Annotated in this window: 58 protein-coding genes (2 of these 58 only partly in view); 24 read left to right on the plus strand and 34 right to left on the minus strand. The window is 48.9% G+C overall.

Translation table 11 applies throughout. From position 1 onward, the window contains the following. From ACM5Q9_RS04655 to ACM5Q9_RS04670, 4 genes are all read right to left on the minus strand, one after another. A protein-coding gene (locus ACM5Q9_RS04655) for a DNA internalization-related competence protein ComEC/Rec2 (RefSeq protein WP_418143563.1) crosses the window boundary here: on the minus strand, nt 1–146 show its 5' portion. Its footprint begins 2,326 nt before the window's first position; the window shows 146 of its 2,472 coding nt (coding positions 1–146); the start codon lies at nt 144–146; the stop codon falls past the left edge of the window. Nucleotides 147–205: 59 nt separating this feature from the next. Continuing rightward, a complete protein-coding gene (locus tag ACM5Q9_RS04660; protein ID WP_418143564.1) occupies nt 206–1,006 on the minus strand; it encodes a TatD family hydrolase in 801 nt (266 codons plus the stop codon). 123 nt (nt 1,007–1,129) lie between these two features. Continuing rightward, nucleotides 1,130–1,834 carry a lipoprotein-releasing ABC transporter ATP-binding protein LolD gene (gene lolD, locus ACM5Q9_RS04665; protein WP_418143565.1) on the minus strand — a complete coding sequence of 235 codons (705 nt, stop codon included), beginning with the start codon at nt 1,832–1,834 and terminating at the stop codon, nt 1,130–1,132. Further along, on the minus strand, nt 1,827–3,059 hold the full coding sequence (locus ACM5Q9_RS04670) for a lipoprotein-releasing ABC transporter permease subunit (protein WP_418143639.1): 1,233 nt from the start codon (nt 3,057–3,059) through the stop codon (nt 1,827–1,829). The genes lolD and ACM5Q9_RS04670 overlap by 8 nt, the downstream gene beginning before the upstream one ends. Nucleotides 3,060–3,139: 80 nt before the next feature. Between ACM5Q9_RS04670 and ACM5Q9_RS04675 the strand changes: the two genes are divergently transcribed. The 5 genes from ACM5Q9_RS04675 to lysS all read left to right on the plus strand — a co-directional run bounded on the left by ACM5Q9_RS04675 (nt 3,140) and on the right by lysS (nt 9,512). Next, nucleotides 3,140–4,072, plus strand: coding sequence for a hypothetical protein (locus tag ACM5Q9_RS04675; protein ID WP_418143566.1), 933 nt, complete (start codon nt 3,140–3,142; stop codon nt 4,070–4,072). Further along, nucleotides 4,060–5,766: a single-stranded-DNA-specific exonuclease RecJ gene (gene recJ / locus ACM5Q9_RS04680; protein WP_418143640.1), complete on the plus strand. Its 1,707-nt coding sequence runs from the start codon at nt 4,060–4,062 to the stop codon at nt 5,764–5,766. Before ACM5Q9_RS04675 ends, recJ begins: the two co-directional genes overlap by 13 nt. A 352-nt stretch (nt 5,767–6,118) precedes the next feature. Further along, nucleotides 6,119–7,223 (plus strand): peptide chain release factor 2 gene (prfB, locus tag ACM5Q9_RS04685; protein WP_418143567.1). Its coding sequence is split into 2 segments (ribosomal slippage): nt 6,119–6,199 and nt 6,201–7,223, totalling 1,104 coding nucleotides; the frame shifts between segments, so codons are not numbered across the junction. Beyond that, nucleotides 7,224–7,979 carry an SDR family NAD(P)-dependent oxidoreductase gene (locus ACM5Q9_RS04690; protein ID WP_418143568.1) on the plus strand — a complete coding sequence of 252 codons (756 nt, stop codon included), beginning with the start codon at nt 7,224–7,226 and terminating at the stop codon, nt 7,977–7,979. A gap of 9 nt (nt 7,980–7,988) precedes the next feature. Continuing rightward, complete coding sequence (gene lysS / locus ACM5Q9_RS04695) at nt 7,989–9,512, plus strand: lysine--tRNA ligase (RefSeq protein ID WP_418143569.1); 1,524 nt, start codon at nt 7,989–7,991, stop codon at nt 9,510–9,512. A 120-nt stretch (nt 9,513–9,632) separates the two neighbouring features. Here lysS and ACM5Q9_RS04700 read toward each other — a convergent pair whose 3' ends face one another. The 24 genes from ACM5Q9_RS04700 to ACM5Q9_RS04815 form a co-directional block, all read right to left on the minus strand. Beyond that, entirely contained in the window at nt 9,633–10,100 is a 468-nt protein-coding gene (locus ACM5Q9_RS04700) for a YaiI/YqxD family protein (RefSeq protein WP_418143641.1), read from the minus strand. Between the two features lie 77 nt (nt 10,101–10,177). Next, entirely contained in the window at nt 10,178–10,936 is a 759-nt protein-coding gene (locus tag ACM5Q9_RS04705) for an ABC transporter ATP-binding protein (RefSeq protein ID WP_418143570.1), read from the minus strand. Next, nucleotides 10,933–11,877 carry an iron chelate uptake ABC transporter family permease subunit gene (locus tag ACM5Q9_RS04710; protein WP_418143571.1) on the minus strand — a complete coding sequence of 315 codons (945 nt, stop codon included), beginning with the start codon at nt 11,875–11,877 and terminating at the stop codon, nt 10,933–10,935. The genes ACM5Q9_RS04705 and ACM5Q9_RS04710 overlap by 4 nt, the downstream gene beginning before the upstream one ends. Next, a complete protein-coding gene (locus tag ACM5Q9_RS04715; RefSeq protein WP_418143572.1) occupies nt 11,867–12,820 on the minus strand; it encodes an ABC transporter permease in 954 nt (317 codons plus the stop codon). The genes ACM5Q9_RS04710 and ACM5Q9_RS04715 overlap by 11 nt, the downstream gene beginning before the upstream one ends. A gap of 17 nt (nt 12,821–12,837) precedes the next feature. After that, on the minus strand, nt 12,838–13,740 hold the full coding sequence (locus ACM5Q9_RS04720) for a siderophore ABC transporter substrate-binding protein (protein WP_418143573.1): 903 nt from the start codon (nt 13,738–13,740) through the stop codon (nt 12,838–12,840). A gap of 271 nt (nt 13,741–14,011) precedes the next feature. Next, the gene (locus ACM5Q9_RS04725; RefSeq protein WP_418143574.1) at nt 14,012–14,863 is read right to left on the minus strand and encodes a peptidoglycan DD-metalloendopeptidase family protein; all 852 of its coding nucleotides are present in this window, start codon (nt 14,861–14,863) and stop codon (nt 14,012–14,014) included. 27 nt (nt 14,864–14,890) lie between these two features. After that, a complete protein-coding gene (fdx, locus tag ACM5Q9_RS04730; protein WP_418143575.1) occupies nt 14,891–15,232 on the minus strand; it encodes an ISC system 2Fe-2S type ferredoxin in 342 nt (113 codons plus the stop codon). Between the two features lie 11 nt (nt 15,233–15,243). Further along, nucleotides 15,244–17,106 (minus strand): Fe-S protein assembly chaperone HscA, encoded by a 1,863-nt coding sequence (hscA, locus tag ACM5Q9_RS04735; protein ID WP_418143576.1) that lies wholly within the window; start codon nt 17,104–17,106, stop codon nt 15,244–15,246. Between the two features lie 29 nt (nt 17,107–17,135). Continuing rightward, nucleotides 17,136–17,636: a Fe-S protein assembly co-chaperone HscB gene (gene hscB, locus ACM5Q9_RS04740; protein WP_418143577.1), complete on the minus strand. Its 501-nt coding sequence runs from the start codon at nt 17,634–17,636 to the stop codon at nt 17,136–17,138. Nucleotides 17,637–17,647: 11 nt separating this feature from the next. Beyond that, a complete protein-coding gene (gene iscA, locus ACM5Q9_RS04745) occupies nt 17,648–17,971 on the minus strand; it encodes an iron-sulfur cluster assembly protein IscA (RefSeq protein ID WP_418143578.1) in 324 nt (107 codons plus the stop codon). A gap of 2 nt (nt 17,972–17,973) precedes the next feature. Next, nucleotides 17,974–18,357: a Fe-S cluster assembly scaffold IscU gene (gene iscU, locus ACM5Q9_RS04750; RefSeq protein ID WP_418143579.1), complete on the minus strand. Its 384-nt coding sequence runs from the start codon at nt 18,355–18,357 to the stop codon at nt 17,974–17,976. Nucleotides 18,358–18,377: 20 nt separating this feature from the next. Further along, nucleotides 18,378–19,589 carry an IscS subfamily cysteine desulfurase gene (locus ACM5Q9_RS04755; protein WP_418143580.1) on the minus strand — a complete coding sequence of 404 codons (1,212 nt, stop codon included), beginning with the start codon at nt 19,587–19,589 and terminating at the stop codon, nt 18,378–18,380. 18 nt (nt 19,590–19,607) lie between these two features. Further along, nucleotides 19,608–20,111 (minus strand): Fe-S cluster assembly transcription factor, encoded by a 504-nt coding sequence (locus tag ACM5Q9_RS04760; protein WP_418143581.1) that lies wholly within the window; start codon nt 20,109–20,111, stop codon nt 19,608–19,610. 139 nt (nt 20,112–20,250) lie between these two features. Beyond that, the gene (locus ACM5Q9_RS04765) at nt 20,251–20,742 is read right to left on the minus strand and encodes a low molecular weight protein-tyrosine-phosphatase (RefSeq protein WP_418143582.1); all 492 of its coding nucleotides are present in this window, start codon (nt 20,740–20,742) and stop codon (nt 20,251–20,253) included. Between the two features lie 223 nt (nt 20,743–20,965). Next, the gene (locus ACM5Q9_RS04770; protein ID WP_418143583.1) at nt 20,966–21,946 is read right to left on the minus strand and encodes an LLM class flavin-dependent oxidoreductase; all 981 of its coding nucleotides are present in this window, start codon (nt 21,944–21,946) and stop codon (nt 20,966–20,968) included. Between the two features lie 42 nt (nt 21,947–21,988). After that, nucleotides 21,989–22,753 (minus strand): tRNA (guanosine(37)-N1)-methyltransferase TrmD, encoded by a 765-nt coding sequence (gene trmD, locus ACM5Q9_RS04775; RefSeq protein WP_418143584.1) that lies wholly within the window; start codon nt 22,751–22,753, stop codon nt 21,989–21,991. Further along, nucleotides 22,753–23,346, minus strand: coding sequence for a ribosome maturation factor RimM (gene rimM / locus ACM5Q9_RS04780; protein ID WP_418143585.1), 594 nt, complete (start codon nt 23,344–23,346; stop codon nt 22,753–22,755). Before rimM ends, trmD begins: the two co-directional genes overlap by 1 nt. Nucleotides 23,347–23,451: 105 nt before the next feature. Further along, the gene (gene rpsP / locus ACM5Q9_RS04785; RefSeq protein WP_418143586.1) at nt 23,452–23,706 is read right to left on the minus strand and encodes a 30S ribosomal protein S16; all 255 of its coding nucleotides are present in this window, start codon (nt 23,704–23,706) and stop codon (nt 23,452–23,454) included. Nucleotides 23,707–23,847: 141 nt separating this feature from the next. Then, the gene (locus ACM5Q9_RS04790; RefSeq protein WP_418143587.1) at nt 23,848–24,087 is read right to left on the minus strand and encodes a sulfurtransferase TusA family protein; all 240 of its coding nucleotides are present in this window, start codon (nt 24,085–24,087) and stop codon (nt 23,848–23,850) included. A 2-nt stretch (nt 24,088–24,089) separates the two neighbouring features. Next, nucleotides 24,090–26,705 (minus strand): alanine--tRNA ligase, encoded by a 2,616-nt coding sequence (gene alaS, locus ACM5Q9_RS04795; RefSeq protein ID WP_418143588.1) that lies wholly within the window; start codon nt 26,703–26,705, stop codon nt 24,090–24,092. A gap of 143 nt (nt 26,706–26,848) precedes the next feature. Then, the gene (locus ACM5Q9_RS04800; protein ID WP_418143589.1) at nt 26,849–27,247 is read right to left on the minus strand and encodes a TrbG/VirB9 family P-type conjugative transfer protein; all 399 of its coding nucleotides are present in this window, start codon (nt 27,245–27,247) and stop codon (nt 26,849–26,851) included. A gap of 124 nt (nt 27,248–27,371) precedes the next feature. Next, nucleotides 27,372–28,427 carry a CDP-6-deoxy-delta-3,4-glucoseen reductase gene (locus tag ACM5Q9_RS04805; protein WP_418143590.1) on the minus strand — a complete coding sequence of 352 codons (1,056 nt, stop codon included), beginning with the start codon at nt 28,425–28,427 and terminating at the stop codon, nt 27,372–27,374. 98 nt (nt 28,428–28,525) lie between these two features. Further along, entirely contained in the window at nt 28,526–30,832 is a 2,307-nt protein-coding gene (gene parC, locus ACM5Q9_RS04810; RefSeq protein WP_418143591.1) for a DNA topoisomerase IV subunit A, read from the minus strand. Continuing rightward, nucleotides 30,832–32,727 (minus strand): DNA topoisomerase IV subunit B, encoded by a 1,896-nt coding sequence (locus tag ACM5Q9_RS04815; RefSeq protein WP_418143642.1) that lies wholly within the window; start codon nt 32,725–32,727, stop codon nt 30,832–30,834. The genes parC and ACM5Q9_RS04815 overlap by 1 nt, the downstream gene beginning before the upstream one ends. Nucleotides 32,728–33,015: 288 nt before the next feature. Here ACM5Q9_RS04815 and trxA point away from each other — a divergent pair, with 288 nt between their 5' ends. The 4 genes from trxA (at nt 33,016) to ACM5Q9_RS04835 (ending at nt 36,081) form a co-directional block, all read left to right on the plus strand. Next, entirely contained in the window at nt 33,016–33,342 is a 327-nt protein-coding gene (trxA, locus tag ACM5Q9_RS04820) for a thioredoxin TrxA (protein ID WP_418143592.1), read from the plus strand. Between the two features lie 85 nt (nt 33,343–33,427). Then, nucleotides 33,428–34,684 (plus strand): transcription termination factor Rho, encoded by a 1,257-nt coding sequence (gene rho, locus ACM5Q9_RS04825; RefSeq protein ID WP_418143593.1) that lies wholly within the window; start codon nt 33,428–33,430, stop codon nt 34,682–34,684. A 220-nt stretch (nt 34,685–34,904) separates the two neighbouring features. Beyond that, on the plus strand, nt 34,905–35,096 hold the full coding sequence (locus tag ACM5Q9_RS04830; protein ID WP_418143594.1) for a hypothetical protein: 192 nt from the start codon (nt 34,905–34,907) through the stop codon (nt 35,094–35,096). 220 nt (nt 35,097–35,316) lie between these two features. Continuing rightward, entirely contained in the window at nt 35,317–36,081 is a 765-nt protein-coding gene (locus tag ACM5Q9_RS04835; protein WP_418143595.1) for a 5'-methylthioadenosine/adenosylhomocysteine nucleosidase, read from the plus strand. 61 nt (nt 36,082–36,142) lie between these two features. Here the strand turns inward: ACM5Q9_RS04835 and ACM5Q9_RS04840 are convergent, their stop codons facing one another. Next, nucleotides 36,143–36,541, minus strand: coding sequence for a hypothetical protein (locus ACM5Q9_RS04840; RefSeq protein WP_418143596.1), 399 nt, complete (start codon nt 36,539–36,541; stop codon nt 36,143–36,145). A 315-nt stretch (nt 36,542–36,856) separates the two neighbouring features. On the opposite strand from ACM5Q9_RS04840, the gene ACM5Q9_RS04845 reads away from it, so the two are divergent. The 3 genes from ACM5Q9_RS04845 (at nt 36,857) to ACM5Q9_RS04855 (ending at nt 40,032) form a co-directional block, all read left to right on the plus strand. After that, nucleotides 36,857–37,483, plus strand: coding sequence for a 2OG-Fe(II) oxygenase (locus ACM5Q9_RS04845; protein ID WP_418143597.1), 627 nt, complete (start codon nt 36,857–36,859; stop codon nt 37,481–37,483). 200 nt (nt 37,484–37,683) lie between these two features. Further along, nucleotides 37,684–38,814, plus strand: coding sequence for a CaiB/BaiF CoA transferase family protein (locus ACM5Q9_RS04850; RefSeq protein ID WP_418143598.1), 1,131 nt, complete (start codon nt 37,684–37,686; stop codon nt 38,812–38,814). A 279-nt stretch (nt 38,815–39,093) separates the two neighbouring features. Then, a complete protein-coding gene (locus ACM5Q9_RS04855; RefSeq protein ID WP_418143599.1) occupies nt 39,094–40,032 on the plus strand; it encodes a metallophosphoesterase in 939 nt (312 codons plus the stop codon). A gap of 76 nt (nt 40,033–40,108) precedes the next feature. Here ACM5Q9_RS04855 and chrA read toward each other — a convergent pair whose 3' ends face one another. The 3 genes from chrA to ACM5Q9_RS04870 all read right to left on the minus strand — a co-directional run bounded on the left by chrA (nt 40,109) and on the right by ACM5Q9_RS04870 (nt 43,291). Then, the gene (chrA, locus tag ACM5Q9_RS04860; protein WP_418143600.1) at nt 40,109–41,317 is read right to left on the minus strand and encodes a chromate efflux transporter; all 1,209 of its coding nucleotides are present in this window, start codon (nt 41,315–41,317) and stop codon (nt 40,109–40,111) included. Between the two features lie 259 nt (nt 41,318–41,576). Then, a complete protein-coding gene (locus ACM5Q9_RS04865) occupies nt 41,577–42,572 on the minus strand; it encodes a Bug family tripartite tricarboxylate transporter substrate binding protein (protein WP_418143601.1) in 996 nt (331 codons plus the stop codon). Between the two features lie 152 nt (nt 42,573–42,724). After that, nucleotides 42,725–43,291, minus strand: coding sequence for a TetR/AcrR family transcriptional regulator (locus tag ACM5Q9_RS04870; protein ID WP_418143602.1), 567 nt, complete (start codon nt 43,289–43,291; stop codon nt 42,725–42,727). 147 nt (nt 43,292–43,438) lie between these two features. On the opposite strand from ACM5Q9_RS04870, the gene ACM5Q9_RS04875 reads away from it, so the two are divergent. The 4 genes from ACM5Q9_RS04875 to ACM5Q9_RS04890 all read left to right on the plus strand — a co-directional run bounded on the left by ACM5Q9_RS04875 (nt 43,439) and on the right by ACM5Q9_RS04890 (nt 47,664). After that, entirely contained in the window at nt 43,439–45,010 is a 1,572-nt protein-coding gene (locus ACM5Q9_RS04875) for an AMP-binding protein (protein ID WP_418143603.1), read from the plus strand. 63 nt (nt 45,011–45,073) lie between these two features. Next, complete coding sequence (locus tag ACM5Q9_RS04880) at nt 45,074–46,054, plus strand: Bug family tripartite tricarboxylate transporter substrate binding protein (RefSeq protein WP_418143604.1); 981 nt, start codon at nt 45,074–45,076, stop codon at nt 46,052–46,054. A 24-nt stretch (nt 46,055–46,078) separates the two neighbouring features. Next, complete coding sequence (locus ACM5Q9_RS04885) at nt 46,079–47,248, plus strand: thiolase domain-containing protein (RefSeq protein ID WP_418143605.1); 1,170 nt, start codon at nt 46,079–46,081, stop codon at nt 47,246–47,248. 2 nt (nt 47,249–47,250) lie between these two features. After that, nucleotides 47,251–47,664: a Zn-ribbon domain-containing OB-fold protein gene (locus tag ACM5Q9_RS04890; protein ID WP_418143606.1), complete on the plus strand. Its 414-nt coding sequence runs from the start codon at nt 47,251–47,253 to the stop codon at nt 47,662–47,664. Between the two features lie 36 nt (nt 47,665–47,700). On the opposite strand, the gene ACM5Q9_RS04895 is transcribed toward ACM5Q9_RS04890, so the two are convergent. Then, complete coding sequence (locus tag ACM5Q9_RS04895; RefSeq protein ID WP_418143607.1) at nt 47,701–48,498, minus strand: IclR family transcriptional regulator; 798 nt, start codon at nt 48,496–48,498, stop codon at nt 47,701–47,703. A gap of 106 nt (nt 48,499–48,604) precedes the next feature. Between ACM5Q9_RS04895 and ACM5Q9_RS04900 the strand changes: the two genes are divergently transcribed. The 8 genes from ACM5Q9_RS04900 to ACM5Q9_RS04935 are packed head-to-tail and all read left to right on the plus strand — an operon-like array spanning nt 48,605 to nt 56,852. Beyond that, nucleotides 48,605–49,591, plus strand: a complete 987-nt coding sequence (locus ACM5Q9_RS04900) for a Bug family tripartite tricarboxylate transporter substrate binding protein (RefSeq protein ID WP_418143608.1) — start codon at nt 48,605–48,607, stop codon at nt 49,589–49,591. A 9-nt stretch (nt 49,592–49,600) separates the two neighbouring features. After that, nucleotides 49,601–50,395, plus strand: a complete 795-nt coding sequence (locus ACM5Q9_RS04905) for an enoyl-CoA hydratase/isomerase family protein (protein WP_418143609.1) — start codon at nt 49,601–49,603, stop codon at nt 50,393–50,395. 2 nt (nt 50,396–50,397) lie between these two features. Further along, nucleotides 50,398–51,540: a CaiB/BaiF CoA transferase family protein gene (locus tag ACM5Q9_RS04910; RefSeq protein ID WP_418143610.1), complete on the plus strand. Its 1,143-nt coding sequence runs from the start codon at nt 50,398–50,400 to the stop codon at nt 51,538–51,540. Then, nucleotides 51,537–52,454 (plus strand): hydroxymethylglutaryl-CoA lyase, encoded by a 918-nt coding sequence (locus tag ACM5Q9_RS04915; protein WP_418143611.1) that lies wholly within the window; start codon nt 51,537–51,539, stop codon nt 52,452–52,454. The genes ACM5Q9_RS04910 and ACM5Q9_RS04915 overlap by 4 nt, the downstream gene beginning before the upstream one ends. 24 nt (nt 52,455–52,478) lie before the next feature. Further along, the gene (locus tag ACM5Q9_RS04920) at nt 52,479–53,672 is read left to right on the plus strand and encodes an acyl-CoA dehydrogenase family protein (RefSeq protein ID WP_418143612.1); all 1,194 of its coding nucleotides are present in this window, start codon (nt 52,479–52,481) and stop codon (nt 53,670–53,672) included. An 8-nt stretch (nt 53,673–53,680) separates the two neighbouring features. After that, entirely contained in the window at nt 53,681–55,015 is a 1,335-nt protein-coding gene (locus ACM5Q9_RS04925) for an MmgE/PrpD family protein (RefSeq protein WP_418143613.1), read from the plus strand. A gap of 52 nt (nt 55,016–55,067) precedes the next feature. Next, nucleotides 55,068–55,844 (plus strand): class II aldolase/adducin family protein, encoded by a 777-nt coding sequence (locus ACM5Q9_RS04930; protein ID WP_418143614.1) that lies wholly within the window; start codon nt 55,068–55,070, stop codon nt 55,842–55,844. A 21-nt stretch (nt 55,845–55,865) separates the two neighbouring features. Beyond that, nucleotides 55,866–56,852 carry a 2-dehydropantoate 2-reductase gene (locus ACM5Q9_RS04935; RefSeq protein WP_418143615.1) on the plus strand — a complete coding sequence of 329 codons (987 nt, stop codon included), beginning with the start codon at nt 55,866–55,868 and terminating at the stop codon, nt 56,850–56,852. Between the two features lie 4 nt (nt 56,853–56,856). On the opposite strand, the gene ACM5Q9_RS04940 is transcribed toward ACM5Q9_RS04935, so the two are convergent. Then, on the minus strand, nt 56,857–57,339 hold the end of the coding sequence (locus ACM5Q9_RS04940) for an exonuclease domain-containing protein (protein ID WP_418143616.1). The gene runs 582 nt beyond the window's last position; 483 of the gene's 1,065 nt are visible here — the last part of the coding sequence; its start codon lies off the right edge, out of view — the gene reads right to left on this strand; its stop codon occupies nt 56,857–56,859.

A 57,339-nucleotide genomic window follows, 5' to 3' on the forward strand; every position in this document is an offset into this window, starting at 1 on the left:
CATTGCCTTGGCCATAAACACAGCCACGCGGCCAGCATCAAGCCCACCAGCAAACTAATGATGGTTAATGAAGGCAAGTCTGGCAATAGTTGAACACCTGCAATGCCCAGGCAAGCACCCGCCAGGCAAATCCAGTAAACCCGCATGACATTCTTTCTGCGCTGAAAAGCAGATTCTAATCAAGCGATCGGGCAAAAAACCGTTTTCAGGACAATATCATCCGGGGCAAAACCCGCTTGGCATTGTTGGCCGTAGCTTGGCTGATAGCCTCAAGGCTTTCCTGCCTTATATCAGCAAGCACCTGAGCTATCCGACGAATTTGGCCAGGGGTGTTGCGGCGGTTGGGCTCGCTTAGCCAGGCAGGCGGGATATCCGGCGCATCGGTTTCCAGCACCAGATGGGAAAGATCAAGCTCTGCAGCCAGCCGGCGTATTTGCAAAGAACGGGTGTAGGTCATGGCCCCACCCATTCCCAAGGCAAATCCCAGGTCATTAAATGCCTTGGCCTGCTGGAAACTGCCATTAAAAGCATGGGCAATACCGCCAGACAAAGAAAACCGGCGCAAATACTTAAGCAGCGTGTCTTGTGATTTACGCACATGCAAAATAACCGGCAAATTGAATTGTTTGGCCAAGCTCAACTGTGCCGAATAAAAATATTCCTGCCGTTCACGGTAAGCTCCGTTGGCAATTTCGGTAACAAAAAAATCCAGGCCAATCTCGCCAACCCCGACAAAGCGCGGGTCATCCATTGAACGGGCAATTTCCTGCTCCAGCAAATCCAGATCTTGGTCTTGCGCTTTATGCACATACATGGGATGGATACCCAAGGCATAAAAGCCACCCTCAATGCGGTGTGCCAGTTGTTTTACCGTAGCAAAGTTGCTTTGCTCCACGGCAGGGATCACGATTATTTTTACCCCTTGCACATGGGCATCGGCAATGACCGCATCGCGATCATGATCAAATTCGGCCGCATCCAGGTGGCAGTGTGTATCGATCAACATGGCACAACACCCCTTCTATCAATAAAAGCCGGTATTTGCATGCTGCCGCGGACACCTAAAGACGCGCTCACTCATATAAGCAAGCCACAGCACCAAACACGATAAAACAGGACAGCAATCAATTTAAACGGGCACGTCAGTCTGGCTATCCAACAGGCCTTTTTCCATGACCAATTGGCGGTCTGCCAGCTCGGCCAGCTTCGGATCATGGGTCACAATCACAAATGCCGTATTGAATTCCCTGTTAACCGATTTTAATAAGGAAAACATGTTCTGTGCCGTTTCACGATCCAGATTACCGGTTGGTTCATCAGCCAGCACACATACCGGATTGGCCACTAAGGCACGGGCCAGGGCCACCCGCTGGCGCTCGCCACCGGAAAGCTGGCTGGGTTTATGTGTCACCCGTTCGGCCAGGCCGACTTTGGCCAACACCTGTTCCGCCATTTTACGTGCCTGGCCACGATCCATTCGCCTGACAATCAAGGGCATGGCCACATTATCAAGCGCGCTGAACTCGGGCAACAAATGGTGAAACTGGTAAACGAATCCAAGGCTTTGGTTGCGTATCTGGCTGCGTTGCTTTTCGGATAATCCGGCGGTACGTGTTCCATTAACCAGTACTTCGCCCGAGGTGGGCTCATCCAGCAAGCCCAAGGTATGCAACAAAGTGCTTTTACCTGAACCCGAGGCCCCAATAATGGCCACCATTTCACCCTGCTCTACATCCAGGTCTATTCCTTTCAGGATATCCAGCCGGGTATTGCCGTCTTCGTAATATTTAACAATCGACTTCGCCTGCAAGGCATATTTTTTTTCATTAGTCATGGCGTAAGACCTCGGCAGGTTGCAAACGGGATGCCCGCCAGCTTGGATACAGGGTAGCCAGTATGGAAAGGACCAAAGACGTAAGGCCTACAGCGGTAATATCGCCAACTTCGGGATGGGACGGCAACTGGCTGACAAAATAGATACTGGGATCAAGGAAATAAATCCCGAAAAGATTTTCGATAAAGGGAATAATCACATCAATATTGTAGGCAACCAGACAACCCAGGAAAACACCCAGGAACGTGCCCACAACACCAATTAAAGAGCCCTGAACCAAAAATATCCGGGCCACTTCTGCCGGACTGGCGCCCAGTGTCCGCAAAATGGCAATATCCGACTGCTTGTCTTTAACCGCCATGACCAGCGAAGACAGCAAATTGAAAGCCGCCACAGCAATGATCAGCGCCAGGATCAGGAACATCATTCTTTTTTCTGTCTTGACTGCGGCAAACCAGGTCCGGTTATCTTGGGTCCAGTCACGGGCCACGATGCCCTGTGGCAGGCTGAACATGAGTTGATTGGCAACCTCGGGGGCATCAAGCATATCCTTGATTTTCAGCCTTACACCGGCCAGCCCCATGTTGCGAAACAGAACGGCGCCGTCGCGGGCGGGAATAAAGGCCAGACTGGAATCATATTCGTAATGACCGGAATTAAAAATACCCGAGATGGTGAATTGACGCATGCGAGGGGTAAAGCCTGCCGGATTGATGGAACCTTGGGGAGACATCACCAACAGGGTATCGCCAACATTAACCCCCATATGATTGGCCAGGGTCTGGCCAATAACCATATTGAAAGTACCAGGCTGCAGCGAATCCAGAGAGCCGCGGATGATCTGATCGGGCAATTCTGACACCTTGGCTTCATTGGCCGGGTCCAGGCCCCGAATTTCCACCCCTTTAAGCACATTACCACGCGCCAGCATGCCTGAAGAAGCCACAAAAGCGGAAGCACCCACGACCTCGGGATTTTTTTCAGCCTCGCTGGCCAGGTTTTGCCAGTCTTCCAGGGCAGTAACCGCATCAACTTGCGGGTTGAATAATTGAATATGCGGCAGGACAGACAGCATGCGATCACGCACATCCACCTGGAATCCGTTCATCACGGACATAACAATAATAAGTGCAGCCACCCCAAGCGCGATACCCGCCATCGAGCTGCCTGCAATGAAAGAAACAAAGCGGTCGCGCTGTTTTCCACGCCCTTTTGCTCTTGTCAATCCCGCGTAACGGGAACCAATCCATAATTCGTAAGGTATTTTCACAAGCGTAAATGATTCACAAAGATTACAATTCCAACATGGATATTATTATTTCAGGGATACTCCCCTACTCATCGATTGCTTCCGAACTGGGCAGGCAAGCGGCCAAAGCCGCGCCAACCCTGTTTCAAAAAATGGAAAACGGCAAGGGAACCGTGCATTTGCTGGATCCTAACGAAACCGGCTGCACCCCTTTTGAATACTGGCAACTGGAGCACCGCCAATTTACCCCCGTCGGGCAACAAAAACATGCCGCCGGCCTTGGCCCACTTTATTCCACACACCCGCATGACCGGGACAAGCCCGTCTGGTTAATGGAACTGGCACACATCGCGCTAGGCGCATCCAATGCCACCTTGCTAACCGCCGATGACCTGAACATATCAGAAGCGGAAAGCTTAGCATTATTTGAAAGTGCACAGGTTGTTTTTTCCGAGAGCCCTTTCAAATTACTGCAATTTGGTACCCACCGCTGGCAAATGGAAATACCCTCCGACATGGTTTTGCCTTCATTAAGTCCCAATGTGATAGCCAGCGGCCAGCTGAACGACTGGTGGCCACAAGACGCGGCCAGCCGCCAACTACGCAAACTGCTTAATGCCCTGCAGGTGGAATGGCATGAGCATCCGGTTAACCTGACCCGGCAAGAAATGAAACTGCCAGTCATTAATGGCGCCTGGGTTTTTGGCGGGGCGATGCCTTCACAGTTACAGGCAGCACCTGCCTCCAACCCGCCGCATATCCTGCAACAACTCGAGACCGCTCACCGCAAACAGGATTGGGGCCAATGGCTGGACCTCCTGGCAAAACTTGAACGCAATGTGTTTACCACCTTGCTTGCCGAAAAAAACAACAATCTGATCCTGACCGGCTATGACCGGCTGGTTGTTGTAACGCCGGGAGGCATACCTGCCTGGCTGGGCAAACTGTTAAAACGCAATCAAAAATGGAAGGAATGGTGGTGTCAGTAAGAATCAGTGACCGGGCACAAAACCCCGGCTTTCAACAAGAATTGGAACAAGCGGGCATTCATGCCCTGCTGGCCCGCCTTTGGGCCTCCCGTGGGGTTAATGATCCTGCACAAACACAACCGCAATGGCAGAACATGCTGGCGCCCGCCCTGCTTTCAGAAGTCAACCAGGCAGCCAGCCTGCTGGCTGATGCCATTGAACAAAGAAAAAAACTCCTGATCATTGCCGACTATGATTGTGACGGTGCCACCGCTTGCGCGGTAGGCGTCAGGGCCCTGCGCCAGATGGGGGCCGATATTGATTTCCTGGTCCCCAACCGTTTTGAAACCGGCTATGGCCTGTCTCCGGCAGTCGTCAGCCTGGCCTGCCAGCACCCCAATGGCAAGCCAGACATCCTGATTACCGTTGACAATGGCATTGCCAGTGTTGAGGGCGTACAGGCAGCCCGTGAAGAAGGCATGGAAGTGATTGTTACCGATCATCACTTGCCGGGTGACACGCTGCCCAATGCTTTGTGTATCGTTAATCCCAACAAACCGGGTTGCACTTTTCCGTCCAAGAACCTGGCTGGCGTGGGCGTCATTTTCTATGTCATGCTGGCCCTGCGTGCGGAAATGCGCAAACGCAAGCACTTTGATCCCAAAGGTGGCCCAAGGCTTGACAACCTTGCCGACCTGCTGGCACTGGGCACGGTCGCTGACGTAGTCAAGCTGGACAGCAACAACCGCCTGCTGGTTACCCAAGGACTCAAAAAAATCCGTGCAGGACAACTACAGCCCGGTGTGAAAGCCCTGTTTATGGTTGCCGGAGGCAATTTCAAGGAAGCCTGCGCGTCTGACCTGGGTTTCAAGATTGGCCCACGCATCAATGCCGCCGGTCGCCTGGCTGATATGAGCCTGGGGATACGTTGCCTGATTACCGACGACGAAACCGAAGCGTTGCAGCTGGCCAGAGAGCTTGATGAAATCAATCATCAGCGCCGCTCGATTGAACACGAAATGAGCGAACAGGCACTAGCCAGCCTTGAATCGCCTGCTAACAGCCAATCAGCCAGCATCTGCGTATTCAATGAAGGCTGGCACCAAGGCGTGGTTGGGATTGTTGCCTCGCGCCTGAAAGAAAAGTTCTGGAAACCCACCCTGGCATTTGCCCCTGCCGATAATGACGAGTTGCGCGGATCGGGTCGCTCCGTGCCCGAGCTTCACTTGCGTGACGCCCTTGACCTAGTGTCCAAACGTCACCCCGGCATGATTATCAAGTTTGGGGGCCATGCCATGGCAGCCGGGCTATCCCTTAAAACCGGGCATTTTGAAGCGTTTTCACTAGCCTTTAATGAAGCAGTACAGGAAATGACCGGCAGCAGCAGCTTCGAGCCCCTGCTTGAAACCGATGGCTCCCTGGAACCCGTTTATGCCACGGCAGAAACCGCTTTGCTACTGCAAGACCAGGTATGGGGCGCTGGTTTTCCCGCACCGCTTTTCAGGGATATTTACCGCATCCGCAACCAGCGGCTTTTAAAAGACAAACATCTCAAGCTGCGGGTCGAACGCGATAACGTCCTGTATGACGCCATCTGGTTCAACCAGCAAGAAACCCTGCCCGAATATGCAGAACTGGTCTATGAACTGGTGCCTAACCAATGGAATGGTGTGGTTTCAGCACAACTACTGGTCAAGCATGCCCGGGATGCCTAAAAAACAATCCCTTTAAGCAAGGAAAGAAACAACGGGTGCACAAGCACACAAAACTCTTTATACTTTGTTGCTCGGATTTAGCGGAATTAATGAGTCATGAAGAAAATTCACTGCCTGTCAGGCATAGTTGCATTTGTCTGTTTAGTGGCAGGTTGCACAAACATGAACAGCCCCAGCTCCCCTATTGATAATGTGATAACAACCGTTGGTGATGCCTTTGGCAATATATCCGGCCATAAATCGGGCAAACCATAAAATCTTTTCATTGCAAAAAGCCCTTTTCAGGGCTTTTTTGTTGTCATGCGTTAAAATGTAAGGTTAGCAAAAATAAAATTTGATCTTAGGAAATACAATGGAAGCCGAGCGCCGGAATCAAATCTTAGCAAACCTCGAAGATTACGCTGAACGCGAATCTGACCTTCGGGGGTATCTTTGACTACGAGGCAAAATCAGAACGCCTGCAAGTAGTCAATCTGGAACTTGAAAATCCAGACATCTGGAATAATCCCGAACACGCCCAGGAACTGGGCAAAGAAAAGAAAAGCCTTGAAAAAATCGTACTGGTGTTAAGCGAACTGCAGCAAAACATCAAGGATTCTATGGATCTGTACGAACTTGCCGAAATGGATGACGATGATGCCACCTTGATGGCCATCGAAGAAGACGCCAAAAAATATGCCGAAGTACTGCAAGGCCTGGAGTTCCGCCGCATGTTCTCCAACCCTGCCGACCCCATGAACTGCTTCCTGGATATCCAGGCAGGTGCCGGTGGCACCGAAGCCCAGGACTGGGCCTCCATGCTGTTGCGCCAGTATCTTCGCTATTGTGAAAACAAAGACTTCAAAACCGAAGTGCTTGAAGTTTCTGACGGTGATGTGGCAGGCATCAAATCGGCCACCATCAAAATTGAAGGCGAATACGCCTTTGGTTTCCTGCGCACCGAAAGCGGTGTGCATCGTCTGGTTCGCAAAAGCCCGTTCGATTCATCCAATGGCCGACATACCTCTTTTGCCAGCGTGTACGTTTACCCTGAAATTGATGACTCCTTCGAAATTGATATCAACCCGGCCGATTTGCGGGTAGACACCTATCGCGCCAGTGGTGCCGGTGGCCAGCACATTAACAAAACCGATTCTGCCGTTCGTATTACCCACGGCCCTACCGGCATTGTGGTTCAGTGCCAGAACGACCGCTCACAACACCGGAACCGCGCTGAAGCCATGTCCATGCTACGTTCAAAACTGTATGAACTGGAAATGCGCAACCGCATGGCCGAACAGCAAAAACTGGAAGAATCCAAGTCCGAAGTGGGTTGGGGTCACCAGATCCGCTCTTACGTACTCGACCAAAGCCGTATTAAAGACTTGCGCACTAACGTTGAAGTTTCCAATACACAAAAAGTGCTGGATGGCGACTTGGACATGTTTATTGAAGCAAGTCTGAAACAGGGTGTTTAAATGAGCAAAACCATTGCCATCGTTACCGGTTCGTCCAGAGGGCTGGGGGCTGCACTAGCCAGCCAGCTTGCCACGCAGGTTAGCCAGCTAATCACCATAGCCCGAACCGATAACATGCAATTACATGCGCTTGCCCTACAACATGGTTGCCACCATGTGCACAACGGTTTCAACCTTAGCAACCCTGAACATATCAATGCAGCGGCGCTGGATATTTTTTTAGAACTGGATCAATCCGCCAGCCAGTATATCCTGATCAATAACGCGGGCACGCTAGGGCCTGTTGGCCAGTACAATAGCCTTGGCCACGAAAAAGCCCAGGATATCGCCAGCGCTTTCAATTTAAACGTCAACAGCGTTATTATGCTCACGTCGGCCTTTTTAGCGGCTACCCGCAACACCGGGGCCGACGTCCGTGTCATTAACATTTCCTCTGGCGCCGGTCGTTCTCCTACTCCGGGCTGGAGTGTTTATTGCGCCACCAAGGCGGCCCTTGACATGTACACTCGCGTGGCCAGGCAAGAAGCGCCGCACGCCAGGCTGGTTTCATTGGCACCCGGTGTCATAGACACCGGCATGCAAAAGCAGATCCGCGAACTGGATCCTGGCGATTTTCCCAATCGCGCCCGTTTTACCCAGTTACATGAAAAAGGCGAACTGTCCAATCCCGAACAGCTGGCCACCAAAATTTTGAACTATTTACATCGTGATGATTTCGGCCAGACCGAAATTGATGATATTCGTCACTATTCATAAACCATAACCATGACAGAACAACATAACCCTACCGCTCCCGAACAAGACGAAAACCACCTGATTGCCGAACGTCGTGCCAAGCTGGACAAAATCCGTGAAGAAGGCATTGCCTTTCCCAACGATTTTGAACCTGAACACAAAGCCTTGAAACTGCACGAACAGTTTGACGCCCTCGACAAAGAAACCCTGGACCCGCAAAAAGTGCCTGCCAAAGTAGCCGGTCGCATGATGCTAAAACGCGTCATGGGCAAAGCCAGCTTTGCAACCATCCAGGACAGCAGCGGACGCATCCAGATTTACCTGGATAAAAACTCGATCGGTGAAGAAACCTATAACCAGTTCAAGCAATGGGATATTGGTGACATTATCGCTGTTGAAGGCCGTGTATTCAAAACCAACAAAGGCGAGCTTTCCATTCATGCGGATAATATTCGCCTGCTGGCCAAATCTTTGCGCCCCCTACCCGATAAATTCCACGGCATTGCCGATCAGGAATTACGCTACCGCCAGCGCTATGTTGACCTGATCATGACTGAAGAAACGCGCAACACTTTTAAAACACGCAGCAAGGCCATCAACGCCATTCGCTCATACATGCTTGATGCCGACTTCCTTGAAGTTGAAACCCCCATGTTGCACCCCATTCCAGGCGGCGCCTCAGCCAAACCGTTTGTGACCCATCACAATGCACTGGACATGGAAATGTACTTGCGCATTGCCCCCGAGCTTTACCTTAAGCGTCTGGTCGTAGGTGGGTTTGAACGGGTTTTTGAGATTAACCGCAACTTCCGCAACGAAGGGGTCAGCCCGCGCCACAATCCTGAATTCACCATGATGGAGTTCTACGCTGCTTACACCAATTACCAGTGGCTGATGAACTTTACCGAAACACTGCTGCGTGATGTTGCCATTCAGGCAACCGGCAGTGCCGTGCTTACCCACCAGGGCCGTGAGCTTGACCTAAGCAAACCCTTTGACCGTCTAACAATTGTTCAGGCCATTACCAAATATGCGCCCGAATACACCGAAGAACAATTGGGCAATGAAGAATTTTTACGTAACGAACTGAAGAAATTCGGTGTGGATGCCTATGATGCGGTAATGTCCCGCGCAGGTATTGGCGCCCTGCAACTAGCCCTGTTTGAAGAAACCGCCGAAGCCAAGTTGTGGAACCCTACATTCATTATTGACTATCCAGTCGAAGTTTCTCCGCTGGCACGTGCTTCAGATACGGTTCCCGGCATTACCGAACGCTTTGAACTGTTCATTACCGGCCGTGAAATTGCCAATGGTTTCTCGGAACTGAATGATCCTGAAGACCAGGCAGCCCGCTTCCATGCCCAGGTAGAAGCCAAAGACGCCGGTGACGAAGAAGCCATGTTCTATGATGCCGACTATATCCGTGCACTGGAATACGGCATGCCTCCGGCCGGTGGTTGTGGCATTGGCATAGACCGCCTTGTCATGCTGCTAACCGATAGCCCCAGCATTCGCGACGTTTTGCTCTTCCCGCATTTGCGTAAAGAAGGCTGATGGTTATTGTAAACAGCACTTAAGCGCTGTTTACAATCAAATTGCCTGCATTATTTATTTAATGCAGGCATTTTTATGCATGAAATATTTATTGACGTATTAAACAAATAAATCCCGGTGTCATGCTTTGGCCTTTTTCTGTGCAACATAACGGGCCAGCAGTTTATCCAGCTGATTGGCAAATGCTTTCTGGTCAGCCTGGTTAAACGCTTTAGGGCCACCGGTTTCAATGCCACTGCTACGCAACTCTTCCATCATGTCGCGAATGGCCAGTCTTTCCCGAATATTTTCTGGTGAATACAGCTCACCGCGCGGATTCAAGGCGGTTGCTTTTTTATCAATGACTTCGGCAGCCAACGGGATATCGGCCGTGATCACCAAGTCACCTGCCTGTGCCTGTGCAACAATATAGGCATCTGCCACATCAAATCCTCTGGGCACCTGTCGGGCCTGAATAAAAACAGAAGGCGGTACCATTAACATCTGATTCGCCACCAGGGTTGTATGGATTTCCCAGCGCTTGGCTGCCCGGAACAGAATTTGTTTGATAACAACGGGACAGGCATCAGCATCCACCCAGATTTTCATCATTTATTATATTTTTCCACTATTATTGAATTTAAAAAACGATTGGAGCAGTTTTCCACATCAGGTTTGCGCTACCCTTATACGTAATGCATAACCAGCTTATGATTCTGAACCGGTACAATCTCGGCATTCACGCCAAACAGGCGTTGCAAGTTTTCAGGTGTTATAACATCATTTGGCTTTCCGTGCAGTACCAATTCACCATTTTTCATGCCCATAATGTTGTCCGCATAGGCCGAGGCATAGTTAATGTCATGCAATACGATAATAATCGTGCGCTTGTACTCATCGGCAATCTGACGCAACAAACCCATTAAATGACGGGCATGGAACATATCCAGATTATTCAAGGGCTCATCCAGTAGCAGGTAATCGGTCGACTGGCAAAAAACCATCGCCACCAAAGCACGTTGCCGTTGCCCGCCCGATAAATCCGCCACAAACCGTGACGCCAGTTCTGCAAGATTGAACTGCGTCAGGGTTTGTTCCACAATTTCATGATCCTCCAGACCCGGGTTGCCTTTATGGTAAGGAAATCGTCCAAACATTAACAGTTCCCGCACGGTAATGCGGCTGGTGATACTATTGTCCTGCCGCATAATAGCCAATTTTTTGGCAATCTCAGCATTGGGTGTTTTAGACAAGTCTATCCCGTCAAAACTGATACGGCCTGCTTTCAGGGGGGTCAAGCGCGCCATCAGCGATAGCAAGGTTGATTTGCCTGCTCCGTTAGGACCAACCAAAGCGGTAATACCCCCTTTTTCAATCGTTGCACATATGTTTTTCAGAATAGGTAAACGGCCCACCTGATAACTGACCTGGTCCAATACAATCATAATGCCTTTCTCTTCAAGAGGAATACCAGAAATACAATCCCGCCCAGAAACTCAACCACCACGCTCAGCACGGCTTTCATGCCCAACACATGCTCAAACAGCATTTGTCCTGACACCAGACACAAAGCACCCACCAGGAAAGCAGCCGGTATTAATATTGCATGACGGTGCGTTTTCATTAACACATAGGTAATACCCGATACCAGCAAACCGAAAAAACTCACCGGGCCTACCAGGGCGGTGGATACCGACACCAGAATGGCAATCAGGAATAAAACAAGCATATTGCAGCGACGGTAAGAAATACCCAGATTAATGGCATGCTCCCGGCCCAATGCCATGACATCCAGAATGTGTCGCAAGCGCCAGATCACAATACTGACTCCCACAATAAGCACCAGACTGATCTGCAGCAATGAGGTGTTCACCACGTTGAATTGGGCAAAGCTGGCATTTTGCACCACGGCAAAATCATCGGGATCAATAATCCGCTGGATAAAACTGGCCAGGCTGCGAAACAACACCCCTAAAATGACACCAACCAGAATCATGCGATATAAATCTCCCGTATTGCTAAAAAGCAATGAAGAAAATATCAGCAGGGAGGCAATCAGCATGATGCCAATTTCAATCGAGAATTTAAACGAAGGGTCGAGCATAGCGTAGCCAAGCCCGCCGAGCAGCAGCACCAGCGCACTTTGAATTAATAAATACAGGGAATCAAATCCCATTATGTAAGGCGTTAATATCCGATTCGCCGTGAGTGTCTGGAACAATACCGTGGAAATGGAAATGGCATAAGCAACCAGCAACAAGGCAAGCAGTTTGCCGCCACGAAAAGGCAGCACAAAATCCCAGTTGCCTGAACTGTTAACCGTCATGAACAAGGCCATGGATACAAGCAGGCCACATGACATTATGATTAGTTTTTTAGCGTACATGAGCGGGCTTTACAAATAGCAGATAAAGGAAAACCAGTGTGCCCACAATACCAATAATGGTGCCTACCGGAATTTCATACGGGTAATTGGCCAGTCGCCCGATTAAATCGCAGGCCAGAACAAGACCTGCCCCCAAAATGGCTATCCATGGCAAGGTAACGCGCAGATTATCGCCCATCAGGCGGCTGATAATGTTGGGAACCACCAGGCCAATAAACGGAATCGCACCTACCGTGACGACCACAATGGCTGTAATAATGGCCACAATACCCAAACCAATAGTAACAATGGTGCCATAATCCAAACCCAGATTGGTGCTCATTTCCTTACCAAGGCCTGCAATCGTAAATTGGTTGGCAAATAGATAGGCAATCACACCCAGGATACCGGTCAGCCACAGCAGCTCATAACGCCCTGCCAGTACACTGGAAAAGTCACCGTTGATCCAGGCGGCCAGGAACTGCATCATATCCATTTCGAAGGCAATGAATGTAGCCACCGCCCCAATCACACCGCCATAAATGATACCCAGCAACGGTATCATCAAGTACGCAGTAGGCGGCAAACGACGGGCTATCAGCATGAATCCATATAAACCGATCAGGGCCGTGATACAGGAAACCAGCATTTTAAACATCAGCGAAGCACCGGGATACAGTAAAGTAACGGCAATAAGCCCCAGTGTTGCACTTTGCGTGGTCCCCACCATAGACGGCTCAACAAAGCGGTTTTTCATGATCATTTGCATGATCAGACCGGCAATGGACATGGATGCCCCGGTAAGGATAATAGCCAGGGTACGGGGAAAACGGCTGGTGAGAAAAACGTTTAATGCCTGCGGATCATTGAATAATGATCCCAGGCTAACATCACTGACGCCAACAAACAAACTGGCCACCACCAGAAATAAAATAGTGGCCAGTACAAGAATTTTTAATTTCATGCTGAAGATTCAGGAGTTTATTTGCTAGCCGTGAAGGCTTTGGTCAACAACTCGAGTTCAGCCATAAGCTGATGATAACCGCCAGAAGCAAGATATGAAGAAGCATCCAGATAAATGACCTGGTTCTTGCTAAAAGCGGTTGTGTTTTTCAGCAAGGGATTGTCCAGCACCACTTTGGCATTCTCACCTTTGGCATTAATGGCAGAGGTGCGATCCATGACAATAATCCAGTCCGGGTTGAGTTTTTGAATAAATTCAAAAGAAACAGGCTGACCATGCGTTGCATCATTCTTGTTTAAATCAGCCGGTTCAATCCCAATCTCGTTAAACAAATAACCAAACCGGGACTCGGCACCAAACGAGGCGATTTTTGGACCATTAACCATAATCATCAAGGCCTTACCCTTGCCTTTGACCGCTTCCTGCGTCTGCTTCAGGGCATTTTCAAGATTGGCAATTAATGTTGCCGCCTCATCTTCTTTGTTGAAGATTTTTCCGTAGGTAACGATACGATCAAAACCTTGTTTAAAAGCTTCCTTGCCATTCAGGGTCATGTCCACCGTTGGGCCCACTTTGGAAAGTACGTCATAATTGGGGGCCATGCGGCCACCAATCACAATCAGATCTGGCCTCATAGCATTCAAAGCTTCAAGGTCTGGATCTTTGACAGTGCCAATATGTACATCTGCTTTTTCAGACATATCGGCAAGGTAATCCACATAGACATCCTTGATGACGCCTTTGGGCTGTATACCCAAAGCCTTCAAGCTATCCAGCGCAGCAATATCGTAGACAGCCAGCGACTGAACCTGTTCAGGAACCTTAACAGCACCACGGGTAGTTTCCACTTCAGCGGCATGCGCAAATGAAAAAGCGGCGCTTGCCAGACAGACAAAAGATTTAAGAAAAAACGATTTCATGTGTTCACCGATGAAAAAAATCTTAATCACAACACATAAGATTTCTTTATCAGACCAAGGCGCAACAAGAAAATCGGCAACAGGCTTGCAGTGAAACCATATGCTGTGAGACATTATCAACGCATAAATAAATGCGAATTATTCTCATTATTATCTTATTTTTTGCAATAAGTGACAAGCAAAAAATGAATAATGTTTCATCTTTAATGAGTTCATTACAATCTTTCAGGGAAAATGACCTAGCTTATTTCAGGCCTGGCTGAAACAACACTTACGGCTGAAAAGCCCCCAAGAAAATGGCCGGGTCTACCCGGCTATCATTAAGACTCACGTTCCAATGCAAATGTGGACCGGTAGAGCGGCCTGTTGTGCCCACCTTTCCGAGCTGCTCGCCTCTTTTAATGGTTTGTCCTTTTTTAACATCAATGGCTGACAAGTGACAATACATGGTGACCATGCCCTGCCCATGGTCGATAAAAACCGTTTTACCATTGAAATAATAATCATCAACAATCGTCACCACCCCATCCGCAGGCGCTTTCACCGGTGTACCGCTTGGTACGGCGATGTCCAGTCCGGAATGAGGATTACGCTCTTGCCCGTTAAAAAAACGACGCAGGCCAAAGGGACTTGAATAGCGACCTCCCTCTACCGGACGATCAAGAACAATATTGCTGGGCGTTGCATGCCTGAAGTTGGCGTAGGCATTGGTTTGTGCCGCCAACTCCCGCTTGATGCGGTCCAGATGCTCTTCGGAAGGCGTGACATATTTATTTGACTTCAGCTTGATGTGCTGCTCTTTATACTTTTTTGGCTGAATCTGAAAAGCCACCTTTTGAGCACCGGTTGGCGTTTTGACCTGAAGCTGCGCAACACCCGTTTTGCTTTTAAGTGGAATACCAACTATCGCCAAATACTCGGATGTATTACCATTCGAAACCACCATGACCGGCTTGTTCAAATAGCTGACCTTTGGCGCCTGGCTATGTTCGCCAAGACTAACCACGGCCACGCCGCCAGGAACAGGTTTATGCAGTTTGTCCTTGACATAACTGTTGGCAAAAGCAAGGCCAGACATGAAAAAAAGCATGACCCCCCCAATTATTCCAATTGTTGATTTCATGCTTTTCACACGGCTTCCTTGCTGTATTTAGTGATTTTCTTTAGCGTGGTTAATGGTATATTTCGGGATCTCGATGACCAGGTCCTTATCGGCAATTTTAGCCTGGCAAGACAAACGGGAAGTGGATTTCAATCCCCATGCCCTGTCCAGCAAATCCTCTTCATCATCAGAAGCATCTTCAAGAGAAGAAAAACCTTCCTTGATCACCACGTGGCAAGTAGTACAGGCACATGATAATTCACAGGCATGTTCAATTTCGACATGATTGTCCAACAAGACACGGCAGATGGATTCCCCAACTGGTGCATTTTCAATCACAGCCCCCTCGGGACACAGTGACTCATGCGGCAATATGGTTATCTTTGGCATTTATATTCCAATTATGCTATTTGATCTAAAGTTTTACCTGAAAGCGCCTGGCGGATGCTGCGATCCATGCGACGGGCTGCAAAATCATCGGTAGCCTGTGACAAAGTCAGGACGGCACCACGAATATCATCGGTAGAACCACTCTCAGACAAGATGACTGTTTCCTTCATAAGCTGCTGGATTTCCAGCAATTCGGCGGCTTCCAGCAAATCACCATCTTTCTTGATGGCCGCTTCAATGGATTCCACCAATTGCCGTGCTTCAACCTGCTGCTCGCGGTGCATCCGCATCTTGGCATCTTCATCAGACTTTTCAACGCTATCGCGCAACATTGAAGAGATTTCATCATCAGACAGGCCATAGGAAGGCTTGACCGTAACCGCCGCTTCGATACCCGTGCTTTGCTCGCGGGCAGTAACACTGAGCAAGCCATCGGCATCTACCTGGAAAGTAACCCGGATGCGTGCGGCACCGGCCACCATGGGCGGAATGCCACGCAACTCAAAACGGGCCAATGACCGGCAATGATTCACCAATTCGCGCTCACCCTGGACAACATGCACACTCATGGCGGTTTGGCCATCCTTGAAGGTGGTGAATTCCTGGGCGCGGGCAACGGGAATAGTGCTGTTACGCGGAATGACTTTCTCTACCAGGCCACCCATGGTTTCAAGGCCTAATGACAAGGGGGTGACATCAAGCAACAGCCAATCGTCACCAACACCACGATTACCGGCCAGCAAATTGGCCTGCAAGGCGGCACCAAGCGCCACCACTTCGTCGGGGTTAAGGTTAACCAAAGGTTCCTGTTTAAAGAAATCAGCCACCATGGCGCGAATTAACGGCATGCGAGTGGCACCACCCACCATGACGACCCCTTTGATCTCCGATACGTCGAGCGAGGCATCTTTCAGGGTCTGTTTCACCCGGTCAAGAGAACGGTTTACCAGGTCTTTGGCAATATTCTCAAAATGATTGCGAGGGAAATTCTGGTCTATATGCAAGCCATCAGACAAAGCTATCTGGAATACGGCGCGCGGATGGTCGGTCAGTTTTTCACGAACCTGCTTGGCCAATGTTCGCAAAGCACGTTTGTCGCTTGCATTTAAATTGCTTTTATCATGATGCTTCATGATGTCATTGATGATCAATTCATCAAAGTCATCGCCACCCAGTTGGGTATCGCCACTAGTGGCAATTACCTCAAAGACACCCTTGCTTAGCTTGAGGATGGAGATATCAAATGTCCCACCGCCCAGATCATAAACCGCATAAATTCCTTCTGCGGCATTATCCAGACCATAAGCAATCGCGGCTGCCGTTGGCTCATTGATAAGACGCAGGACATTCAAACCGGCCAGACGGGCGGCATCGCGGGTGGCCTGACGCTGGGCATCATCAAAATAAGCAGGCACGGTAATAACAGCCCCTACCAGTTCATCACCCAGGACATCTTCAGCCTGCTGTCGCAATTTGGCCAGAATCTGCGCCGATACCTCGACTGGACTGACTGGCCCCTGAACCGTACCAAGACGAACCATACCCGGCTCGTCGATAAGTTCATAAGGCAGCGTGTAAGCGGAGGCTTCAGCAAATGAGCGACCCATCAGACGCTTGACAGAAACAATAGTATTCAACGGGTCCGAATTCTGCTTTCTGACTGCAACGTGTCCAATTTCAACATCACCATTCTGCAGATAGCGCACTACAGAAGGCAATAGCTTTTTTCCGTTTTGGTCGGTCAGGATTTCGGCAATACTGTTACGCACCGACGCAACCAGAGAATGGGTAGTACCCAAGTCTATGCCAACTGCCAAACGGCGTTGATGCGGCGCCGGTGACGCGCCTGGTTCTGAAATTTGTAAGAGGGCCATATTGTACTTCGTAATTAATAAGTTAAAGTTTAAAGTGCCTTAACTTCCTGATGCATTTTATTGACAAACATCCACTCGCGAACCCTTTTGGTTGCGCTCGCGTAATCTTGCCGTACATCAATTAAATTTTTCATTTCATCAAACAGCTCAGCCTGTTTTGCCTTGATTTCCTGCAGTAGCTCGTCAACCCCGTTGTGCTGCGGATCAGCGCGAACATCATCAAGCTGTTCACGCCATTGCATCTGGGTCATCAAGAACTCGGTACTCATTGCCGTGTTGCTTTCTGCCTGAATGGGAAAATCTTCCAGTTCACACATATACGCGGCACGGCTTAACGGGTTTTTAAGGGTTTGGTAGGCATCGTTGATACGGGAAGCCCACTGTACCGCAACCCGTTTTTCGGCTGCTGAAGCGGTGGCAAAACGATCCGGGTGAACCCGGGACGAAGCCTGTTTCCAGGCCTGTTCCAGGACATCGACGGAAAGGTCAAACCGCTTGGGCAAATTCAATAAGCTGAAATGATTATCCAAAGAAGTTCTACCTATACCGTGAATGATTCACCACAACCGCAACTGGCTTTCTCGTTGGGATTTGAAAACTTGAATCCTTCATTCAAACCCTCACGCGCGTAGTCCAGTTCGGTGCCGTCAATATAAGCCAGGCTTTTCGGATCGACAAAAATTTTCACACCAAAACTCTCGAACAGAACATCTGCATCATCAGGAGTATCAACATATTCAAGCTTGTATGCCATGCCTGAACAACCTGTTGTTCTTACACCCAGGCGCAGGCCAACGCCCTTGCCTCTTCTATTCAGGTAGTCCTGAATGTGATTTGCCGCTTTTTGAGTTAATGTAATTGCCATAATCAGCTCGAATGTTTTTCCTTGTAATCCTGTACGGCTGCCTTGATAGCATCCTCAGCCAGAATTGAACAGTGAATTTTTACCGGTGGCAAAGCCAATTCTTCCGCAATTTGTGTATTACGGATGTCCAATGCCTGATCAAGCGTTTTGCCCTTGACCCATTCGGTGACCAGAGAACTGGAAGCAATGGCTGATCCACAACCATAGGTTTTAAATTTAGCATCTTCAATAACGCCTTCTTTATTAACCCTGATTTGCAGTTTCATTACATCACCACAGGCAGGTGCACCCACCATACCGGTACCAACCGCCTCATCGTTCTTATCAAAAGAACCCACATTACGCGGATTTTCATAGTGGTCTAATACTTTGTTACTGTAAGCCATGATAATACTCCTGCTTTAAATTAGTGCGCGGCCCATTGAACCGAATCAAGATCAATGCCATCTTTGGCCATTTCCCACAAGGGAGACATGTCACGCAATTTGCCAACACGTGATTTGATCAAATCAACAGCGAAATCAACTTCTTCTTCGGTGGTAAAGCGGCCAATCGTAAAACGGATTGAACTATGGGCCAGCTCATCGTTCCTGCCCAGCGCACGCAATACATAAGAAGGCTCCAGACTGGCAGAAGTACAGGCAGATCCGCTGGAGACCGCCAGTTCCTTGATAGCCATGATCAGGGACTCGCCTTCTACATAGTTGAAGCTGACGTTCAGGTTGTGAGGAACCCGCTGATCCATGTCACCGTTCAGGTAAACTTCTTCAATCTCTGACAAGCCATTCCACAAACGGTCACGCAATGCGCGAATACGTTCGTTTTCTGCCTGCATGTGCAGTTTTGCCAAATGGAAAGCCTCTCCCATGCCAACAATCTGGTGGGTCGCCAGGGTACCAGAACGGAAACCCCGCTCATGACCGCCACCATGCATTTGTGCCTCGATGCGGATACGTGGTTTGCGGCGGATATACAAGGCGCCAATACCTTTCGGGCCATAGGTCTTGTGTGCCGAAAAGGACATCAGGTCAACCTTGAGGGTTTGCAGGTCGATATCTACCTTACCGGTTGCCTGTGCGGCATCAACGTGAAAAACAATTCCTTTTTCACGGCACAATTCACCAATTGAAGCAATATCCTGCACAACACCGATTTCATTATTCACAAACATCACGGAAATCAGGATGGTATCGGGACGAATGGCTGCTTTCAGGACATCCAGATCAATCAGTCCATTTTCCTGCACGTCAAGATAGGTAACTTCAAAGCCCTGGCGCTCCAGTTCACGGGTAGTATCGAGCACAGCCTTATGTTCGGTCTTGACCGTGATAATGTGCTTGCCACGTTCAGCATAAAAATGTGCTGCACCTTTAATGGCCAGGTTATTTGATTCGGTGGCACCCGATGTCCAGATGATTTCCCTTGAGTCGGCATTAACCAGTTCAGCCACCTGTTTACGGGCATTCTCAACGGCCTCTTCCGCTTCCCAGCCGAACGCATGGCTACGGGAAGCCGGATTGCCGAAATGTTCATATAACCAGGGAACCATTTTTTCCACAACGACCGGATCTACCGGTGTCGTAGCGGAATAATCTAAATAAATCGGGCGCTTAGCCATAACATCAAACTCCAAAATTTATACGATGACGGAAGATAAGGTATCGGTTTTTCTTTGCATCAGGACACTGCTTGTTTGCGGAACCTGGTTCAATTGACGCATGCGTTGCTGATCTACCAAATCCTGAAGCGTTACCGAATCCAGGTAATCAACCATTTTGCGATTCAGGTTAGTCCAAAGATCGTGCGTCATGCATTTTCCCGATGGATTTCCATCTTTACCGGATGCACACTCGGACTTGCTGCCACAACTGGTAGCATCCAAGGGCTCATCCACAGCAAAAATAATATCGGCGATTGTAATTTCTCTTGCGAAGCGAGCTAGAATATAGCCACCGCCCGGTCCACGAATACTTTCCACCAACTCGTGACGACGCAACTTCCCGAACAGCTGTTCGAGATAAGAAAGAGAAATATTCTGTCTTTCGCTGACTGTTGATAAAGTTATGGGGCCGCTGTTCTGGCGTAAAGCCAGATCAATCATTGCCGTGACAGCAAATCGACCTTTCGTAGTTAATCGCATAATAAATTCCTTGCCACAATAGCCGAGTAATTTACTCAAGTATAACAAATAGCCGACTAATTTACTAGGATTTATTATTGATACAAGGAACTTTGCACGAATATTGTCATATTTATGCAAAGTTTAGGCATGAGGGAGATTAGGCAGCCTGATATTGCTTGACGCGTTTGCTAACTATTTCGAATACGCCCTGACAGGCATCTTCCAGGTAATCAAGCATTTTGAAAAAACCATCCAAGCCACCATAATAGGGATCAGGTACGGTTGCTTCTTCATAATCATTGGCAAAGCGCATTAACAGCATTAACTTATGCCGTAAAGGCTTGGGACAAATTTGCTGCATATAAGAAAGGTTATCCCAGTCCATTGCAAGAATAAGATCATATTCTGTAAAATCTTCTGGAGTAACCTGGCGGGCACGGTGCTGTGAAATATCATAGCCACGTTTACGGGCTGCCAGTTGAGCCCGGCCATCGGGCGCATCACCAATATGGTAGTTTTGAGTACCTGCCGAATCAACCTGAATTGAGTTTTGCAGGCCTGCCTCCTGGACGAGACGACGCAACACCCCCGCGGCACTCGGCGAGCGACAGATATTGCCCATACAGACGAAAAGTACTTTAGTAACCATAGCCCTATAGTTTGAGGGAAAACCCCAGTAATGGCAAGCATTTTTTAAGCATGATTAAAAAATGAACACACTTAAAAATTTTTTTTGCCTTGAAAAACAACAAGTTAAAAGAACGCCGTGTTTTAGTACTAAATCATTTAAATCATACACACTTTAAAATCAAGTGAAAATAGATATTTGACAAAATTAAACAATATTTAATGACAGCAAAAATAATGCCACATCAAAAGGCAGAACTTACCAATTCCACAGATTTAAGTCTTGCAGATACATCATAAACGCGCGAAGTGACCACCAGCTCATCCACTCCCGTCATCTCGACAAACCGCGTAATTTCACACGCAACGGTTTCGGGACTACCTACCATGGAATACTTGAGCTTGTAATCGACACTGGCACGTTCGGCCGGTGAAACATGATCATCAAGATTATCCACCGGTGGCTGAAGTTTTCCGGGAGTATTCCTGAGAAGCTGCACCGATGCCATCTGATGAGAAGTATAGTGATACCTGGCCAACTCATCGGTTTCGGCAACCACCACATTAACACAGGCACTAGCGTAGGGTTTCTCAAGGCAAACCGATGGCCTGAAAGACGAACGATAAACTGATAAGGCATTCATCAAATCAGCCGGTGCAAAATGAGACGCAAAAGAAAAAGGAAGCCCAAGATATGCCGCCAATTGTGCGCTATACAAACTGGAGCCCAACAGCCAGACAGGCACCTTAACCCCCGCCGCAGGCACCGCCACAATTTGCTGCCCCTGTTCCGGCTGGCGGAAATAAAACTGCAATTCCTGCACATCCTGCGGAAAATTTTCCGCACTGGTTCGCAAATCCCGTCGCAAGGCCCTTGCCGTATTCATGTCGGTGCCGGGCGCCCTGCCCAGGCCCAAATCTATGCGGTCCGGATACAAAGAAGCCAAAGTACCAAACTGCTCGGCAATAATAAGTGGCGAATGATTAGGCAACATAACCCCACCAGACCCCACGCGAATCCGGCTTGTTCCTGCTGCTATATAGCCAATTGCCACCGCCGTAGCGGAACTAGCAATGCCTGGGATATTATGATGTTCAGCCAGCCAGAAACGCGTGAAACCGCATTCTTCCGCTTTTTTTGCCAACAACAATGAATTACCAAGCGCATCGCCTACCGTTTCATTTTCGTTTACAGGCGACAAATCCAGAATAGAAAAGGGAACCAAGTCAATACCTATTTTTCAAAATGAGCCAAGCAATAACTTACACTATTTATCTGATAGCGTCTTTAAAAACTTTTCATCCACAGGGCTTAACAAGCCAAGGCTTCTTGCCTGCGCAATGAGCTCAGGCCTACGTTCCCAGGTTAGCTTCAGTGACATCTGGCGACGCCAGGTAGCAATATTTTTATGATGCCCGGATAACAGGACTTCGGGTACCGCCCCCCCTTCGAACACCTCGGGACGTGTATAATGCGGACTATCAAGCAGGCCGGACAAAGACTCATGAAATGAATCCTGCAAGGCTGATGCCGCATCATTGAGCACAGACGGCAGCAAACGAACCGCTGCATCTATCATTGCCAGGGCGGCAATTTCTCCGCCTGACAAAACAAAATCGCCCAGCGAAATTTCCTCATCAACGTAGTGATCTATAAAGCGCTGGTCTATACCTTCATAGCGCCCGCAAACAAAAGTCACTCCTCCGGAATTTGCCAACTCTTGCGCTTTTTGCTGGTTGAATGGCCTGCCGACCGGACTTAACAAGACAACTTTTGCCGGTGATGCATTTTCCTTTTGACGGTCCTTTTGTATATCTTGCACCGCCATCCTTAAGGGCTCTGCCATCATGACCATACCAGGCCCACCACCATAGGGACGATCATCAACCGTTTGATGAAGATCCGAAGTATACACACGGGGATTCCAGGTTTTAAGCTGCCAGATAGCTTGCCGGTGCGCCCTTCCCGTTACCCCCAGGTCCCGGACCACGGAAAAGATTTCAGGGAACAGGGTAATAACGTCTATTCGCATCAGAAGTCTGCCGGCCAGTCTGTTTCGATCCTTTTTTGCTGGATGTCTACAAAAGGGACATGCGCCTGAACAAACGGCACCAGGATTTCCTTAACCCTGCCTTTGTCATCTGTCAGGAAAGCCACCTTCCCTTGCTCATCAAGCCCCTGCCGGTCAATATGGAGAACAGCATGCGCTCCATTGTCAGAAACCTCCCGGACCAGGCCCAATAAAACCGGACCTGAAGAATCAGCTGTACTGAAAACAGAGCAGCCAATCAAGTCAACCCAATAAAATTCATCATCGGAGGCACTGGGAAAACCAGCACGCGACACGAAGACGGATGTTCCTTTAAGAGCCTCAGCCTGATCCCTGTCATCACACCCCTCCAGTTGGGCAACAATAGAACCGGCATGCTCGCGAACACGGGAAACCCTGACCAAGCGATGCGGCTCCTGTTGCACACCTGAGCGCGAAAGACGGGCCAACCACCATTCATTGACATTCAGCAGAATGCTTTCTTGGGCAGAATGCGGCTGAACCTTAATCATACCGCGCACACCATAAGCCGATACAATACGGCCAAGTTCAACAAGATCTTCTGGAGTTGCCATTAATCCACACCACCCATTTATTCAAAAACAAAAAGCCGCACACAAAAAACAAAACGACCGCCAGCCATCGCAAACGGTCGAATCATTTTGTCTGACAGAAAAATATCAGGCAGCAGCTTTGGCAGAAAACTGTTTAACCAAACGCTGTACAACTGGTGACAACTGCGCACCATTACCAACCCAGTGGTTCACACGATCAAGTTCGATACGCAGGGCCTCTGTGCCTTCTTTGGCAACAGGATTATAAAAACCAACACGCTCGATGAAGCGACCATCACGACGATTGCGTGAATCAGCGGCAACAATGTTGTAAAATGGGCGTTTTTTTGAGCCACCACGGGCTAGACGAATCACCACCATAGGTAGTCCTTTCTTGTAAAATTAAATTAATATGAAACGAGTGATTATATCAAGAGATACAAACATAATGCAATCTTAATTTATAAAGCCTGCCAAAAGCAAAACAACAACCCCCTGCTTTTGGCATATAGGCAACATACACTACCTGCGTTTAAGGTAATGCACTGTACTGGTGTCAAGAACCTCTTGTGCCACCAGTTCATTTTTGGTTTGGGCTGAAAAGGCCTGAAAATCCTTGACAGCATTCTTGTCGGTCGTAATGACCTTCAGGATTTGGCCACTTTCTATGGTAGCCAATGCCTTTTTTGCTTTCAGGATAGGAAGCGGACAAACCAAACCACTGGCATCCACCTCCAGGACATAAGAATGTTTTTCAGACATGCTTATAACTTACCCTCAACCCAGACAAGAACTCCTGCAATAGCCCCATCCAAAGCCTGAAGATCGGTACCACCCCCCATTGCCATATCAGGGCGGCCACCACCTTTGCCACCGATTTGGATAGAAACATGAGAGACCAGATCTCCGGCCTTGACCTTGCTGGTGACATCAGCTGTCACACCAGCTGCTACGCTGATTTTACCGTCAGCCTCTGCCGCCAGCACAACTACCGCGGTTTTCAGCTTGTCTTTAAGCTGGTCGATCATGCCGCGCAGTGATTTGGGATCTGCACCCTTGATTACAGCAGCCAATACCTTGACGCCATTCACATCAACCGCCTGGGATGACAAATCGGCACTGGCCGCAGAGGCCACTTTAGCCTTCAGCTGATCAACCTCTTTCTCAAGAGAACGGATATGTTCTTGCGCCTGGCGAGCCTTTTCTACTAGCTCGGCCGGGTTAGCCTTCAAGAAAGCCGCTGCCTGCTGAACCGACTTGTTAAGGTTACGAACCCAAGCCAGGGCATTGCTACCCGTAATGGCTTCAATTCGACGAATACCGGCTGCCACGCCACCTTCGGACACAATCTTGAACATGCCAATATCACCGGTACGATGTACGTGCGTACCACCGCACAACTCACGGGAGAAGCCGATATCGAGCACACGAACCTCGTCATCGTATTTTTCGCCAAACAGCGCCACTGCCCCGCCTGCCACAGCATCATCGTAAGACATCAGCTGCGCGGTAACTTCGGTATTTTCCAGGATCTCGGCATTAACAATGTCTTCTACCCGGCCGATTTCCTCAGCGGCTACCGGTGCATCATGCGCAAAGTCAAACCGGGTTTTATCCGGATCAACCAATGAGCCACGCTGCTGCACATGCTCGCCCAGCACCTGGCGCAAAGCCTTGTGCATGATATGAGTGACCGAGTGATTTCGCATGGTACGCTGGCGACGTTCCACATCAACATGCGCATCCAGTGAATCACCTGTTTTGATGGTACCCAAAGTGACGGTACCATGATGACCAAAAACACTGGATTGGATTTTTTGGGTATCATGAACATTGAAGTGAGTACCGAAGCCAGACAAAATACCGGTATCTCCAACCTGACCACCTGATTCCGCATAGAACGGGGTATTATCAAGAACGATAACGGCATCCTGCCCTTCATGGGCGGACTCAACCAACGAGCCATCCACATACACGGCCAGCACTTTGGCATTGGTTTGCAGGCGTTCATATCCCTCAAAACGGGTTTGCTCACCAGAATAACTCAAGCCTTGCGCCATTTTGAACTTACCGCTTGCCCTGGCCATTTCACGCTGACGGTTCATGGCCTCTTCATAACCCGCCTCATCAACTTCGTATCCTCGTTCACGGCAAATATCTGCCGTCAAGTCAAAAGGAAAACCGAAAGTATCGTAAAGCGTAAAGGCCGTTTCGCCATTCAGGGCACCACCTTTTGCCGTCAACTCGAGTTCGGCGTCCAGTATTTTCATGCCCTTTTCAAGGGTTTCCTGGAAGCGCTCTTCTTCCTGCTTGAGCACTTGGGTTACACGTTCCTGATGCTGGGTCAGTTCGGGATACGCTTCACCCATCTCCCTGACCAGATCAGCCACCAGCTTATGGAAGAACGGCTTGATTTGACCCAGTTGGTATCCATGACGCAAAGCACGACGGATGATACGACGCAGCACATAACCGCGACCTTCATTACCAGGAATAACACCATCAACAATCATGAAGCTGCAAGCACGAATGTGATCAGCAATGACTTTAAGTGAATTGTGCTCCAGGTCTGCCACGCCGGTTTCACGCGCCGCTGCTTTGATCAGATTCTGGAAAAGATCAATTTCATAATTGGAGTGCACATGTTGCAGAACAGCAGAAACCCGCTCAAGACCCATACCCGTGTCTACACAGGGACGGGGCAGTGGGTGCATAACACCAGCGGCATCACGATCAAACTGCATGAACACCAGGTTCCAGATCTCGATATAACGATCCCCATCCTCTTCGGGAGAGCCGGGAGGCCCACCCCAGACATCGGGACCATGATCATAGAAAATTTCTGAACAAGGGCCACAAGGACCGGTATCAGCCATTTGCCAAAAGTTATCTGACGCATAGCGTGCGCCTTTATTGTCACCAATACGGATGATTCGCTCAACCGGAACCCCTACTTCCTTGTTCCAGATCTCATAGGCCTCATCATCTTCCTGATAAACCGTTACCCAAAGTTTTTCAGCAGGCAAATTGTAAACCCGCGTCAGCAACTCCCAGGCATTCCGGATGGCTTCGTGCTTGAAGTAATCACCAAAGCTGAAATTCCCGAGCATCTCAAAAAAAGTGTGATGACGGGCGGTATAACCCACATTCTCCAGGTCGTTGTGCTTACCCCCGGCGCGCAGGCAACGCTGTGAAGAGGTCGCCCGTTTGTACGGACGGGTTTCTTTACCGGTAAAGACATCCTTGAACTGAACCATTCCTGAGTTGGTAAACAACAGGGTTGGGTCATTTCCGGGCACCAATGACGAAGACGGAACAATGGTGTGGCCTTTAGACTCAAAGAACTGTAGAAACTTTTGTCTTATTTCTGCTGATTTCATCGTGTAAAAGTGGCTGAATAAATTTATTTAACCGCCAATTATAAGGGGTGTTTAACAAATAAGTGCATTTTTGACACTTTACTACGTTAAATGCCCTGGTGGATGACCTGTTAAAACCAGACTCAACATCCTAAAGCACCCTTTTACCTGATGTTGTTTTCTTGCCAGTGCTGCACACGAACGAGGCGATTTCCCGCCCTTAACGACAATTCCGCCCAGTTTCCCTTGATAACGACATATGGATCATTACGATGATAAGGCAAGGGTTTCTCACCCTCAGGATAAGCAGCAAAAATTGCCGGTACCGCAACATCAGGCGCAAACTGCAACCATATTTCATCGCCCGTACTAAAAACCTGCAAAGGCGCAATAGCAGGGTCGCCACTTAACGACCAATCAAAAGAATATTGGTTTACGCTGCGGTTGGATATTTCCCATTGGGGGTAAAGCCGTTTACGGACCAGCCATTCGGGCTGCGTAGCGCAACCCGCCAGCACGCCTGCCAATAGCAGACAGCCCAAAAGCCGATTTTTTCCTGTCATGTTTAGCCTGATTGAAATTACAAAACCCAAGCATCATGCAACGGAAAAAATAGCCCGACAAGCTGCGAAATTTACGGACGGATAAAAACGCAGCATGCCGTACAAAACAATATCAGCCTAAAAATCAGGCCTTGGCGGCTTCCTGCATTGCCGTATCCGCCTCGGAAGTAAAGGAGTCGGCATAAAACTCGCTTTCAGGCAGGCTGCAGTTGGCCACAAACTCTTTACGGGCACTGCTTACCATAATAGGTGCGCCACAGGCATAAACCTGATGTGACGACAAATCAGGAAAGTCCTCAACAATTGCCTTATGCACAAACCCCGTGCGACCACGCCAATTATCTTCAGGCAAGGCATCGGAAATAACCGGCACAAAAGTAAAGAATGGCAATTGTTGTTCCCATTGCTTGACCAGCTCGCTCATGTACAGGTCTTTTGGCCTGCGGCCGCCCCAATACAGGGTAACCGGGCGGGTAATGCCTTTTTCAATAAGGGCTTCCATCATGGCTTTGACCGGCGCAAAACCGGTTCCGCTAACGATGAACACAATCGGCTTGTCAGAGTCTTCACGCAAGAAGAACGAGCCTAGCGGCCCTTCCGCACGCAAGATTTCACGCACTTTCATTTGCGTGGCGCCAGTACCAAACACGTGATCGGTAAAAACACCGCCAGGCATATGGCGAATATGCAGCTCTACAGGTTCATTGCCATTAGGCGCCGAAGCCATGGAATAACTGCGGCGACGGCCATCTTTAAGAATGAATTCAACATATTGGCCAGCGTAATAGCGGAATGGCTCGGCAGCGGGCATTTGCAGCTTGAGAACCATGACATCGTCGGCCACTTTTTCCATTTCGATCACACGAACCGGCATTTTCCTGACTTGAATATCGCTAGCCATGCGGATTTCGCGGCTTTCAATTTCAAGGTCACTGGTGGCGCTTGCCTGACAGAACAAGGTCAGGCCCTGCTCTTTTTCTTCCTCGCTGACCACCTGGGAAACAGCTGGAGACTGCTCTATGGTTCCGGAAAGAACCTTACCTTTACATGAACCGCATGAACCGCTTTTGCAGCTGTATGGAAGAATGATGCCAGCCTCAAGAGCCGCATCAAGAATCGTTTGCCCTTCTTTGGCAATAAATTGATGGTTACTTGGGTGAACCGTAATATTGAAGCTCATAATATATTTAAAATTCGTTTATTTATTTTAAATGAAAGTGATCGTGACATAACTTCTTGCAATTATGACACGATCAGGCACGGGCAAATTGTTTACTGTCAGATTACCGGAAAAAGAACCGCCTGTTTCATACGCACATCAAGCTGCTTTCCCTTACGGGCACGTTTGCCGATATATTCCTGCAAATCACCCAAAGCCAGGATTTCATCAACCTGCTTGTTCCGGTAGATGCCGGAGATCGTCAGGCCCTGTTCACTAATCGGGATGAGTTGCTCCAGCTTATCGTTTTTATCCAGCGTCATCAGGATCGTTCCCCTTCCGCCACCCGACAAAGCCTTGACTTCGCTTAATTCGATGACCAGAAAACGTCCCGCTGCCGTAAGCATGGCTAGGTATTTGGCATTATCAAACAGGGGAACCGGACGCATCAGGACATCGCCTTTTTCAAGGGTAATGAACTGCTTGCCCGCTTTCTGGCGACTGCTCATATCAGACACCCGGGCACTGAAACCCAGACCACCGGCTTGGGCCAACAGCCAGCGACCGTTAGTAGGACCTGCAATAATATGAATAATGTGCGTCCCGCTTTCAAGATCAACCATGGAAGTAATGGGTTGACCATCGCCACGCGCCGAAGGCAAACTGCCCACCGGCACCGAATACACGCGTCCGTTATCACCAATTCCTATAACCGTATCAGTGCTTCGACACTCATAGGCAGCATAAAGCTTGTCACCCGATTTGAAATTGAATTGATTGATGTCGTGACCATGCCCCTGACGGGAACGCAACCACCCTTTTTCAGAAACAATCACTGTTACCGGCTCATCCACCACTTTGGTTTCAATTATGGCACGTTCCGCTTCCTGGATCACCGTTCTGCGATCATCACCGTATTTTTTGGCATCAGCTTCTATTTCCTTGATGATCAGGCGTTTCAGGGCACCGGGATTATCCAGCAAGTCTTGCAGCTTGAGCTGTTCCTGCTGCTTGTCTTTCAACTCCTGCTCTATCTTGATGCCTTCCAGACGTGCAAGTTGACGCAAACGCATTTCCAGAATATCTTCCGCCTGGCGCTCGGTCAGGTTAAATCGATCCATTAATGCAACCCTGGGCTCATCGGAATCACGAATAGTCTGGATGACCTCATCAATATTCAGATATACCAGCATCCGCCCTTCAAGCACATGAATCCGGTCAAGCACCTTATCCAGACGATGGCGACTGCGGCGTGTGACGGTTTGCGTCCTGAACTCAAGCCATTCATCTAGAATGGTCCGCAAATCACGCTGGCGTGGACGTCCGTCAATCCCAATACACACCAGGTTAATAGACACACTGCTTTCCATGCTGGTGTGAGCCAACAGCAAATTGACAAATTCATCACGGTCTATGCGTGAAGACTTAGGCTCAAAGACAAGCCTTACTGCCGCATCCTTGCCTGACTCATCGCGCACTGCATCCAGCATGGCCAGCATGCTGGCCTTGTTGTTCTGCTGTTCGGCCGATAAAGATTTTTTGCCTGACTTGACTTTTGGATTGGTGATTTCCTCGATTTCTTCCAGCACTTTTTGCCCGGAAGTATTCGGCGGCAATTCGGTAACCACCAATTGCCATTGGCTACGTGCCATTTCTTCAAATACCCAGCGGGCGCGTGCTTTTAAAGAACCCTTGCCACTGGAATAAATGGCCGCAATTTCTTCACGGGAAGAAATGATTTGCGCCCCCCCGGAAAAATCGGGGCCAGGAATAATTTCATAAAGCTCTTCATTACTGGTTTTAGGCTGCTTAAGCAACGTGACACAAGCCTGAGCCACTTCATACAAATTATGCGAAGGAATTTCTGTGGCCATACCAACAGCAATGCCAGAGGCACCATTTAGCAACATGACCGGCAGGCGTGCCGGCAGCATTTGGGGCTCCTGCTGACTGCCATCATAGTTCGGCGTAAAATCTACCGTACCCTCATCAAGCTCATCAAGCAGCAAAGCAGCGATAGGCGTTAACCTGGCTTCGGTATACCGCATGGCGGCCGCACCATCACCATCGCGAGAGCCAAAATTGCCTTGTCCGTCTACCAACGGATAGCGCAAGGAAAAGCTTTGTGCCATACGAACCAAGGCATCATAGGCGGCCTGGTCACCATGCGGGTGATATTTACCCAGCACATCCCCCACAACCCGGGCGGATTTCACCGGCTTGGCACCGGCACGCAAACCCATTTCGTTCATGGCATACAAAATACGGCGCTGTACAGGCTTTTGCCCATCACCCACGTCGGGCAGAGCCCTGCCCTTTACCACTGAAACCGCATAGTCAAGATAGGCCTGCTCAGCATAATGCCCCAGCGTGATGGTTTCTTCTTCACCGGGCTCGTTATTCAACTTCGTATCCAATTCACTCATTACACATCCAATTCGGCCAGATTGCCTTTATCTTCGATCCAGGCGCGTCGCTGTGACGACTCACCTTTGCCCATTAGCATGTCAAACATATTATTAGTCTCTTCAGGACTCAATGCACCGTAGCCTACCGGTAACAAACGGCGGGTATCCGGATTCATGGTGGTTTCCCACAACTGTTCTGGACTCATTTCACCCAAGCCCTTGAAGCGGCTGATAGACAAAGCAGACTGCTTAACCCCTTCGGCATTGACCAGTTTATCTTGCACCGCATCCAGTTCGGCCTGGTCAAGACAGTAAATTTTCCTTGCTGGGCGCTTGCCCTGTGCCGGCACATCAACCCTGAACAGAGGCGGCTTGGCAATAAATACAAAGCCATTTTCAACCAGACGCGGAAAGTGTTTGTAAAACAGCGTCAGCAACAGAACCTGAATGTGAGAGCCATCAACGTCAGCATCGGAAAGAATGCAAATGCGGCGATAACGCAAGCCTGACAAGTCAGGATGATCATTTGGCCCATGCGGATCCACACCAACCGCAACCGAAATATCATGAATTTCATTATTGGCAAACAGACGGTCCCGATCAACTTCCCAGGCATTCAGCACTTTACCGCGCAAGGGTAAAATCGCCTGAAATTCCTTATCCCTGCCCATCTTGGCAGAACCACCCGCCGAATCACCCTCGACCAGAAAAACTTCCGTACGGGTATTGTCGTGTGATTCGCAATCAGTCAGCTTGCCCGGCAAAACCGCAACCCCCGAGCTTTTTCGCTTCTCGATTTTCTGGTTGGAGCGGGTACGGGCCTGGGCCTGGCGAATAGCCAGTTCAGCCAGTTTCTTACCATACTCAACATTGCTGTTCAGCCACAATTCAAGGGCACTTTTGGAAAATCCCCCGACCAGCCTTACCGCATCGCGGCTATTCAGGCGTTCTTTGATTTGCCCCTGAAACTGGGGATCCAGAACCTTGGCGGACAGCACAAAACTGGCCCGTGAGAAAACGTCTTCCGGCAACAGTTTGATGCCCTTTGGCAATAAACTGTGCAGATCGGCAAAGTTCTTTAATGCATTGAACAGGCCCTCACGCAGGCCAGACTCGTGGGTGCCCCCCGCTGAAGTGGGGATCAGATTGACATAAGATTCACGAATCACCGCACCTTCGGTTGTCCAGCAAACCACCCATTCAGCCCCTTCTCCCACCGCAAAGGTTTCATGGTTTTTGCCTGCATACTCTTTGCCAGCGAACATGGGAATCAACAACTCGGTATCAGCCAGGGCCTCTTTCAGATATCCCTGCAAGCCGTCCTCATAGTACCATTGCCGCGACTCACCCGTTTTTTCCAGGGTTAATGAAACCTTGATGCCTGGCATAAGCACGGCTTTGCTACGCAGCAAATGTGCCAGCTCGGCCAGAGGGATAGTGGGCGAATCAAAATATTTGCTATCAGGCCAGACGCGGACACGCGTACCCGTTTTTTTACGTGGTGCTGAACCAGACGTTACGTGCAGGGGAGTAAGTACATTGCCACCATCCGCAAAAACCAGTTCGTTAATTTTGCCATCACGCCACACCTGCACTTCAAGACGATGGGACAAGGCATTGGTTACTGATACCCCCACCCCGTGCAAACCGCCAGAAAACGCATAGGCACCACCCGCTTTTTTATCAAACTTGCCCCCTGCGTGCAGGCGGGTAAATACGATTTCAACCACGGGCACTTTTTCTTCAGGATGCAGACCAGTCGGAATACCCCGACCGTCATCCTCAACCGTCACACTATGATCCGTGTGTAAAATAACCTGGATATGTTTTCCGTAACCGGCCAGCGCCTCATCGGCTGCATTATCAATGACTTCCTGAATGATATGCAGCGGATTTTCAGTCCGCGTATACATTCCAGGCCGCTCACGAACGGGTTCAAGCCCTTTCAGAACCCTGATGGAAGCCTCGTCATAACTTGTTTTGATCGCCACGTTAGTCTCTATACTGTGCAAAAAAACAGACATTTTAAAGTCTGATTAGTGATTTTGTCGTGCCATCCGGGCATTTTCGTACAATCTTTAGATATAAGTGTTATTCTTACACAAATCGCAGTACACATTTTGTTCCTGAAACAAGCGGACAACCTTACATTCCCAGTGTACTTGGCTATTCAAATTTCACCAATATAAAATTTAATTCGTATGAGCGATACTATCAAACACGCGACTGAAGCCAGCTTTAACGCTGATGTTCTCAAGTCTGACAAACCCGTACTGGTTGACTATTGGGCACCTTGGTGTGGCCCCTGTAAAGCCATTGCCCCCGTCCTTGAAGAAGTTGCCAAAGAATACGAAGGACGCCTGCAAGTCGTCAAGGTAGACGTCCAGGATCACCCTGAAGTTGCTGCACAATTCGGCATTCGCGGTATCCCCACCCTAATGGTGTTCAAACACGGCGAAGCCGTTGCCACCAAAGTTGGTGCCGTTAACAAAGCACAACTTACCAGCTTTATCGATAGCGCCCTCTAAAATCATCCAACGTATTTTATTCGTCGCGCGGGCTCATCCGTAGCCCGCCAATTTCTCATTCCCTATTTTATTCTTATTAAAAATAATGCATCTTAATGAACTCAAGGCACTGCATGTGTCGCAGCTGCTTGAAATGGCAGCCACCCTGGAAATAGACAACGCAAACCGTTTTCGCAAGCAAGAACTCATGTTTGCCATCATGAAACGACGGGCAAAACAAGGCGAACAAATTTTCGGTGATGGTGTCCTCGAGGTTCTTCCTGACGGCTTTGGTTTCCTGCGCTCTCCAGAAACTTCTTACCTGGCCAGCACAGACGACATTTATATTTCCCCCTCACAAATTCGCCGTTTCAACCTGCATACTGGCGACTCCATCGAAGGTGAAGTTCGTGTTCCCAAAGACGGCGAGCGTTATTTTGCATTAGTCAAGGTTGAAAAAGTCAACGGTGTGGCCCCTGAACTGATGAAACACCGGATCATGTTCGAAAACCTCACGCCATTGCACCCGAACAAACCGATGATTTTCGAGCGTGATATCAAAAGCGAAGAAAACTACACCGGTCGGATCCTGGATATTTTCGCCCCTATGGGCAAAGGCCAGCGCGCACTGATTGTAGCCAGCCCAAAATCCGGTAAAACCGTCATGATGCAGCACATTGCGCACTCCATCTCGGCCAACTATCCGGATGCCGTCCTGATTGTCCTACTGGTTGACGAACGTCCTGAAGAAGTGACTGAAATGCAACGCACCGTTCGCGGTGAAGTGGTTGCCTCTACGTTTGACGAACCCGCTACCCGTCACGTACAAGTAGCTGAAATGGTCATTGAAAAAGCCAAGCGTCTGGTTGAGCTGAAAAAAGACGTGGTTATTTTGCTGGACTCCATCACCCGTCTGGCCCGCGCCTACAACACGGTTGTACCGGCCTCGGGTAAAGTATTAACCGGTGGTGTGGATGCCAACGCACTGCAACGCCCCAAACGCTTCTTTGGCGCAGCACGTAACCTTGAAGAAGGCGGCTCCCTTACCATTATTGGCACTGCCCTGATTGAAACCGGCAGCCGCATGGACGAGGTCATTTACGAAGAGTTTAAAGGCACCGGCAACTCCGAGGTTCATCTTGAGCGTCGCCTGGCTGAAAAACGCCTGTATCCTGCCATCAACCTGAACAAAACCGGCACACGACGCGAAGAACTGCTAATGAAGCCCGAAACCTTGCAAAAAGTCTGGGTGCTGCGTAAATTTATTCATGAAATGGATGAAATTGAATCCATGGAATTCATTATGGATAAAATCCGCGCAACGAAAAACAATGACCAGTTTTTCGATATGATGAAAAAATAATTTTCATCATCAAGCAAACAAAAAGCCTGTTAAATAACGGGCTTTTTTGTTTTTAATGCTTTGCTTTCATTCTGTTGCGACAACATGCAGGTAGCAGGTGTTTGTATTGTGATGAACAATACGTTATGCTTGATATAAAGAATTGACAACAATAATAATTTATTCCGGCCCAAAATCTTTTCAGGCATTTTTTTATGTCGCACCACTACAGGAGATAAAGATGGAAAAGGATAAAGAGCAAAAACTGATGCTGATGGATCCGGATACCGGTGAAGTCCACTCACTTCAACACTGGATTGCAACCAAACCCATGTGGGAAGGCTCGCTTTCAAACCCCATGGAAGGGCTGATTGAAGTAGTGAAAGACGCACATGGAAAATGGGTTCCCAAACATGAAAAAGGCGCACAATAATCCTGACCTGCCAATGGCCTGATGGGTTAATCAGGCCAACCAGACCCAACAGTCGTACTGCACTTCTATTTTTATACCAACGCATCAATCATTCAGCGATACTATCCGTACGGCCCCCATTTATCCCAGCTGTCTTCTTTGCACAAAACCATGGTTCACATGCTTTAATGCCTGCCCGGGCTTACAATATGAGCTTGTTTAATATCCATCACGTCAAAACATGTCTGCTTTAGGAATTATTGCCGCCTTACACCAGGAAATTGCCAGCCTTTTGGCGCTCATGGAACCAAATATAAAAACTCATCGTATTGGCCAGCGTGATTACCACGAAGGCACGCTTATGGGGCGTCCCTGTGTGGTCGTTCTTTGCCGCATCGGGAAAGTAGCCGCTGCAGCAACCACGGTTACGCTTATCCGGGAATTCAAGGCAAACGCCATACTATTCACGGGAGTTGCCGGCAGCATCAATCAAAAAGTCAACGTCGGTGATGTGGTAGTGGCGAGCCAATTATTACAATATGATATCGACGCCAGCCCGCTATTTCCCCGTTATGAAATTCCCTTGTTGGGTGTAAGCCATTTCAACGCTGACGCAAACCTTTCGGCACAACTACACCAATGCACACAAGATTACATCCGTAATGACCTAAACCTGGAACTTGATCCCACTTCCCGAGAAACATTCAGGCTTCACAATCCGCAATGCCATACAGGGATGATCATTAGCGGGGATTGTTTTGTCAGTGATGTAAACCATTCGATGCAATTACAACAGGACTTACCCGCTGCCTTATGTGTAGAAATGGAAGGAGCCTCGGTTGCCCAGATTTGTTATGAGTATGAGGTACCTTTTGCCGTTGTCCGCATCATCTCCGACCAGGCTGACGGTTCGGCACACATTGATTTCAGTGCTTTTCTGGAGCAAGTAGCACGATTTTATTCAGCTGGGATTTTAAGGCGATTTTTAGAAACCAGCCTGAATTAAACCGCCAAACAGTTGCCGGTATCTGCCGACTCATGCCTTCAAATATGCAGGCATTTATTGGCTACAGCGCAGATTTCAGCAGCTTTAGCGCGTGGCGAAACTGCTCACGTCTGTCCTGGTTCATGGAACGGCAACTTTCCTGCTTAACCGAAGTATTAATGGCGTTAAACTGCTCAATACGGTTAGAAATTGCATGTCCATATTCCCCATCATCTGAAACCAACTCATTGTAACTACTGATAAAATCACCAACAAACCGGGTGGCTTGCTGATTATTAAGCGGCAGCAATTGCTGGACATCTTCCTGCATATTATGCTCAAGACGATCAGCGGACAGCGCTGGATCAAGGTCCGCACAAAACTCATGCAAAAAATAATAATCAAAAGAAGCGATAAAAACTGCCTCTTTGGTTTTTTCCGGTACGTTTTGCGGACTGCCTAAATTTGGCCACAGCAACATTATCAGAAGCCATTTTTTTGAAAGAATTTTCATGATTTCCTTTTCTGGCAAAATTGCCCATTCAATCTTTATCAAGACAATAAATACAAAAACCGCTTTTATTTATCCGATGTTTTTCGGGTTAAATCCAAGTACTTAACTTTAAAAAAATTCTGTACAGTCCACCCAAGTCCATATAAAATCACCTCCCGGATTTATATTTATCCGTCTTTCCCAATCGAAAAAACCTTAATAAAACAACTGTATAACCCGCTCATCAAAAACCTCGGGAGATTGCGATTCGAGTCGATCTTTTTTTAATCTGGCAACTTCATCATGAATGCAATAAATGACATTTTAACAGCCCTGGAAAGCAAGGGCTGGGCAATTTGCGACAGGCTAATGCCTGCTACCCTGGCACACCGTTTATTTATTGAAGGGCAGCAACGCTGGGAACAAGGCCAGTTCCATGATGCCCGTATCGGACGCGAACAGCAACTGGCACGGGTAACCTCTATTCGCGGCGATGCTATCCTTTGGCTTGAACCAGAAAGCCAATATCCCGCCAGCCAGGAAATATTTAAATTAACCGGTTTAATGCAGCAAGCATTAAACCGGTATTTTTTTCTGGGCCTCAAACACATGGAATTACACTTTGCCCGTTATGCATCGGGTACCGGTTATGCCCGCCATCTGGACCAGCACAAAAACACCACTTTCAGAAAAATTACCCTGGTGACCTACCTGAACCCGGAATGGACACAAGAAGACGGTGGCGAACTGGTTTTATATGACCCGGAAAACCCGCTGCAGGAAATGCATCGCGTCCTGCCTGTTGCCGGCAGGACTGTCATTTTCAGAAGTGACCTGATTGAACATGAAGTATTACCCTGCCAAAAACCACGCTGGAGCATAACCGGCTGGTTCAGAGATGATGAAAAGTTTTTTGACCTGGCCGCCTGATATTGATTTTATACCTTTGAGTCAAGGCAAGCTGCCAATCCATTCTTGATCCTGAATGGATTGGCCTTTGTAAACAGCAAAAAATGCAATTGAATGGTTGTGTAATATAATCGTTGCTTGAATTGAGACTTGGCTAAAAACCAAAGGCCTGATGAATCAATTCATTTTTCAAATTTAAAAGAATAAAAGGAGACGTTGTAATGAGTGGACCGTTAAAAGGGATTCGTGTGGTTGAAATGGCCGGCATTGGGCCAGCGCCCTTTTGTGCCATGATGCTTGCCGATATGGGCGCCGAGGTTATTCGCATAGACAGGCTGACCGAAAGCTTGCTGGGCAGTGGCGGTACCGTGGTTGACCGTGGACGCAGAACGATTGCGCTGGATATAAAAAAAGACCATGCCAAGGAAATATTACACAAGCTGATTGCCCGCAGTGACGTTTTAATTGAAGGCTTCCGGCCCGGTGTAATGGAAAAGCTGGGCTTGGGCCCCGATGTTTGTTTTGAACAGAATCCCAAACTCATCTACAGCCGCATGACTGGTTGGGGACAAACCGGGTTACTCTCAAAAACCGCCGGTCACGATATCAACTATCTTTCCCTGACGGGCGTCCTGCATGCAATGGGACAGGCTGACCGCCCCCCTGCCCCACCATTACATCTGGTTGGGGATCAGGGTGGTGGCGCAATGATGCTGGCTTTTGGTATTGTGTGCGCTCTTTTCGAAGCACAAAAATCCGGCAAAGGGCAAGTTATTGATGCCGCCATTTCCGATGGCGCGTCAACGCTTGGCTCCATCTACCATTCCTTACTGGAACAGGGGAAATGGCAAAACCAGCGCGAAGCAAACCTGCTGGATGGTGGTGCACCTTTCTATACCTGCTATACCTGCAAAGACGGTAAATATATTTCAATTGGGGCAATTGAGCCACAGTTTTACCAGTTACTGCTAGAAAAATGCGAACTGACAGATCCAATTTTTGCACGGCAAATGGATAAATCAGCCTGGCCTGAAATAAAGCAAAAATTTACCGAACTGTTCAAAAGCAAAACCCGCCAGGAATGGTGCGAGCTGCTGGAAGGCACTGATGCATGTTTTGCCCCTGTCCTGGATTTTGAAGAGGCTGCCAGCCACCCGCACAATACCAGCCGCAACAATTTCATCAAGATCAATGGAATGACTGCGCCAGCCGCCTCACCCCGCCTTAGCCGAACCCCAGCCACACCCGGCGAGATTTTTAAAAACGGCCATCACACAGCAGAAATACTGAATGAACTGGGTTACGGAAACGACGACCTTGAAAAATTCAGGCAAATAGGCCTGATTAAATAAGTAATACCCATCATCCTTGACCAGGATTATTTACCTGTTTTGGGAATATTGCTGAGTTTTTTTGCTTATAAGACTGTAGCGTTACCAGTCATGAATTGGTAACGCGATTAGCTTAGTATGCTGTTTTCAAGTTAATAAATACAACCTGACCCAGGTATATAACCTGCTTTACAGAAAAAAATTTAACAATATGCAATAAATTCTTTTTCTAGCCACACATAAAAAATATAATCAGACTCCACAAGAAATTTACAAGAACGCTTCTGACCAAAACTCAACATGTATGATCTGATTGGTGATATTCACGGCTATGCCCAACCCCTGAAACAGCTGCTTGCCAAGCTGGACTACATTGAAAAAAACGGCTATTGGCAACACCCGGAACGCAAAGTGATTTTTTTGGGCGATTTTATCGACCGTGGGCCCGAGCAAGTGGAAACCGTCCTGATTGCCAAAGCGATGGTAGAAAACAATGCTGCACTAGCCGTCATGGGAAATCATGAATTCAACGCCGTGGCCTGGACAATGCACAACCCCCGGAAGCCAGGTGAATTTCTACGGCCCCATACAGAAAGATATTTGCGGCAGCACCAAACATTTCTGGAACAGGTTATCGAAGACTCTAGCCTGCATCAGGAAATCACCAACTGGTTTGCCAGCTTGCCCCTTTTCCTGGAGTTTCCCGGTTTCAGGGTCATCCATGCTTGCTGGCACGTACCTTCATTAACAATACTGGCCCCCTTTCTGGATGACCAGAACCGCATACGTCCTGAAGCCTGGTCAATCTTGAGTGCAAAAGGAACCGAAACCTTCGAAGCACTGGAAACCGTTTTGAAAGGCCTGAACATAGAACTGCCTTCGGGTTACGGTTTTGATGACAAGGATGGCAATTTTCGTAACGAAATAAGGGCCCAATGGTGGGAACTGAATGGACTAACCTATCGTGATCTGGCCATGGTGCCACCCAGCGCCATTGAACAAATTCCCCATATTCCCGTGCCAGATGATGTGGTGCCAGGCTATCAGGAAGACAAACCCCTGTTTGTAGGCCACTACTGGATGACCGGAGAACCAGAACCCCTCACGCCCTATATTGCCTGCCTGGATTACAGCATTGCAGCACGCAATACGAAATCAGTCACAAAAGGAAAATTATGTGCTTACCGATGGCAAGGAGAAACCGAATTACTGCGTGACCGGTTTGTCTGGGTAAGCTGATATTTACATTCCTTCTGTGCCAAGCCCTAACCCATCCTGTACACCAGATGGATTCTTGATAAACGGCGCCATATGGCTACACGACCATCGGCAAAACCCACCCCGCCAAACCACTACAAGCCACCACCAGCCAAGGTGGCAATTTCCAGAAAACCAGTGCCACGAAACCAAATAGGGCCAAACAAAAATCTTGTGGGGCAAGAATGGCGCTGGTCCAGATAGGCTGATACAAGGCCGCCAATAATAAACCCACAACCGCAGCATTAATACCCATTAAAGCTGATTGCATGCCGGCATTGCGACGCAGTTGCTCCCAAAAAGGCAAGGTACCGGCAACCAGCAAGAAAGAAGGCAAGAACACAGCGACCAAACAAAGCATCCCGCCCAGCCATCCCGTCGGAGACTGGTTCATGGCCGCTCCCAAAAAAGCAGCAAAGGTAAACAAAGGGCCCGGAACTGCCTGAGTTGCCCCATAACCGGCCAGGAAAGCATTATTGTCAACCCAACCTGAAGGTACCACTTCTGCCTGTAATAACGGCAAGACAACATGCCCGCCACCAAAAACCAGCGATCCGGCACGATAAAATGCATCAAACATGGCAAGCGACTGACCAGGAAATACCTTTACCAACAACGGCAAACCAAGCAGCAGACCAGCAAAAATAACCAGCCAGGCTATTCCGGCCTTTTTGGTTACTGCCATAATGGGTAACGGATCATGCGGTTTAATTTCTTTTGATTTGAACAACCACAATCCTGCCACACCTGCAGCGGCAATCACGGCTACCTGTATCCACACCGATGGCACCAGCAACACCAAACAAGCTGCTATCATCATGAGCGTGACCCGCAGGGCATCAGGACAAAGATTGCGCGCCATGCCCCATACTGCCTGCGCCACTACGGCAACCGCAACCACCTTGAGCCCCTGTAGCATGCCTTGATCGATGGCATGTCCATAACTGGCAAGACCCAGCGCAAATAAAACCAGGGCGATAGCCGATGGCAATGTGAAGCCTGCCCAGGCTGCAAATGCACCCGCATATCCAGCCCTGGACAATCCCAATGCCATGCCCACCTGACTACTGGCTGGCCCCGGCAAAAACTGGCACAAAGATACCAAGTCGGCATAGGTACGATCGCTTAACCAGTGCCGCTTAACCACTAACTCTTCCCGAAAATACCCCAAATGCGCAACAGGGCCACCAAAAGAAGTCAGGCCAAGCTTCAGAAAAACAAGAAAAACCCTCCATGCACTGCGGTCGGGTTCAAATGAATGGGTCATGCTATCTTTTTTCCATGTATGCGACAGTCCTACATGCTAATGCTTGTTTATGACGAAACCACTTTTTAAAGCACTACAGTAACAGGTAAAGGCTGTTTGTTTACAACACCCAAACGGGCACTTTAGAAGCTGGATACTTGAACCGGCATCATTTTTTCTGTATGTCTGGGATGCAGATGAAAAACGCCTACTGACCCATGTAGTTCCGTGTGGAAAATTTGATGGGCCCTATCCATTTGAAGATTGAATTAAATCACAATCAATTCTGTTGCCTCAAATTGTTCTCTTCAATGACCTCAGACCAGATGGCAGAATCCCTGGCAATGGTTTCCTGCATGGTTTTCGAATCGGTATAGAAAGGATACGCGCCCACCGCTTTCAGGCGAGTCTGAATGGCTGGATCGTTAACAACGCTTTCCAAGGCATCAGACAAAATCTTTACCGTACCGTCTGCCGTATCTTTGGGTACCAACAAGCCAGACCATGACACGGCCTTGCTTGCCTGGATGTCCTGCTCTTTTAAGGTGGGAACTTCGGGCAACTCCTCAAGACGCTGTTCCGTATTAACCGCAATGGGACGCAAATTGCCGGCCTTAATCTGTGCAAGCACCGCCACCAAATCAGAATACATAATTGGCACATCACCGGCCAGTACAGCCGTTACTGCCGGTGCACTGCCACGGAAAGGAATATGTGTCATATTGATGCCCAGGTCTTTTTTAATCAATTCCATGGCTAGGTTAGCAGTACTGCCTATGGCTGCAGAAGTATAGTTAATACCCTCTTTGCTGTTTTTAGCCGCTTGTGCCAATGATTTCATATCGGTAATGTCAGGATATTTTTTGGCATTTACTACAATCACTAGCGGTGTAATGTACGCGATCCCAACTGATTTGACATCTTTTTCAAGGTCATAAGGAGGTTGGGACAAAATAAATGGTGCCGTCAGGCTAGGAGCAGCCAGGCTGGCAACGGTATATCCATCGGGCTTGCTCCTGATTAACTGATTAATACCAATAGAACCGGACGCCCCGGATTTATTCTCGACCACAATGGTCTGGTTCAGTTTTTTGCCCAAGGCATCTGCCAACACACGTCCGGCAACATCAGAGGGCCCGCCAGGCGGGAACGGCACGATATAGTTTAAGGATTTATTTGGAAAATCATTGGCTTGTTGCGCATTAGCAGCCTGCAAGGTCAGGCCCTGGGATAAGACAAATGCAGAAACAACAGTAAATTTGGTCAACAACTTCAAGATAATCTCCACCATCAAAATAATAATCTAATGGCTGGAGCGTACCGTGAAAACCAGCTTAAAAATATTGGTACATATCCTCGTTCATCAATTTGGAAAGCAGGCTTTCATGAAATAAAAGCTTGCATAAAAAAACGCCATTTTTTACAGGGCTAATCGTTTCTTTTCAACAAACCATCCAAGACCAATTGATAAAAATGCTCAAAGGCATCTCCAATTCTCATCCCGATTTCTTCAAGAAAAACCGGATTCCTTAGCCGCTGCGCCGCCCCCAAAATAGCCTCGGATACCAGCCTTGAATTATATGAAGTGAATACATTTTGCTTGATCCCTTCTTCAATAATTCCTTCCAACCCTCTGATGCGGGCCAATTGGTATTCATCAAACAACTTTCTGCCCTGCTCCGTTGCTTCCAGATCAACCAGGCAAGCTTTTCCAATGCCCGATGCATTCAATGTCGCCGTTAAATAAACCTTAATGATCTTGGTGGGTTCACTTTCCTGATTAGCCATGGCAAAACCCCGCTCAAGCTTTGAATTGAATAGTTCACGACAAATATCAATAAACAATTCCTCTTTGGTAGGGGCAATCTGATAAATCCGTCTTCTTGAACACTTCAGCCGGGCTGCAATTTCAGCAATGGTTAATTTGGAAATTCCCTCCGTAATTAACAATGCAGTTAATTCCTGCTTGAATTCCTCTTCTGTCCGTCGTGCCATTGTTAGTTCCGTCTTCAAAGATTGGAATTATAACTTGCCTGAATAGCTTTGGTACTTTCCCTATTGACTTGGTACCGCAACAACCCTATTATTTACTCAAACGGTACCATAACTAATTAATTGGTACCACAACAACAGAGACAATCCATGGGAAACAACAATCAAACACTCTACAACAGCACCACTGTACCTGAGCTTTTTCTTTCCGCTTTCAAGGCATATCCAGACCGTACTGCGCTAATAGATACAAAACAGCACCTTACTTACCGGGAAGTCGCTGCCAAATCCTTCCAGATTGCCCGTCTGCTCCAAAGTAAAGACATGAAACGCCAGGATACCGTGGCGCTGCTTCTAAGCAATAGCATTGATTCCTTAATTACACTTATTGCCGTTCAACTAATGGGTTTACGATATATTTCCCTGCATCCCATGGCCTCGGAAAGCGATCACGCTTTTGTGTTACAAGACTCAGGAACACGCATGCTAATTGCCGATGCCGGCAAATTTCCAGAACGCACACAAGCCCTGCATCAACAGAAAATTGTTGAGCAGGTCCTGACCTTGGCTCCCTCTCCCATTGATGCCGGCCTCTTGCAGCAAGCATCCACAATGAGTGACACACCAATCACCATTGAGACACAACCTGGTGACTACACAAAAATTTCATATTCTGGCGGCACGACTGGCCGCTCCAAAGGAATTTTGCAAACACACCGCACAGCGGTCACCATGGTGAATTACCAACTGGCCCACTATGAATGGCCACAAGCCATCCGGTTTCTTGCAACCACCCCTATCTCCCATGCCGCCGGTTCTTTTGTCTTGCCGATTTTTCTGCGTGGCGGAGCCATGTATTTGCTGGACAAGTATTCTGCTGAAACTTTCATGGAATATGTTCAACAACACCAGATCAATGCCACCTTTATGGTGCCCACCCAAATTTATGGCCTGCTTGACTCACCACAACTGGAACAGGCCAACCTGTCCAGTCTTGAATTGATCTTGTATGGTGCCTCACCTATGGCACCTGCACGCCTGCAAGAAGCCCTTAAAAAAATTGGACCGGTTTTTGGACAACTCTATGGCCAGGCCGAAGCACCAATGGTCATCAGCTATTTACGCAAGGAAGACCATGATCCCGCCCACCCGCATTTGCTTCGTTCCTGCGGCCGGGTTATACCAGGCAACCAGGTCAAATTACTTGATGCCGAACTGAATGAAGTACCACCAGGAGAAATCGGTGAAATCTGTGTTCGCGGACCGCTGGTCATGGAAGGCTACCTGAACCGCCCTGAAGAAAATGAAAAAGTTTTTGCCGGCCAATGGCTGCATACAGGTGACATGGCTAGGGAAGATGAACAAGGTTACCTGTACATCGTTGACCGTGCCAAAGACATGATTATTTCGGGTGGTTTTAATGTTTATCCCAGCGAAATTGAAAATTGCCTTGCCACACACCCTGCCATTGCCATGTCTGCAGTAATAGGTGTGCCACACGAGAAATGGGGAGAAGAAGTCACTGCGGTGGTTGTTTTAAAGCCGGGTTTACAACCAACCAAGGAAGAATTGATTGATTTCATACTTAAAGAAAAAGGCCCGGTAAACACCCCTAAAGCCATATTTTTTGAAGAACAGCTTCCCTTAACCTCTTTAGGAAAAATCGATAAAAAAACCATTCGCAGTAAATTCTGGAACCAGCAGGACAGGCAGGTGAGCTAAGACGCCTGCAATACTATAAAAATGCAAACAGTCATTCGACATGCATAATACAAGGAGACATTAATGATTTTAAAAAAACTTTTACTCATTGCAGGTTGCGTTTCCATGGGAATACTAAGCAGCACAACACATGCTGCATCTGAGTACCCCACAAAACAAATTCATTTAACCGTTCCGTTTGCAGCAGGAGGCGTAACAGACCTGACGGCCAGGACTTTTGCAAAGCATCTGTCCGATACCCTGAAGCAGCCCATTATTGTTGAAAACCGTCCCGGTGCAGGTGCCACCATCGGCGCCAATCATGTTGCCAAATCAGCACCTGATGGCTATAACCTATTGCTGGGCACCAATGTTACCCATGCCATTACTCCGCAAATGATGGGAAAAGCGCCTTACAATCCGCTTGAGGATTTTCAACCCATTGCGATGTTTGGGATGAATGGAAATGTGCTTCTGGTGAAACAGGATTTCCCGGCCAATACCTTTGAGGAATTTATTGAGTACATCAGAAACAGCAAAAATGAACTTAATTATGCCTCGGGCAGCATAGGCAGTTCGGCACACCTGGCGGCAGAACTACTGAAAATGGAAGTCAAGGACCTTAACTACACGCACATCCCGTTCGGTGGTCCTGCTGAAGCCATGTCAGCCCTCATAGGCGGGCATGTTGATTTCATGTTCGGCAATATTGGCGCGGCAGTTAACCAGACCAAATCCGGCAAGGTAAAAGCCTTGGCCGTCACAACTGCACAACGAACCAAGGAGTTGCCCAATGTGCCGACTATTGCGGAATCAGGCGTTCCAGGTTTCGAGGTCGTTGGCTGGCTGGCTGCCTTTGCCCCTAAAAACACCCCGCTTGCCACAACTAAAAAACTTAATGCACTGATCAATGCAGCTCAAGAAAATCCTGAATTGCGCAAAACAATGGATACCGCATCGGTCATCCCGGTTATTTACACGCCAGATGAAACCGCCAATTTTGTAAAAAATGAATATGAAAAATGGGGAAATGTCATTCGCGCAGCCAACATTCCAAAAATGTAAAAAATCACACAAACGGAGTTAATAATGACCATCAAAAATAAGGCCTATATTGTTGGCGCTTATGAACATCCTACCCGGTTTGCTCCTGACAAATCAGTTGCCCAGCTTCACGCCGAATGTGCGTTGGGTGCTTTGCAGGATGCCGGGCTGGAACTAAAAGATGTTGACGGATATTTTTGTGCCGGTGACGTTCCGGGTGGCAGCCCGATTTCCATGGCTGAATACCTGAATCTGAACCTGAGCTGGCTGGACGGCACGGAAATTGGCGGATGTTCTTATATTGCCCATGTAGAACGAGCAGCACAAGCCATAGCCGCAGGCAAATGTAAAGTTGCACTGATTACCCTGGCAGGCAAGCCCAAAAGTACCGGTGTGGCCACTGGCACCGCCACCCGGATATTGGGCCCGGAACGCCCCGAGACCCCATGGGATTTGCCTTACAAACCCACCATTACGGGCATTTACGGCATGATTACCCAACGGCACATGCACGAATATGGCACGACTGCCGAACAGTTGGCCGCCATTAAAGTTGCCGCCTCTCATCATGCCCAATACAATGAGCATGCCCTGCTTAAAAAAGTGGTCACTGTTGAAGATGTTATCAACTCCCCCATTATTGCGCCCCCTTTGCACCGGCTGGACTGCTGCGTGATTACCGATGGCGGTGGCGCGCTAGTTGTCACTACGCCTGAAATTGCTAAATCACTTAAGCGCCCACTGGTAAAAGTCATGGGTGCCAGCCAAACCATCAAAACCAGTCATGGCGGCTATATTGCCCCCACACAAACCGGTGCAATCAAGACAGGTCCCGAAGCCTTTGCCGAGGCAGGCGTTACCCCTAATGACATTAAATACGCCTCTATTTACGACAACTTTACCATCATGGTTCTGATGCAGCTTGAAGATCTTGGTTTCTGCAAGAAAGGCCAGGCAGGACAATTTGTTGCAGAAGGCAATTTAATCTCAGGAACCGGCAAACTCCCCTGGAATACCGATGGCGGCGGCTTGTGCAATAACCATCCATCCAATCGTGGCGGCATTACCAAAGTAATCGAGGCGGTACGCCAACTACGCCAAGAAGCACACCCGGCCGTACAAGTAAAAAACTGTGATCTGGCATTAGCTGCCGGGCCTGGCCTGGTAGTGGGTGAAGGCCATGCCCATGCCACCCTTATTTTAGGAAGAGAATAAACATGGATAATCTTGATCATAAAAACCAAGACTTTCTTTCCGATGCCTATGCCAATGCCTACCCGGAAACAAGGCCTTTCTGGGAAGCAGCAGAAAAAGATGAACTCTTGCTGAAAACTTGCCATGATTGCGGCAAGCCACATTGGTACCCCCGCATGGTTTGTCCCTTGTGTGGCAGTGCAAATACAGGTTGGTTAAAGGCAAGTGGCCAGGGTACACTCTATGCCTTTAGCCATATTGAAAAAGCGGATCCACCTTACACGCTGGCTTATGTTCAGCTAGATGAAGGCCCCATCATCATGAGCAATATTATTGATACAGAGGTTAGCCAATTGGAAATTGGAGCACCCGTAACCGTTGCCTTCGAACGCCAGAAGGAAGGCAGGAAAATGCCTGTTTTCAGGTTGAGTGAATAAGGGTCCATTTTAATAATCCATAAAGACGTCTTTCCACTAGACGTCTTTAAACATTAATGAACCGCGGATTTTCAATCCCAGCGTTTCTGTAATTCGCTTCAAGGCGCCCACCATTTTGTCATGGTTCTGTTCCACGCGAACCGTCAGTGTTGATACACTCAGGGCACAGACGCCGTTGCCATAAGCATCCCTGACCGGCATTGATAATGAACGAACCGGCAAATCGGGGGCATCCTTGATGGCATACCCCTTCGTTCTTGCCTGGGCAATAATTTGCATGAATTCATTAATGGACGGCTCTGCACGTGCGGCTAACAACGTGGCATTTTTCAACAGGATTTTTTCCACTTGTTCATCAGTCATGGTGCTGAGCAATGCAATACTGCCGGCACCGCAGCCCAATGGACGTCGCTGTCCTACACCCAGGTTCAAGACACGAATGGGGAAGTGCCCTTCAGCGCGATCAAGGCAAACAACATCATAACCACTTTTAACTGTCAAAAAGGCACTATCACCGGTAATACCCGACAAGTCCTGTAATGCTTCTTTACACAACTGCTGGGCGGGCACTGATGAACTGGCCGCTAGTCCAAGCTCATACAATAGCGGTCCCAAATGATAGTTTCGGGTCAATGGATTCTGCACCAGCATGGACTCTGCCGTTAAACGTCTCAATATTCGATGAACGGTGGGTCTTTCAATACCAGACCTTTCTGCTATTTCACCCAGTCCAAACCCCACTCCGTCCGAGGCGGCAATGACGCGCAGGATTTCAGTTGCACGGCCAATACTCTGCGTGCCCCCCACCTCTTTTTTATTATCACCATAGTCCATATTGTGGATTCCTTATGTTTACTAGTTCATTTTTTAGCATAATAATACATTCAAACAATACAAAACAAGACCTTGCACTTACAACACCGACACTGAGGAGACCTACATGAACTTTCCCAAACAGCTAAAAACCTGTTTTGTTATCGCCGGCATGATTTCCCTTACAGGCACGGCAATGGCCGCCTACCCTGAAAAACCGGTCAATACGATTGTGACCTTCCCGCCCGGCAACTCTGCCGACTTGGTGGGTCGTACCATGGCCCAGCAACTTGAGCAGGCATTTGGCCAAACATTCATTATTGAAAACAAAGGTGGTGCCGGCGGCACGATTGGGGTTGAACAACTCATCCGAAGCAAACCCGACGGTTACACCATTACCATTACGTCACTGTCTCCCATCAGTATTATTCCAGTCACCAAAAAACTGCCTTATGATCCACTGAAAGATCTGGTGCCCATCTCCCTGCTTGCCCAAGGCCCCATGGTCGTCCTTGTCAACAAGGACGCCCCTTTCAATACCATGCAAGAGCTTATTGATTATGCAAAAGCCAATCCGGGAAAACTGAACTACGGCTCACTGGGTGCCGGCACCATCAGCCAATTAACCACAGAGCTTTTCAAGGAAGCCGCGGACATTGACATCAAGGAAATTCCTTACAAAGGCAGTACCCAGGCTATTCAAGACTTGATTGGTGGCAGGATACAAATTCTTTTTGATGGCAACGCTTCCGCTATCCGGCAAATTGAAGCGGGCGCGGCAAAAGGCCTGGCCGTCACTATCCCGCAGCGCTCTCCCCTGATGCCCGATACACCCTCCATTGCAGAAACCAATGTAGAGGGATTGAAAAACTTTACCTCCCAGGGCTGGATGGGCGCTTTTGCACCGGCAAATACACCACCGGAAGTCATCAAAGCCTTACACGAAAAAATGCAGGCCGCACTTAAAACCCAACCCGTTATTGAGCGCTTCAATGCATCCGGCCTGCAGGCAATCGGCTCGGAAACACCCGAAAAATTTGAAGAATTTGTCAAAGAAGATCTTAACCGCTGGAAATCAGCCGCAAAAATGCTGGGTATCAGCCCCGATCAATAAGGATAAATCATGAACAAAACCTACGAAACCATCAAAGTCGAAGAACCGTTTCCCGGGATTCTGCTGGTCACCCTTAACCGCCCTGAAGTCTCCAATGCCTTCAACACCCAAGCCGGACATGAGCTGTATGATGTGTTTCACCCCCTGGAGCTTGAACACCGCAAATATCGCTGCGTGGTTATCACCGGTGCCGGTGACAAGGCTTTCTGTGCAGGCGGTGACTTAAAAGAGCGCAAAACCCTGACTGAAGAACAATGGGTATTACAGCACGAGCTTTTTGAGCGCACCTTCCGCTCAATTCTCAACTGTCCACTGCCCATTCTGGCTGCCGTCAATGGTCATGCTTTTGGTGGCGGCTTTGAATTGATGCTGCAGTGTGATTTTGCCTATGCATCACGCAACGCCCGCTTTGCCCTGACAGAAGTTTCCCTGGGCATCATGCCAGGCGGAGCCGGTACGCAAACCTTGCCAAGGGCCGTTGGCGAACGTCGTGCAAAGGAAATCATTTTGACAGCAAGCCCTTTCAGTGCCGATGAAGCTTGCGAATGGGGAGTCGTCAACCGTGTTTTCGAACCGGGCGAGGTCCTGGAAAAGACGCTTGAAGCCGCACAGAAAATTGCCGCCAATGCCCCGCTTTCGATCAGGCAGGCAAAGCACTCCATCCACTACGGATTACAAATGGATCTGAATTCAGGCATGATGTTTGAACTTGAAGCGTACCAACGCATGGTTCACAGCCAGGATCGCAAGGAAGGCATTCTGGCCTTCAATGAAAAGCGCAAACCCAATTTCAAGGGCTGGTAAGAATGAAAACAAACACTAGCAAACCATTACCCCTGCAAGGCTATACCGTTTTTGAAATTGGGCAGAATGTTGCCGCCCCATTTGCCGCCCAAATCCTGGCTGATTTGGGTGCCACGGTGATTAAGATTGAAAAGCCGGCAGGAGACGATGCCCGTCACTGGGGTCCACCGGATTGGGAAGGTGCTTCGGCCATGTTCCAGACCTTAAACCGGAACAAGCAATCCCAGGTCTGCAATTTCAGGGATCCACAGCAGGTTGAACAACTCAGAAAACAATTCATCGCGCAGGCGGATGTCATTATCCAGAACTTCAGGCCTGGTGTTCTGGAAGGCTTGGGCCTTGATGAAAAAACCCTGCGTGCCGCCAAACCCGAGCTGATTTACTGCGATATGGGTGCCTTTGGCAGTGGTGGTCCGTTATCTGAGCTGCCTGGTTACGACCCGCTGATGCAAGCCTACGGTGGATTAATGAGCGTAACCGGTGAGCCGGGGCAACCTCCGGTCCGGACGGGCTATTCAGTCATTGACTGTGGTACTGGCATGTGGGCCGCCATTGGCATTCTGTCTGCCCTGTTACAACGCGAGAAAAAACAGGAAGGTGCTCATGTTGAGGTTTCCCTTTTCGAAACTTCCTTAAGCTGGATGCAGGTTGCCAGCGCCCAGCATATGTCCAGCGGCCAGGTTCCAGGTCGACATGGATCAGGGGCCGCTACCATTGTGCCTTACCGCGCCTACCAGACGGCTGACGGACACCTGGTGGTTGCCGCAGGCAATAATGGCCTGTTTGCCAGACTGTGCAAAGTGCTGGCCCACAGCGAATGGACTGAAGATGCACGTTTTGCCAATAACCCGCAACGCGTCATCCACCGACACATTCTTGATGAATTGATCCAGAATGAATTAAGCCAGCAAACACGCGAATACTGGACTGCCAAATTACGTGAAGCCAACGTGCCTTGTGCTCCGGTACAGGATACGGCTGAAGCCTTTGGCTGCGAACAGGCACAGGCCTTGGGTGTTATGCAGGAAGTCCCCGATTCCGCCATGAAATTCATGGGTCTGCCCATTCGCCTTGACGGACAAAGGCCTGCCATCCGGCTTGCGCCCCCTGCCCTGCAACCCTTGACTGAAGAGACCGTATCATGACTGATAACAATCAGGTCTTCGTTCGGGAAGTCGGCTTGCGTGATGGCATTCAGAGCCTGAATACCATTGCCACCCAGGACAAACTGCAATGGCTCAAGGTGGAGTCTGAAGCCGGTGTTCGCGCCTTTGAAATCACCTCGTTTGTGCCCGCGCATGTGATCCCCCAATTCTTTGATGCCCAAACAATGGTCGAGCAGGGACAACTGAACCCCAGACTGGTGCTTTCAGCACTGGTGCTGAATGAAAAAGGCGCCATGCGCGCCTTGGAAGCCGGCACAAAAAATATTGTATTTGTCCTTTCAGCCAGTGCCACGCACTCACAAAAAAATGCCCGCACCACACTTGAAAACGCGCTTGCTGCAGTGGCACGATTAATTGAAATGGTCAAGCAACAGCCCGAACCACCGCATATAACCGGTGCCATTGCCACTTCTTTTGGCTGCACCTATGAGGGCCATATTGAAAGCAAGACCGTTCTGAACATTGCAGACAGAATGGCACAGGCCGGTGTTGACCATATCGCATTGGGAGACACGGTTGGTTTTGCGGGCCCCAGACAAGTCAGAAACCTGTTTACCCAACTACATCAACTATTGGGCAAGCTACCGCTTGGCGCTCATTTTCATGACACTCGCGGCATGGGTATGGCTAACGTACTGGCTGCCCTGGATGCTGGTGTCAGACACTTTGACGCCTCTTTGGGGGGCTTGGGCGGCTGTCCGTTTGCCCCCGGCGCGACCGGTAACATCGCTACCGAAGATCTTTGCTTCCTGCTGGAAGAGTATGGTCTGCAAACCGGTATTGACCTTGAAAAACTGCTTGAGGCCCGCCGCTGGCTGGCCCACCTGCTTCCTGACGAGCCATTACAGGGTGCTTTGTCACGTGCAGGACTGCCCACCATCATTACACATTAATTCTTGAAATCAGGAAAAAGAACCATGGATACATTAAGTACACAAAACGCCCCCGTTTCCATTGAGTTGGGTAACGACTATCAAGATATCCGCGAAAGCGTTCGCCGCATTTGCGAGGACTTTCCCGGCTCCTACTGGAGAAATCTGGACGAGCAGCAAGGCTACCCCTCTGAATTTGTCAATGCCCTGACTGAAGCCGGTTATCTGGGTGCTCTGATTCCCGAAGAATATGGTGGCAGTGGCCTGCCCCTGCGTGCGGCATCGGTTATTCTGGAAGAAATTCATGCGGCCGGCTGCAATGCAGGTGCCTGCCACGCACAAATGTATATCATGGGTACGCTTTTGCGTCACGGCAGCGAAGAGCAAAAAAGAAAATACCTGCCCGATATCGCCAGTGGCAAACTGCGCCTGCAGGCCTTTGGCATTACGGAGCCCACCACCGGCTCAGACACCACCCAAATCAAGACCCGGGCCGTGCGTGATGGTGACAACTATATTATCAACGGCCAGAAAGTGTGGACCTCGCGTGCCCGTTATTCCGACCTTATGCTGTTACTGGCCCGTACCACGCCTGCCGATCAGGTCAAGAAAAAAACCGATGGCATTTCCGTCTTCCTGGTGGATTTGCGCGAGGCCCGTGGCAATGGCGTTGAAATCCAGCCGATTCGTGCCATGATCAACCACAATACAACCGAAGTGTTTATTGAAAACCTGGTGGTTCCCGCCTCCAGTCTGGTAGGTGAAGAAGGCAAAGGGTTCCGTTACATTCTTGACGGCATGAATGCAGAACGTATTCTGTGTGCCTCGGAAGCGATTGGTGATGCAAAATGGTTTACCAAGACAGCCGCTGCCTATGGTAATGAGCGTGTTGTATTCGGTCGTCCGATTGGCCAGAACCAGGGCATTCAGTTCCCTATCGCCCGTGCTTATGCCGAGACTGAAGCTGCCGAAATGATGGTACGCAAAGCGACCGCCATTTTTGCCGCAGGTCTGGATTGTGGTGAAGCCGCCAACATTGCCAAACTGCTGGCGTCCGAAGCGGCCTGGCATGCTGCCGAGGCCTGCATGCAAACACACGGTGGATTTGGCTATGCCGCTGAGTATGATGTTGAACGTAAGTGGCGTGAATGCCGGGTCATGCAAATTGCCCCCATTTCTTCCAACCTGATTCTTTCCTTCATCGGACAACACGTCCTGGGCATGCCACGTTCATTCTAGGAGACGTAATGAAAACACTGTCACGGCAAATGGCCGACTTCATCACCAGTGATATTGCAAGGCAAATCACCCCCGAGGTTTGCCAAACCGTGCAGCTGGCCTTTCTTGACACTGCCGGCTGCATTCTTTCCGGGCGTGATGAGGAAGTAACCCGCCTGTTTGCAGCCTGGGTCAACAAGCGCTACCTGAATGAGCAGGAAGCCAGCGTATTTTTTTCACCGCAAAAACATACCGCAATGGTTGCTGCCATGCTTAACGCCGTTTCAGGCCATGCACTGGACTTTGATGATGTTGCCCTGGCCGGACACCCCAGTGTTGTCCTGGTTCCCGTTCTGCTTGCCGAGTCAGACCGCAGCGGTCTCACCGGGCAGGACCTGATCAGCGCCTACTTGAAAGGTTATGAGATTTGGGCGGATTTGCTTAACCGGATACCCGACCCTTTACATGAAAAAGGATGGCACCCCACCGCAGTGCTGGGTACGATGGGTGCCACCGCCGCACTTTGCGCGGCGCGTCAACTTGATATTGAAAAAACCACCCATGCACTGGGCATAGCTGCCAGCCGCGCCTCTGGGCTGGTCGCCAATTTTGGTTCGATGTGCAAACCCCTGCATGCCGGTTGGGCGATCGAATATGCTTACGGGGCTGTTGAAATGGCCGCCATGGGTGTAACAGCTTCAGCCGATGCCCTGGAAGGATCAACCGGTTTCCTGACTGCTTTTTCAGACCGGCAGGCGCCGGATCGCGAACGACCTTTCGAAAAGCAGCAAGCATTAAGCATCAACACGGTTAAACCAAGTATCAAAAAATATCCAGTCTGCTATGCTTCACACCGTGTGATTGACGGTGTATTGCAATTAAGGCAACAGCATGATATTCCCATTGAGCACATCCAAACCATTACGGCAACCGTCAGTGAAACCAATGCCAGAGTGCTTAAATACCAGCACCCAAGCACTCCTCTTCAAGCGAAATTCAGCATGCCTTTTGCCTGTGCCTCGGCGCTGGTTTATGGTGAAGTAAGTCTGCAAAAAATGACTGAGGATGACATTACCAACCCGGCCATCCAGACATTGATGGAAAAAGTTAAGGTTTCAATCAATAATGAAGCCTGCCCGCTTGAACCCAGCTTTGCCCTTCACGATGACGTTACCATTACTCTCAAAGATAACACCCGCCTTGAAAGTGGCCCGATCCGTTTTGCATTGGGTCATGCCCATTTTCCGCTTGCACCGGCACAATTGGAAGCTAAAATCCTGTCCTGTGCCAAACCGGCCGAACAGGAAAGCACCAAAGCATTGATTGCAAAACTAAATACACATTTCACGGCAATGGCAATATGATGCAACTAAAACCATGTCATTGACCACCACAATACAGATAAAAGAGACGACAATGAATACACAGGCTGATTCCATAACACTTGAAGTAGAAGAAAACATTACTGAAACCGAACAGGCCCTACGGGTTGAACTGGCTGCCTGCTACCGGATTTTTGCCATGTTGGGCTGGACAGAACTGATTTACAATCATATTACCGTTCGCATTCCTGGCCCGGAAAAGCATTTCCTGATCAACCCGTTTGGCCTGCACTACACCGAAGTGACTGCAAGTAATCTGGTCAAGATAGATCTTGACGGCAACGTTATTGGCGACTCCAAATGGAAAGCCAATCCAGCCGGCTTCATCTTGCACTCTGCCATCCATAGCGGTATTGAAAACGCCCACTGCGTCATGCACACCCATACCACGGCAGGCTGCGCGGTTGCCTGCTCGGCCACAGGATTGTCACGAGATAATTTTTATGCAGCCCAACTGCATAATCGCGTTGCCTACCATGACTTTGAAGGCATCACCGTCCATGCCGATGAACAGCCAAGGGTACAGCGTTCCATTGGCAATCGCCAGGCAGTGATCCTGAAAAACCATGGTTTGCTTTCATGGGGAAGCAGCATTCCCGAGGCCTTTGCCTACCTGTGGACCCTGCAACGAGCCTGCGAAATCCAGGTGGCTGGCGCGGCACTTGGCCCAACCACCCCCATTCCTGAAGAAATACAAATCAAATCCAGTCTTGATGCCTTGCAATTTGATCCTCGCTATGGAGCTGGTCGCGATGTTTTTGAGGCGTTAAGACGCCAAGTCGATACCATTGACACCAACTATAAAAACTAACGGCCTTAAAGGAGTTTGTCTATGAAAATCTGTATTTATGGAATCGGTGCAATAGGTGGTTTAATGGCGGCACGGCTAGTACAGGCCGGTTATGACGTCAGTGCTGTAGCACGTGGCGCAACCCTTGAATCACTACAAAAAAACGGGCTTCAGTTCTATTCAGCGGGTAGCGATACGGCGCAAAGCTACCCGATTAAGGCAAGCCAGTCTCCTGCAGAACTGGGTGTACAGGACATTGTCATTATCGCTGTAAAAACCACCGGACTGCCGTCCATAGCCAAAAATATTGCGCCCCTAATAGGACCTGATACCACCATTTTGTCTGCCATGAACGGGATTCCATGGTGGTTCTTTCATGGGCTTGAACATGAAAACGGTCATCTGAAACTGGACTCGGTTGACCCGCAGGAAATTATTTCCAAACACATCCCGGCCAATCAGGTCATCGGTTGTGTCACACACCTTTCCGCCACCACGCCCGCCCCAGGTTCGGTTAAACATATCGCTGGCAACCACTTGATCATCGGAGAGCCCAACGGCACCCAAACCCCAAGGCTGAAGGAGCTTTGCACAATACTGGAAAAAGCCGGATTTGATGTGGAAAACACCTCATGCATCCAGAAAGACATCTGGTTCAAACTATGGGGAAACATGACCATGAATCCTGTTTCAGCCATCACGGGTGCAAAAAGCGATCACATTCTGGAGGACCGTTATGTCCGCGATTTCATGTCACGGATCATGCAGGAAGCTGCCGTAGTCGGAGCACGAATTGGCTTGCCAATAGAGGCCGATCCTGAACAAAGGCACCAGGTTACCTATAAGCTTGGATCTTTCAAGACATCCATGCTGCAGGATGCGGAAGCGGGCAAACCGCTTGAACTGGATGCATTGGTAACATCAGTCGCCGAAATTGCCCACCAGCTGGAAGTCTCTATCCCCTGGACTGAATCATTGCTGGGCATCAGCCGATTACAGGCAAAAACACGTGGGCTCTATCAATACTGATCACTCACAACGCTACCAAACGGGACATATTCCGCACCAGAATTTTATACATTTCATGGGAAAAATCATGCTTTTCCCGTGATAGTGTTTGACTAAGTTCTTCTGTGTCATTGGCCGTACCCAGATACTGCCAATGCCAAAACACATGTTTAAGATTGTTTTCAGGCAAAACGGCATAGTCCCTGAACGGCCATTGCTCAAGCTCACCTATTCTTCTGCGCCTTGGCGGTTTGTTTTTTTCCGGTTTATATTGCTCAATCAATTTTTCTTCAGTTAGCAATGCATCCAGTTCACCGGCACACTCAATATACTCCACCCGCATCACGCGATCAGAAAATGATTTTTCGGCCGGCAAGGCACGGTCTTTGGCAAAAAAAGACAGTACCCGCTGGCGAAGCTTATTGCCTTTGCCAACAAAAAGAAGCCTGTCATTATCGCCATAAAGCAAGTACACACCCAGCCGATTGGGGATGGACTCAATCTCTTC

The organism is Advenella sp. RU8, assembly GCF_048381675.1.
GTDB lineage: Bacteria > Pseudomonadota > Gammaproteobacteria > Burkholderiales > Burkholderiaceae_B > Advenella.

What these genes read in the sequence shown, in the direction of transcription:
- ACM5Q9_RS04905 (WP_418143609.1), top strand. Translation starts at nt 49,601, where the DNA reads ATGAACAAAACCTACGAAACCATCAAAGTCGAAGAACCGTTTCCCGGG.
- rho (WP_418143593.1), top strand. Translation starts at nt 33,428, where the DNA reads ATGCATCTTAATGAACTCAAGGCACTGCATGTGTCGCAGCTGCTTGAA.
- ACM5Q9_RS04845 (WP_418143597.1), top strand. Translation starts at nt 36,857, where the DNA reads ATGAATGCAATAAATGACATTTTAACAGCCCTGGAAAGCAAGGGCTGG.
- alaS (WP_418143588.1), bottom strand. Translation starts at nt 26,705, where the DNA reads ATGAAATCAGCAGAAATAAGACAAAAGTTTCTACAGTTCTTTGAGTCT.
- fdx (WP_418143575.1), bottom strand. Translation starts at nt 15,232, where the DNA reads ATGCCAAAGATAACCATATTGCCGCATGAGTCACTGTGTCCCGAGGGG.
- ACM5Q9_RS04840 (WP_418143596.1), bottom strand. Translation starts at nt 36,541, where the DNA reads ATGTTGCTGTGGCCAAATTTAGGCAGTCCGCAAAACGTACCGGAAAAA.
- ACM5Q9_RS04700 (WP_418143641.1), bottom strand. Translation starts at nt 10,100, where the DNA reads ATGAAAATCTGGGTGGATGCTGATGCCTGTCCCGTTGTTATCAAACAA.
- ACM5Q9_RS04835 (WP_418143595.1), top strand. Translation starts at nt 35,317, where the DNA reads ATGTCTGCTTTAGGAATTATTGCCGCCTTACACCAGGAAATTGCCAGC.
- ACM5Q9_RS04890 (WP_418143606.1), top strand. Translation starts at nt 47,251, where the DNA reads ATGGATAATCTTGATCATAAAAACCAAGACTTTCTTTCCGATGCCTAT.
- lolD (WP_418143565.1), bottom strand. Translation starts at nt 1,834, where the DNA reads ATGACTAATGAAAAAAAATATGCCTTGCAGGCGAAGTCGATTGTTAAA.
- rpsP (WP_418143586.1), bottom strand. Translation starts at nt 23,706, where the DNA reads ATGGTGGTGATTCGTCTAGCCCGTGGTGGCTCAAAAAAACGCCCATTT.
- hscA (WP_418143576.1), bottom strand. Translation starts at nt 17,106, where the DNA reads ATGGCCCTCTTACAAATTTCAGAACCAGGCGCGTCACCGGCGCCGCAT.
- ACM5Q9_RS04720 (WP_418143573.1), bottom strand. Translation starts at nt 13,740, where the DNA reads ATGAAATCGTTTTTTCTTAAATCTTTTGTCTGTCTGGCAAGCGCCGCT.
- ACM5Q9_RS04790 (WP_418143587.1), bottom strand. Translation starts at nt 24,087, where the DNA reads ATGTCTGAAAAACATTCTTATGTCCTGGAGGTGGATGCCAGTGGTTTG.
- iscA (WP_418143578.1), bottom strand. Translation starts at nt 17,971, where the DNA reads ATGGCAATTACATTAACTCAAAAAGCGGCAAATCACATTCAGGACTAC.
- ACM5Q9_RS04855 (WP_418143599.1), top strand. Translation starts at nt 39,094, where the DNA reads ATGTATGATCTGATTGGTGATATTCACGGCTATGCCCAACCCCTGAAA.
- ACM5Q9_RS04935 (WP_418143615.1), top strand. Translation starts at nt 55,866, where the DNA reads ATGAAAATCTGTATTTATGGAATCGGTGCAATAGGTGGTTTAATGGCG.
- trmD (WP_418143584.1), bottom strand. Translation starts at nt 22,753, where the DNA reads ATGCGAATAGACGTTATTACCCTGTTCCCTGAAATCTTTTCCGTGGTC.
- ACM5Q9_RS04830 (WP_418143594.1), top strand. Translation starts at nt 34,905, where the DNA reads ATGGAAAAGGATAAAGAGCAAAAACTGATGCTGATGGATCCGGATACC.
- ACM5Q9_RS04895 (WP_418143607.1), bottom strand. Translation starts at nt 48,498, where the DNA reads ATGGACTATGGTGATAATAAAAAAGAGGTGGGGGGCACGCAGAGTATT.
- chrA (WP_418143600.1), bottom strand. Translation starts at nt 41,317, where the DNA reads ATGACCCATTCATTTGAACCCGACCGCAGTGCATGGAGGGTTTTTCTT.
- ACM5Q9_RS04690 (WP_418143568.1), top strand. Translation starts at nt 7,224, where the DNA reads ATGAGCAAAACCATTGCCATCGTTACCGGTTCGTCCAGAGGGCTGGGG.
- ACM5Q9_RS04900 (WP_418143608.1), top strand. Translation starts at nt 48,605, where the DNA reads ATGAACTTTCCCAAACAGCTAAAAACCTGTTTTGTTATCGCCGGCATG.
- ACM5Q9_RS04930 (WP_418143614.1), top strand. Translation starts at nt 55,068, where the DNA reads ATGAATACACAGGCTGATTCCATAACACTTGAAGTAGAAGAAAACATT.
- ACM5Q9_RS04885 (WP_418143605.1), top strand. Translation starts at nt 46,079, where the DNA reads ATGACCATCAAAAATAAGGCCTATATTGTTGGCGCTTATGAACATCCT.
- parC (WP_418143591.1), bottom strand. Translation starts at nt 30,832, where the DNA reads ATGAGTGAATTGGATACGAAGTTGAATAACGAGCCCGGTGAAGAAGAA.
- ACM5Q9_RS04875 (WP_418143603.1), top strand. Translation starts at nt 43,439, where the DNA reads ATGGGAAACAACAATCAAACACTCTACAACAGCACCACTGTACCTGAG.
- ACM5Q9_RS04675 (WP_418143566.1), top strand. Translation starts at nt 3,140, where the DNA reads ATGGATATTATTATTTCAGGGATACTCCCCTACTCATCGATTGCTTCC.
- ACM5Q9_RS04710 (WP_418143571.1), bottom strand. Translation starts at nt 11,877, where the DNA reads ATGTACGCTAAAAAACTAATCATAATGTCATGTGGCCTGCTTGTATCC.
- ACM5Q9_RS04850 (WP_418143598.1), top strand. Translation starts at nt 37,684, where the DNA reads ATGAGTGGACCGTTAAAAGGGATTCGTGTGGTTGAAATGGCCGGCATT.
- rimM (WP_418143585.1), bottom strand. Translation starts at nt 23,346, where the DNA reads ATGGCAACTCCAGAAGATCTTGTTGAACTTGGCCGTATTGTATCGGCT.
- lysS (WP_418143569.1), top strand. Translation starts at nt 7,989, where the DNA reads ATGACAGAACAACATAACCCTACCGCTCCCGAACAAGACGAAAACCAC.
- ACM5Q9_RS04755 (WP_418143580.1), bottom strand. Translation starts at nt 19,589, where the DNA reads ATGGCTAAGCGCCCGATTTATTTAGATTATTCCGCTACGACACCGGTA.
- ACM5Q9_RS04805 (WP_418143590.1), bottom strand. Translation starts at nt 28,427, where the DNA reads ATGAGCTTCAATATTACGGTTCACCCAAGTAACCATCAATTTATTGCC.
- ACM5Q9_RS04660 (WP_418143564.1), bottom strand. Translation starts at nt 1,006, where the DNA reads ATGTTGATCGATACACACTGCCACCTGGATGCGGCCGAATTTGATCAT.
- ACM5Q9_RS04870 (WP_418143602.1), bottom strand. Translation starts at nt 43,291, where the DNA reads ATGGCACGACGGACAGAAGAGGAATTCAAGCAGGAATTAACTGCATTG.
- ACM5Q9_RS04920 (WP_418143612.1), top strand. Translation starts at nt 52,479, where the DNA reads ATGGATACATTAAGTACACAAAACGCCCCCGTTTCCATTGAGTTGGGT.
- iscU (WP_418143579.1), bottom strand. Translation starts at nt 18,357, where the DNA reads ATGGCTTACAGTAACAAAGTATTAGACCACTATGAAAATCCGCGTAAT.
- ACM5Q9_RS04760 (WP_418143581.1), bottom strand. Translation starts at nt 20,111, where the DNA reads ATGCGATTAACTACGAAAGGTCGATTTGCTGTCACGGCAATGATTGAT.
- ACM5Q9_RS04725 (WP_418143574.1), bottom strand. Translation starts at nt 14,863, where the DNA reads ATGAAATCAACAATTGGAATAATTGGGGGGGTCATGCTTTTTTTCATG.
- trxA (WP_418143592.1), top strand. Translation starts at nt 33,016, where the DNA reads ATGAGCGATACTATCAAACACGCGACTGAAGCCAGCTTTAACGCTGAT.
- ACM5Q9_RS04705 (WP_418143570.1), bottom strand. Translation starts at nt 10,936, where the DNA reads ATGATTGTATTGGACCAGGTCAGTTATCAGGTGGGCCGTTTACCTATT.
- ACM5Q9_RS04800 (WP_418143589.1), bottom strand. Translation starts at nt 27,247, where the DNA reads ATGACAGGAAAAAATCGGCTTTTGGGCTGTCTGCTATTGGCAGGCGTG.
- ACM5Q9_RS04715 (WP_418143572.1), bottom strand. Translation starts at nt 12,820, where the DNA reads ATGAAATTAAAAATTCTTGTACTGGCCACTATTTTATTTCTGGTGGTG.
- ACM5Q9_RS04915 (WP_418143611.1), top strand. Translation starts at nt 51,537, where the DNA reads ATGACTGATAACAATCAGGTCTTCGTTCGGGAAGTCGGCTTGCGTGAT.
- ACM5Q9_RS04880 (WP_418143604.1), top strand. Translation starts at nt 45,074, where the DNA reads ATGATTTTAAAAAAACTTTTACTCATTGCAGGTTGCGTTTCCATGGGA.
- ACM5Q9_RS04815 (WP_418143642.1), bottom strand. Translation starts at nt 32,727, where the DNA reads ATGTATACGCGGACTGAAAATCCGCTGCATATCATTCAGGAAGTCATT.
- ACM5Q9_RS04925 (WP_418143613.1), top strand. Translation starts at nt 53,681, where the DNA reads ATGAAAACACTGTCACGGCAAATGGCCGACTTCATCACCAGTGATATT.
- ACM5Q9_RS04910 (WP_418143610.1), top strand. Translation starts at nt 50,398, where the DNA reads ATGAAAACAAACACTAGCAAACCATTACCCCTGCAAGGCTATACCGTT.
- ACM5Q9_RS04765 (WP_418143582.1), bottom strand. Translation starts at nt 20,742, where the DNA reads ATGGTTACTAAAGTACTTTTCGTCTGTATGGGCAATATCTGTCGCTCG.